Source organism: Facklamia sp. P13055 (assembly GCF_050409445.1).
Taxonomy (GTDB): Bacteria; Bacillota; Bacilli; order Lactobacillales; family Aerococcaceae; genus Facklamia.
In genome coordinates, this window is sequence record NZ_JBNUPL010000004.1 from 57,672 (window position 1) to 115,342 (window position 57,671).

Annotated in this window: 56 protein-coding genes and 6 pseudogenes (1 of these 62 only partly in view); 22 read left to right on the forward strand and 40 right to left on the reverse strand. The window is 35.4% G+C overall.

The window, feature by feature from the left end; translation table 11 throughout:
* Window positions 1–66: 66 nt before the first annotated feature.
* Window positions 67–720, forward strand: coding sequence for a metal-dependent transcriptional regulator (locus ACQV2O_RS02655; protein WP_428872723.1), 654 nt, complete (start codon window positions 67–69; stop codon window positions 718–720).
* A gap of 102 nt (window positions 721–822) precedes the next feature.
* Here ACQV2O_RS02655 and ACQV2O_RS02660 read toward each other — a convergent pair whose 3' ends face one another.
* The 7 genes and pseudogenes from ACQV2O_RS02660 to ACQV2O_RS02690 all read right to left on the reverse strand — a co-directional run.
* Window positions 823–1,761, reverse strand: a complete 939-nt coding sequence (locus tag ACQV2O_RS02660; RefSeq protein ID WP_428872722.1) for a linear amide C-N hydrolase — start codon at window positions 1,759–1,761, stop codon at window positions 823–825.
* A gap of 1,863 nt (window positions 1,762–3,624) precedes the next feature.
* Window positions 3,625–3,855 (reverse strand): annotated as a pseudogene (locus ACQV2O_RS02665) (hypothetical protein); the annotation flags it as partial.
* A 60-nt stretch (window positions 3,856–3,915) separates the two neighbouring features.
* Window positions 3,916–4,062, reverse strand: coding sequence for a hypothetical protein (locus ACQV2O_RS02670; protein ID WP_428874909.1), 147 nt, complete (start codon window positions 4,060–4,062; stop codon window positions 3,916–3,918).
* A gap of 95 nt (window positions 4,063–4,157) precedes the next feature.
* A complete protein-coding gene (locus tag ACQV2O_RS02675) occupies window positions 4,158–5,024 on the reverse strand; it encodes a D-alanyl-D-alanine carboxypeptidase family protein (protein WP_428874910.1) in 867 nt (288 codons plus the stop codon).
* A 466-nt stretch (window positions 5,025–5,490) separates the two neighbouring features.
* Window positions 5,491–5,583 (reverse strand): annotated as a pseudogene (locus tag ACQV2O_RS02680) (hypothetical protein); the annotation flags it as partial.
* A 61-nt stretch (window positions 5,584–5,644) separates the two neighbouring features.
* Complete coding sequence (locus tag ACQV2O_RS02685; RefSeq protein WP_428872716.1) at window positions 5,645–5,833, reverse strand: FeoB small GTPase domain-containing protein; 189 nt, start codon at window positions 5,831–5,833, stop codon at window positions 5,645–5,647.
* A 28-nt stretch (window positions 5,834–5,861) separates the two neighbouring features.
* A pseudogene (locus ACQV2O_RS02690) lies at window positions 5,862–6,002 on the reverse strand (FeoA family protein); the annotation flags it as partial.
* Window positions 6,003–6,337: 335 nt separating this feature from the next.
* Between ACQV2O_RS02690 and ACQV2O_RS02695 the strand changes: the two are divergent.
* From ACQV2O_RS02695 to ACQV2O_RS02710, 4 genes are read left to right on the forward strand one after another with little or no spacing between them, the layout of a single operon-like run.
* Window positions 6,338–7,297 carry a VOC family protein gene (locus tag ACQV2O_RS02695; RefSeq protein WP_428872715.1) on the forward strand — a complete coding sequence of 320 codons (960 nt, stop codon included), beginning with the start codon at window positions 6,338–6,340 and terminating at the stop codon, window positions 7,295–7,297.
* A 3-nt stretch (window positions 7,298–7,300) separates the two neighbouring features.
* On the forward strand, window positions 7,301–8,200 hold the full coding sequence (locus tag ACQV2O_RS02700) for a VOC family protein (protein ID WP_428872714.1): 900 nt from the start codon (window positions 7,301–7,303) through the stop codon (window positions 8,198–8,200).
* 13 nt (window positions 8,201–8,213) lie between these two features.
* The gene (locus ACQV2O_RS02705) at window positions 8,214–8,825 is read left to right on the forward strand and encodes a flavin reductase family protein (RefSeq protein WP_428872713.1); all 612 of its coding nucleotides are present in this window, start codon (window positions 8,214–8,216) and stop codon (window positions 8,823–8,825) included.
* A gap of 9 nt (window positions 8,826–8,834) precedes the next feature.
* Entirely contained in the window at window positions 8,835–9,443 is a 609-nt protein-coding gene (locus ACQV2O_RS02710) for an alpha/beta hydrolase (protein ID WP_428874911.1), read from the forward strand.
* Between the two features lie 26 nt (window positions 9,444–9,469).
* On the opposite strand, the gene ACQV2O_RS02715 is transcribed toward ACQV2O_RS02710, so the two are convergent.
* Together ACQV2O_RS02715 and ACQV2O_RS02720 are read right to left on the reverse strand one after the other, a co-directional pair.
* Window positions 9,470–10,822 carry an MATE family efflux transporter gene (locus tag ACQV2O_RS02715; protein ID WP_428872711.1) on the reverse strand — a complete coding sequence of 451 codons (1,353 nt, stop codon included), beginning with the start codon at window positions 10,820–10,822 and terminating at the stop codon, window positions 9,470–9,472.
* A gap of 110 nt (window positions 10,823–10,932) precedes the next feature.
* Window positions 10,933–11,859, reverse strand: a pseudogene (locus ACQV2O_RS02720) (class I SAM-dependent methyltransferase).
* A 203-nt stretch (window positions 11,860–12,062) separates the two neighbouring features.
* Here ACQV2O_RS02720 and ACQV2O_RS02725 point away from each other — a divergent pair.
* The 3 genes from ACQV2O_RS02725 to ACQV2O_RS02735 all read left to right on the forward strand — a co-directional run bounded on the left by ACQV2O_RS02725 (window position 12,063) and on the right by ACQV2O_RS02735 (window position 14,005).
* Window positions 12,063–12,470 (forward strand): helix-turn-helix domain-containing protein, encoded by a 408-nt coding sequence (locus ACQV2O_RS02725; protein ID WP_428872707.1) that lies wholly within the window; start codon window positions 12,063–12,065, stop codon window positions 12,468–12,470.
* 11 nt (window positions 12,471–12,481) lie between these two features.
* Window positions 12,482–12,823, forward strand: a complete 342-nt coding sequence (locus tag ACQV2O_RS02730; protein WP_090289173.1) for a hypothetical protein — start codon at window positions 12,482–12,484, stop codon at window positions 12,821–12,823.
* A gap of 105 nt (window positions 12,824–12,928) precedes the next feature.
* A complete protein-coding gene (locus ACQV2O_RS02735) occupies window positions 12,929–14,005 on the forward strand; it encodes a YeiH family protein (protein ID WP_428874912.1) in 1,077 nt (358 codons plus the stop codon).
* Between the two features lie 61 nt (window positions 14,006–14,066).
* Here the strand turns inward: ACQV2O_RS02735 and ACQV2O_RS02740 are convergent, their stop codons facing one another.
* From ACQV2O_RS02740 to ACQV2O_RS02780, 9 genes are all read right to left on the reverse strand, one after another.
* Entirely contained in the window at window positions 14,067–14,510 is a 444-nt protein-coding gene (locus ACQV2O_RS02740; protein WP_428874913.1) for a hypothetical protein, read from the reverse strand.
* 168 nt (window positions 14,511–14,678) lie between these two features.
* The gene (locus ACQV2O_RS02745; RefSeq protein ID WP_428874914.1) at window positions 14,679–15,215 is read right to left on the reverse strand and encodes a GNAT family N-acetyltransferase; all 537 of its coding nucleotides are present in this window, start codon (window positions 15,213–15,215) and stop codon (window positions 14,679–14,681) included.
* Window positions 15,216–15,242: 27 nt separating this feature from the next.
* Window positions 15,243–16,043: a TatD family hydrolase gene (locus tag ACQV2O_RS02750; RefSeq protein ID WP_428874916.1), complete on the reverse strand. Its 801-nt coding sequence runs from the start codon at window positions 16,041–16,043 to the stop codon at window positions 15,243–15,245.
* Window positions 16,044–16,070: 27 nt separating this feature from the next.
* Entirely contained in the window at window positions 16,071–16,811 is a 741-nt protein-coding gene (locus tag ACQV2O_RS02755) for a tRNA threonylcarbamoyladenosine dehydratase (RefSeq protein WP_428872701.1), read from the reverse strand.
* Window positions 16,812–16,930: 119 nt separating this feature from the next.
* The gene (locus ACQV2O_RS02760) at window positions 16,931–17,683 is read right to left on the reverse strand and encodes an amino acid ABC transporter ATP-binding protein (RefSeq protein WP_428874917.1); all 753 of its coding nucleotides are present in this window, start codon (window positions 17,681–17,683) and stop codon (window positions 16,931–16,933) included.
* A complete protein-coding gene (locus ACQV2O_RS02765; protein ID WP_428874918.1) occupies window positions 17,676–19,331 on the reverse strand; it encodes an ABC transporter substrate-binding protein/permease in 1,656 nt (551 codons plus the stop codon). The genes ACQV2O_RS02760 and ACQV2O_RS02765 overlap by 8 nt, the downstream gene beginning before the upstream one ends.
* A 323-nt stretch (window positions 19,332–19,654) precedes the next feature.
* Window positions 19,655–20,992 (reverse strand): aminopeptidase C, encoded by a 1,338-nt coding sequence (locus ACQV2O_RS02770; RefSeq protein WP_428874919.1) that lies wholly within the window; start codon window positions 20,990–20,992, stop codon window positions 19,655–19,657.
* 567 nt (window positions 20,993–21,559) lie between these two features.
* Window positions 21,560–21,838, reverse strand: a complete 279-nt coding sequence (locus ACQV2O_RS02775; protein ID WP_428874920.1) for a hypothetical protein — start codon at window positions 21,836–21,838, stop codon at window positions 21,560–21,562.
* A 484-nt stretch (window positions 21,839–22,322) separates the two neighbouring features.
* The gene (locus ACQV2O_RS02780; protein WP_428874921.1) at window positions 22,323–22,973 is read right to left on the reverse strand and encodes an alpha/beta hydrolase; all 651 of its coding nucleotides are present in this window, start codon (window positions 22,971–22,973) and stop codon (window positions 22,323–22,325) included.
* A 457-nt stretch (window positions 22,974–23,430) separates the two neighbouring features.
* Here ACQV2O_RS02780 and ACQV2O_RS02785 point away from each other — a divergent pair, with 457 nt between their 5' ends.
* The 4 genes from ACQV2O_RS02785 to ACQV2O_RS02800 all read left to right on the forward strand — a co-directional run bounded on the left by ACQV2O_RS02785 (window position 23,431) and on the right by ACQV2O_RS02800 (window position 27,596).
* A complete protein-coding gene (locus ACQV2O_RS02785; protein ID WP_428874922.1) occupies window positions 23,431–25,293 on the forward strand; it encodes an alkaline phosphatase in 1,863 nt (620 codons plus the stop codon).
* A 67-nt stretch (window positions 25,294–25,360) separates the two neighbouring features.
* The gene (locus ACQV2O_RS02790) at window positions 25,361–26,065 is read left to right on the forward strand and encodes a hypothetical protein (protein WP_428874923.1); all 705 of its coding nucleotides are present in this window, start codon (window positions 25,361–25,363) and stop codon (window positions 26,063–26,065) included.
* Window positions 26,066–26,085: 20 nt separating this feature from the next.
* Complete coding sequence (locus tag ACQV2O_RS02795; RefSeq protein ID WP_428874924.1) at window positions 26,086–27,141, forward strand: hypothetical protein; 1,056 nt, start codon at window positions 26,086–26,088, stop codon at window positions 27,139–27,141.
* A 155-nt stretch (window positions 27,142–27,296) separates the two neighbouring features.
* Entirely contained in the window at window positions 27,297–27,596 is a 300-nt protein-coding gene (locus ACQV2O_RS02800) for an antibiotic biosynthesis monooxygenase family protein (protein WP_428874925.1), read from the forward strand.
* Between the two features lie 87 nt (window positions 27,597–27,683).
* On the opposite strand, the gene ACQV2O_RS02805 is transcribed toward ACQV2O_RS02800, so the two are convergent.
* From ACQV2O_RS02805 to ACQV2O_RS02830, 6 genes are all read right to left on the reverse strand, one after another.
* Window positions 27,684–28,145: a peroxiredoxin family protein gene (locus ACQV2O_RS02805; protein WP_428874926.1), complete on the reverse strand. Its 462-nt coding sequence runs from the start codon at window positions 28,143–28,145 to the stop codon at window positions 27,684–27,686.
* 288 nt (window positions 28,146–28,433) lie between these two features.
* On the reverse strand, window positions 28,434–29,048 hold the full coding sequence (locus tag ACQV2O_RS02810; RefSeq protein ID WP_428874066.1) for a glutathione S-transferase family protein: 615 nt from the start codon (window positions 29,046–29,048) through the stop codon (window positions 28,434–28,436).
* A gap of 120 nt (window positions 29,049–29,168) precedes the next feature.
* Complete coding sequence (locus tag ACQV2O_RS02815) at window positions 29,169–29,906, reverse strand: SDR family NAD(P)-dependent oxidoreductase (RefSeq protein ID WP_428874065.1); 738 nt, start codon at window positions 29,904–29,906, stop codon at window positions 29,169–29,171.
* A gap of 11 nt (window positions 29,907–29,917) precedes the next feature.
* Window positions 29,918–30,673 (reverse strand): SDR family NAD(P)-dependent oxidoreductase, encoded by a 756-nt coding sequence (locus tag ACQV2O_RS02820; RefSeq protein ID WP_428874064.1) that lies wholly within the window; start codon window positions 30,671–30,673, stop codon window positions 29,918–29,920.
* 145 nt (window positions 30,674–30,818) lie between these two features.
* Window positions 30,819–31,049: a hypothetical protein gene (locus tag ACQV2O_RS02825; RefSeq protein WP_428874063.1), complete on the reverse strand. Its 231-nt coding sequence runs from the start codon at window positions 31,047–31,049 to the stop codon at window positions 30,819–30,821.
* 110 nt (window positions 31,050–31,159) lie between these two features.
* Window positions 31,160–32,707: a BCCT family transporter gene (locus ACQV2O_RS02830; protein ID WP_428874927.1), complete on the reverse strand. Its 1,548-nt coding sequence runs from the start codon at window positions 32,705–32,707 to the stop codon at window positions 31,160–31,162.
* A gap of 156 nt (window positions 32,708–32,863) precedes the next feature.
* Here ACQV2O_RS02830 and ACQV2O_RS02835 point away from each other — a divergent pair, with 156 nt between their 5' ends.
* Complete coding sequence (locus tag ACQV2O_RS02835; RefSeq protein WP_428874061.1) at window positions 32,864–33,493, forward strand: phosphatase PAP2 family protein; 630 nt, start codon at window positions 32,864–32,866, stop codon at window positions 33,491–33,493.
* Between the two features lie 87 nt (window positions 33,494–33,580).
* Here the strand turns inward: ACQV2O_RS02835 and ACQV2O_RS02840 are convergent, their stop codons facing one another.
* The 6 genes and pseudogenes from ACQV2O_RS02840 to ACQV2O_RS02865 all read right to left on the reverse strand — a co-directional run bounded on the left by ACQV2O_RS02840 (window position 33,581) and on the right by ACQV2O_RS02865 (window position 38,822).
* Window positions 33,581–34,360, reverse strand: a complete 780-nt coding sequence (locus tag ACQV2O_RS02840; protein ID WP_428874928.1) for a dimethylarginine dimethylaminohydrolase family protein — start codon at window positions 34,358–34,360, stop codon at window positions 33,581–33,583.
* Window positions 34,361–34,426: 66 nt separating this feature from the next.
* Window positions 34,427–34,822 (reverse strand): hypothetical protein, encoded by a 396-nt coding sequence (locus ACQV2O_RS02845; RefSeq protein WP_428874929.1) that lies wholly within the window; start codon window positions 34,820–34,822, stop codon window positions 34,427–34,429.
* A gap of 736 nt (window positions 34,823–35,558) precedes the next feature.
* A complete protein-coding gene (locus ACQV2O_RS02850; RefSeq protein WP_428874058.1) occupies window positions 35,559–35,702 on the reverse strand; it encodes a hypothetical protein in 144 nt (47 codons plus the stop codon).
* Window positions 35,703–36,216: 514 nt separating this feature from the next.
* Window positions 36,217–36,399 (reverse strand): annotated as a pseudogene (locus tag ACQV2O_RS02855) (YdbC family protein).
* A gap of 481 nt (window positions 36,400–36,880) precedes the next feature.
* Entirely contained in the window at window positions 36,881–38,230 is a 1,350-nt protein-coding gene (locus ACQV2O_RS02860; protein WP_428874930.1) for an MATE family efflux transporter, read from the reverse strand.
* Window positions 38,193–38,822, reverse strand: coding sequence for a TetR/AcrR family transcriptional regulator (locus ACQV2O_RS02865; RefSeq protein ID WP_428874056.1), 630 nt, complete (start codon window positions 38,820–38,822; stop codon window positions 38,193–38,195). The genes ACQV2O_RS02860 and ACQV2O_RS02865 overlap by 38 nt, the downstream gene beginning before the upstream one ends.
* 468 nt (window positions 38,823–39,290) lie before the next feature.
* On the opposite strand from ACQV2O_RS02865, the gene ACQV2O_RS02870 reads away from it, so the two are divergent.
* Genes ACQV2O_RS02870 through rbsB form a run of 6 tightly spaced genes read left to right on the forward strand, consistent with a single transcriptional unit; the run spans window position 39,291 to window position 44,946 of the window.
* The gene (locus ACQV2O_RS02870) at window positions 39,291–40,271 is read left to right on the forward strand and encodes a LacI family DNA-binding transcriptional regulator (protein ID WP_428874931.1); all 981 of its coding nucleotides are present in this window, start codon (window positions 39,291–39,293) and stop codon (window positions 40,269–40,271) included.
* A complete protein-coding gene (rbsK, locus tag ACQV2O_RS02875; protein WP_428874932.1) occupies window positions 40,271–41,179 on the forward strand; it encodes a ribokinase in 909 nt (302 codons plus the stop codon). The genes ACQV2O_RS02870 and rbsK overlap by 1 nt, the downstream gene beginning before the upstream one ends.
* Window positions 41,154–41,552, forward strand: coding sequence for a D-ribose pyranase (gene rbsD / locus ACQV2O_RS02880; RefSeq protein WP_428874053.1), 399 nt, complete (start codon window positions 41,154–41,156; stop codon window positions 41,550–41,552). Before rbsK ends, rbsD begins: the two co-directional genes overlap by 26 nt.
* 11 nt (window positions 41,553–41,563) lie before the next feature.
* Window positions 41,564–43,045 carry a sugar ABC transporter ATP-binding protein gene (locus ACQV2O_RS02885; RefSeq protein ID WP_428874933.1) on the forward strand — a complete coding sequence of 494 codons (1,482 nt, stop codon included), beginning with the start codon at window positions 41,564–41,566 and terminating at the stop codon, window positions 43,043–43,045.
* Window positions 43,045–43,998, forward strand: a complete 954-nt coding sequence (locus ACQV2O_RS02890; RefSeq protein ID WP_428874934.1) for an ABC transporter permease — start codon at window positions 43,045–43,047, stop codon at window positions 43,996–43,998. The genes ACQV2O_RS02885 and ACQV2O_RS02890 overlap by 1 nt, the downstream gene beginning before the upstream one ends.
* A 21-nt stretch (window positions 43,999–44,019) precedes the next feature.
* On the forward strand, window positions 44,020–44,946 hold the full coding sequence (rbsB, locus tag ACQV2O_RS02895; protein ID WP_428874935.1) for a ribose ABC transporter substrate-binding protein RbsB: 927 nt from the start codon (window positions 44,020–44,022) through the stop codon (window positions 44,944–44,946).
* A gap of 69 nt (window positions 44,947–45,015) precedes the next feature.
* On the opposite strand, the gene ACQV2O_RS02900 is transcribed toward rbsB, so the two are convergent.
* The 3 genes from ACQV2O_RS02900 to ACQV2O_RS02910 all read right to left on the reverse strand — a co-directional run bounded on the left by ACQV2O_RS02900 (window position 45,016) and on the right by ACQV2O_RS02910 (window position 48,044).
* The gene (locus ACQV2O_RS02900) at window positions 45,016–45,561 is read right to left on the reverse strand and encodes a GNAT family N-acetyltransferase (protein ID WP_428874936.1); all 546 of its coding nucleotides are present in this window, start codon (window positions 45,559–45,561) and stop codon (window positions 45,016–45,018) included.
* Window positions 45,562–45,694: 133 nt separating this feature from the next.
* Window positions 45,695–47,758 (reverse strand): heavy metal translocating P-type ATPase, encoded by a 2,064-nt coding sequence (locus ACQV2O_RS02905; protein ID WP_428874937.1) that lies wholly within the window; start codon window positions 47,756–47,758, stop codon window positions 45,695–45,697.
* Complete coding sequence (locus ACQV2O_RS02910) at window positions 47,748–48,044, reverse strand: DUF6110 family protein (RefSeq protein ID WP_428874047.1); 297 nt, start codon at window positions 48,042–48,044, stop codon at window positions 47,748–47,750. Before ACQV2O_RS02910 ends, ACQV2O_RS02905 begins: the two co-directional genes overlap by 11 nt.
* 703 nt (window positions 48,045–48,747) lie before the next feature.
* Here ACQV2O_RS02910 and ACQV2O_RS02915 point away from each other — a divergent pair.
* Window positions 48,748–50,142: an alanine/glycine:cation symporter family protein gene (locus ACQV2O_RS02915; protein WP_428874938.1), complete on the forward strand. Its 1,395-nt coding sequence runs from the start codon at window positions 48,748–48,750 to the stop codon at window positions 50,140–50,142.
* A gap of 325 nt (window positions 50,143–50,467) precedes the next feature.
* On the opposite strand, the gene dhaM is transcribed toward ACQV2O_RS02915, so the two are convergent.
* The 4 genes from dhaM to ACQV2O_RS02935 are packed head-to-tail and all read right to left on the reverse strand — an operon-like array spanning window position 50,468 to window position 53,612.
* Entirely contained in the window at window positions 50,468–50,842 is a 375-nt protein-coding gene (dhaM, locus tag ACQV2O_RS02920; RefSeq protein WP_428874939.1) for a dihydroxyacetone kinase phosphoryl donor subunit DhaM, read from the reverse strand.
* Window positions 50,842–51,420, reverse strand: coding sequence for a dihydroxyacetone kinase subunit DhaL (gene dhaL, locus ACQV2O_RS02925; RefSeq protein WP_428874044.1), 579 nt, complete (start codon window positions 51,418–51,420; stop codon window positions 50,842–50,844). The genes dhaM and dhaL overlap by 1 nt, the downstream gene beginning before the upstream one ends.
* Window positions 51,421–51,455: 35 nt before the next feature.
* A complete protein-coding gene (dhaK, locus tag ACQV2O_RS02930; RefSeq protein ID WP_428874942.1) occupies window positions 51,456–52,445 on the reverse strand; it encodes a dihydroxyacetone kinase subunit DhaK in 990 nt (329 codons plus the stop codon).
* Between the two features lie 27 nt (window positions 52,446–52,472).
* Window positions 52,473–53,612, reverse strand: coding sequence for a glycerol dehydrogenase (locus tag ACQV2O_RS02935; RefSeq protein WP_428874043.1), 1,140 nt, complete (start codon window positions 53,610–53,612; stop codon window positions 52,473–52,475).
* Between the two features lie 177 nt (window positions 53,613–53,789).
* On the opposite strand from ACQV2O_RS02935, the gene dhaS reads away from it, so the two are divergent.
* Together dhaS and glpK are read left to right on the forward strand one after the other, a co-directional pair.
* Window positions 53,790–54,380, forward strand: a complete 591-nt coding sequence (gene dhaS / locus ACQV2O_RS02940) for a dihydroxyacetone kinase transcriptional activator DhaS (RefSeq protein ID WP_428874041.1) — start codon at window positions 53,790–53,792, stop codon at window positions 54,378–54,380.
* Window positions 54,380–55,891 (forward strand): glycerol kinase GlpK, encoded by a 1,512-nt coding sequence (gene glpK, locus ACQV2O_RS02945; RefSeq protein ID WP_428874040.1) that lies wholly within the window; start codon window positions 54,380–54,382, stop codon window positions 55,889–55,891. The genes dhaS and glpK overlap by 1 nt, the downstream gene beginning before the upstream one ends.
* 326 nt (window positions 55,892–56,217) lie before the next feature.
* On the opposite strand, the gene ACQV2O_RS02950 is transcribed toward glpK, so the two are convergent.
* The 3 genes and pseudogenes from ACQV2O_RS02950 to ACQV2O_RS02960 all read right to left on the reverse strand — a co-directional run.
* A complete protein-coding gene (locus tag ACQV2O_RS02950) occupies window positions 56,218–56,412 on the reverse strand; it encodes a helix-turn-helix transcriptional regulator (protein WP_428874039.1) in 195 nt (64 codons plus the stop codon).
* Between the two features lie 131 nt (window positions 56,413–56,543).
* Window positions 56,544–56,726, reverse strand: a pseudogene (locus ACQV2O_RS02955) (AbaSI family restriction endonuclease); the annotation flags it as partial.
* 137 nt (window positions 56,727–56,863) lie between these two features.
* On the reverse strand, window positions 56,864–57,671 hold the 3' portion of the coding sequence (locus tag ACQV2O_RS02960; RefSeq protein WP_428874940.1) for a hypothetical protein. The gene runs 620 nt beyond the window's last position; the window shows 808 of its 1,428 coding nt (coding positions 621–1,428); its start codon lies off the right edge, out of view — the gene reads right to left on this strand; the stop codon is at window positions 56,864–56,866.

Below are 57,671 nucleotides of genomic sequence, written 5' to 3' on the forward strand. Positions count from 1 at the left end.
AAATTTACTAAGAAAATTCACTAAGAAAGACTAAGGTATTAAAAGCTTATGAAAGAGGGAGAGATAATGAAACGATCCAATGTCAAAGAAAACTATCTTAAAGCGATTTTCAGTTTGAACGGTAGTGAAGAATATGTTTCAAATAAATTAATTGCGGACAGCTTAAATATTTCAGCTCCGTCTGTAACCGATATGATTAGCCGATTAGTTGAAGACAATCTTGTTGAATCTATCGCCTATAAAGGAGTGCGTTTAACCAGACAAGGATTAGAAAGTGCGATTAAGGTTGTGCGTAAACATCGCATTGCCGAACTTTTTTTAATGAAAATCTTAAAATATGACATCACGCAAGTTCACAACGATGCTGAAACTATTGAACATTTAGAAAGTGACTATTTTTTTGAGAAATTAGAAAAACTGCTAGATTATCCAAAATTTTGTCCTCATGGAAGTATTATTCCCACAATTGATAATTATCAAGAAGTTTATCGGACACCTCTATCATCATTTAGTGAAGGTGACCACCTAGTGTTTCGTCGCTGTATCGATAAACATGAACTACTAGAATACTTACAACAAATTAATCTTGAATTAAATCAAAGAATTCACCTAGATAAGATTGATGACACAAATCGTATTTTTATTTTTTCATATAACGATGATCAAACAGCCTATTTTAGTTTCGATATGGCAGAATTGATTTTCTGCGAAAAAATTTAATTTCTAAGACTATTAAAGATGAGTCTATTGGCAAATAAAATATACCCACTTTCGCATCCTATCACCATAAAAAAACGCTGGATAACTTCCAGCGTTTTTAATTTATTTAAGTGTTTGATAAGTAAATCCAGCCGGCAAGAATATAGCCTGTCTTCGATTTAAATCTTCGATGTCATCAAAAACTATTGAATAAACCATTTGATTTTGAGCGGATTGAATGGTCAACCTTCTTGATGGACTATCATAAGCAGATAAATAAACAGTATGTGTGTAAGAATGATATTTTTTGTTAGGGATAAAGCCTTTAGGTAAAGCAACAGAAGATAAGACGCGGTAAAGATTGCCAAAGGCAGACTGACTGTCATGATTATCAAGTGTTTGTTGTGCTAGATAATAAGCTTTTAAAAAACGTGATTTTGGATCATATCCACCAGGTAGGTCTTTAGCAGCATTAAATTGGTTCAAATTTTCTTGATTAAAAGTAGTTTGCAAGAGTTTTTGATGAGAAGGAAATTTTGGTGCATTGGTCATGACACCATAAGGATTTTGGTAGACTTTTAGTTTTTTCTTTTCAGGCTCAACCACAATGCAGTTTTGCTGACTGTCTGAAAACATAAAGTGGAAAATTGGTGTGATGACTTTATTTCCATTCATATCATGACTTGAGATGTGAACGGTCGGTAAAATCGCTAAGACTTCATCAACATTGCGACAATTACCTAAGATATAATTCATAAAATAAAAAGCAGAAACATTGTTCTTCTTTTTATCTACTTGATTATCATATAAGCCAAATCCTCCAAAATCATTGGTGATTCCAATCAGACCATGCTCATTGACCCCATCCTTTAAAGGGTCCATATTGCGAAAACCAACTCCAAGCATCTTATATTGAGAATGGTGAAAGCCGCCTAGCAAATTTTCAGCTACCGGATACCCCTTAGGCAAGTAAAGTATATTGTAGTCAACGGGTGCTTCCAGATCCATTGTTCGTCCTGCAACATGTCCGCCGGGGTAATTAATTTTAATTCCTGTACACATAGATATTTCCTTTCTATCTTTAGTATCAACCGACTAAATGATCAGCTCGAATTCTCAGTATAGCATTATTAGATCCGATAAGCGTTAAAAGTGCTTTTAAAAGATTGTTACTTTAAAAATTAAATAACAGAAGGCTTAGCTATGACGATTAGAAACTTCATATTTTATAGTCCATCACATTTCTCATTTAATTAGGACACATTATTGTCCAGTCAATTCCCAATAATAGCAGAGTATTAATCATTTTTGGCTGAGAAACTGTCTAAAAGTTGCTAGCTTCGATAAAATAGTAATCATTCTGAGGCAAAGTCACTGGAGTGAAGTCTATGAGATTGTGTGCAATCTCATATTATGAAAAACTTCTGAAAACAGTAGATAAAATAAAATCTGAAAGCTTGAACTTTATTTTAACCACAGGAGGGGGGCAGTCATTGGTGGGAGTAATTTATGACTGCTGCTTTTAATGGTAATCCTATCGATACCTTCTCAATCATCATTAGTAAAGTTTTAACGGTTAAAAAAGATCAGACGAGAAGAAAAAACAGCTATTGAAACCACACGCAATTTCTTCCAGCCAATTGGATTGCCTGCTAGCTTACAGAAATTGATCTTAAAGCATAATATATCAACTATCTAGTCAATTAACTTAAGGCCAATAAATTTACTAAAATTGGTGAACACAAAAATCATACGTTGAAAGTATCCAGAGCAATCTATAAAAAAGCTTTAAACTAGATAAAAACAGCCACATCAAAGTGGCTATAAGGTGATTCCAAAAAGTTAGAGTTAAAAACTAACTTTTAATGAATTCTTTTTTTCTAATTTTAAAATATTTTAGTGTTAGCTTCTATATTATTAGGTATTTTTGTCTTTCTTTGGTATAAGGAAAGTGATGAATGAAAAAAGAAGTTTTATAAAATAGCTGGTATTCTTACGGCTGTTATAAGTTTACTCACTTATTTACCTTTATTTGGTGGCTGTCCTCAGAGTATTCAAGCTAGTTAGCTGTCTTAAGTTGTAAAGTTAATATTTGTTTAAAGTAGTTTTCAGCTTTTGAGAACTACTTTTATTTTTTGATATTAAGCAAATAATTATCTATCACATAGTTCTTGTTTTTTTGCTTCTTCCTCCTTGGCTTTAGTTATCTTATATTCTAGTGTTTCTTTGTACTTGCTATCTATCAAAGTTTCCTCGTATCTTTCTTTTACTATTTTTTGTACGTCTTCTATCGATTTAGCAGACTTTCTCTTTACATCGTAAAAATCTTTATTATTTGCTGGTTTAAAAGCTGGTATATCTTCTTTTTTAGGTTTAACCTTCTTCTTAACTTTTTTGTTGTTTGTGTAGGTTCTTCTTTGAACAGATCGCTATAATCTTTGTTTCCGTCGTTTTCTACCACTTGTACGTTTATTAGAGACGTTTGTGTGATTGGTGAGCGTTTTATTGCTGACGATTTCTTTTGTGCAGTTTTCTTTCCTGCGGGCTTTGGTTGACCTTGCGTATTTCATTCAATAGCTAAGTGAAGTTTTTCTTTAGCATAAAGAGTTCCCAATTTATCAGCTCTTATTTTTTGCTCTATAAAATCTTCATCTATAAATTAATAGGATAAATTACCATGCTTTCGTTCCCTCGCATCTACTTTATAATTTAATAATATATCCTCTTTAAACTTCTTCATGGTCACAACTTCAGAATTGGCTAGGGATTCTAGGATTCTCTCTTAAATCGTCTTTCCAAACACATTTACCCTTGTCAGCAGTTTTAATTTCGCTAATCGTTCTACAATTAATCGCTTTATCTTTTGATAAGTAATTACATTCGCACCAAATTCTCCTAGTATTTCGTCGTGCTTAGGCTGTATATTTACCCAACGATTATTAGATCCTGATAGTTTGATACACCAATTGGATTCGGGTTGTTTATAACAATGTGATTATATAGGAATGCGTTTTCGTTGTCTGCTTGTGTAACTACTAAAACTTGTCGACCAGGGAACAGCCTTTGCCCCGTTTCTAAGTCTAGCTCATGAACTTTCTTTATGTCTTCGGGATTATCTACTATAAATTCACCTCTTGAAAACGATGGAATAGCGTTATAAGTTTGAACATTTTACCCTCATTAACATTGAAGCTATCCCACACTTTAGAAAAGATTCTAAAGCAGTTTCTGATAAACAATTAATTCCTGAAGCTTGCAAAACTCAATCCATATCTTCGCGATGGCTCTTTTCTTCCATCGCTCGTCACCCTTTTCCTTTTCTATTACTACCTTTAGTCGCCAGTCAAAATTATCTTTAGACATACATATGACCTCCTAATTCCGTGTTCGGATTTAGGAGGTCAGTACATTTTGAGAGTCCTTTTTAATATTATTTATAAGTTTTCTTCCGTTTTTTACTATAGTTCTGAAAGAATTTTAAGTGTATCCAGCACTTGTCCTTCTACTCGGTTATTAAGATCATTTAATTCTGAACCCATGACAACCACTATATATTCTTTACCATCTTTTTCAGCTAAAGTGGCCCAGCATAAGCCGGCTCCATAGGTAGTACCAGATTTGCCACCAGTAATCTCAAAACCGTCTTGATAAAATTCCCGCAATTTTTTGAAAACAGTACTTTCCATATAAACACCTGAGGGATGGGCATTAGTTGCCGTCGATAAATAGTCTTTACGTTTAAAGATTGCTTCAAAATGACCATTTTTTAAAGCTTCTTTCAATAACATAGCGATTTCCTTAGCAGTAGTTACTTGACCTGCTTGATCCATGCCATCCACGCTTTTAAACTTAGTTTTTTTTAATTTTAATTCTTCAGCTTTTTCATTCATCCACTTAATAAAAGTCTTTTTGGATCCGGCTACATTAAGTGCTAATGAATTTGCACTTTCAGCTCCTGAAGGAAGCATGGTGCCATAGAGCAAATCACGAAAAGTGGTTGACTCATAAGGATAATAACCCGCCATAGCTGCGCCTTCTTCTATGGCCTGATAGTAACTGGCTTCATCCACTGGAGCATAGGCTGATAGATTATCGATATGTTCTAGTGCAACAAGTGTTGTCATAATTTTTACTAAGGAAGCAGGTTTACGAGAGACGTTGGCTTTTAAAGACAACTCGGTTTTGTCTTCTGTCAAATTATAAACATAAATACTTTTAGAATAGTAAGCCTCCAAAGCCAGGACTTGATATGGATACAAAAGATTTACAAGACTGATCAGTGTAAGTATTATTATCGATTTTTTAAAAAAAGATAAATCTCGCATCCAAAACGCCCTCTCTATTTTATTATTTCTTTTTTAGAGTCTCATACTTTTCAAAGTCGGTCAAGTCAAGAACGGAAATTTCTATTTTAATTCAAAAACAGCCTAAACCAATATAAAGAGTAGAGCTGTTAGTTATTAATTTTTTTGAAATTTAACTTTGGCCTGAGCAATTTCTCTTTGAATAACTAGTCGCTCTTCATCAGATACTTTATCACAGGAACATCCTACTATATTGGTGGGTGTTTTAACATTCAATCCGGCCAAAGGACAATCCGTTGCAGTGCAAGATGTCCACTTGTTCTTTCCGGCTTTAAAAGATTACCATTCTTTTTTAGGAGATAAATTAACCTCCTACAATTATGAAAAGAATCATAAGGGTTTTAAAATTCATTAACAGAAATGAAAAGAACAACTCAATAAAAGAATTCTGATAAAACTATTGAATCTAATTCAATGCTTTTTTAACTTATGCTGCCCTATTCACTACAATAACTAGTGGGATTCCTAACTCTAATAATTGGATAGTTAAATAAAAACTTCTTTCAAATCTATTCCCATCTACTACATTTAAATCATATCAGCCTGCTCATCTAATAGATAATCGTGTGACAAAGTTTCTTTTATATAGGAAGGTAAAAAAATGCCTGGTAAATCAACGATGACCGTGGTAGGATTCGTTTAAAATTAGCCCTCTTTTTATCAATCGTCACGCCCGGCCAATTTCCGACCTTTTGATTAGATCCGGTGAGCAGATTAAAAAGTGTGGTCTTCCCACAGTTAAGATTAGCTAATAAGGTAATTTTACGCATGCTTCGCTCCTCCCGATAAAAGGGTTGTTTAAATTAATTTAGCTTCACTCTTACGAATCGAAAGTTGATAACCTCTCACTCGAATTTCGAGTGGATCTCCTAAAGGTGCCAATTTAACAAGCTCAATGATTGCATTTTTTGCAATTTCCATATCCCTAATGCACTTTCTAAATTAAGTTTCACTTTCTACTTTTATAAGCTTCGCTCTCGATTTGACTTTCAGCTGACTAAAAGCTACAAAATCTTCATTATCATAAGATAACATTTCGATCGTCACACTTTTAGCAAATTACAGACTGACTGCAAGACACATTCCTTATCAACATCACACTCTTAATTTATACTAAAACCATTCAATAAATAATAAAACAATGCGAAATGTAAAATTCGAGACAAAATGCTTGCATTTTCTGTTCATTCATGTTAAATTTAATTCGAATTCGAGATAACAAAATCGAATCTTATTAAATGCTTTGACTCTCTAAACTTAAAGGAGGAAATTTTATGAACAACTTATTAGGAATCCACCACGTGACAGCTATGACAAATAGCGCAGAAAGAAACTATGACTTTATGACAAAAACTTTAGGCTTACGTTTGGTTAAGAAAACAGTTAACCAAGATGATATCCATACTTATCACACTTTTTTTGCTGATGACCGTGGAAATGCTGGTACGGATGTAACTTTCTTTGATTTTCCTAACTTACCAGAAGGCGTTAAAGGAACAAACTCAATTTCCCGTATTGGTTTGCGTGTAAAATCTGATGAGGCTTTAGAATATTACTTAAAACGTTTTGAAGAAAAAAATGTTAAACATGAAGGTATTAAAGAATTATTCGGTAGCAAAGTATTAGCTTTTGAAGAAGAAGATGGCCAAGCCTATCAAATCTTCTCAGATGAAAATAATGAGGGTATCCCTGGAGGAATTCCTTGGAAAAACGGTCCTATTCCTGAAGAATTTGCTATTTACGGCCTTGGGCCTATTGAAATTACTGTCGGTTACTTTGAAGAATTCAAAGCTGCCTTAACAACTATCTATGAAATGCGTATTGTCGAAGAACATGACGATGTTGCACTCTTAGAAGTTGGTGAAGGCGGACACGGTGGTCAAGTTATTCTACGCAAAGACGTTGAAACTCCACAAGTGCAGCAAGGTTATGGACTTGTTCACCACGTATCCTTCCGAGTAGCCGATGACGAAGCGATTCAAGCTTGGGCAGATCGTTACCAAAAATTAGAAATTGGAAATTCTGGTTTGGTTGATCGCTATTACTTTAAGGCTTTATACGCTCGCATCGGTCACATTTTAATTGAAATCTCTACTGATGGACCTGGCTTTATGGGAGACGAATCTTATGAGAATCTGGGTGAAATCTTATCTTTACCACCATTCTTAGAAGGTCAAAGAGAATCAATCGAAAGTCAAGTTCGCCCATTTGATACTGTTTGGAAAGGGGAATAAATCATGGTTGATAAAATTCAAAGTATTCATCATATTAGTGCCATAGTGGGTAATGTGCAAGAAAACTACGATTTTTATACAAAAGTCCTCGGTTTAAAACTTGTTAAGCAAACTGTCAATTTTGATGACCCTTCTGTTTATCATACCTATTTTGCGAATTCGAAGGTTGATAATGGAACAATTATGACCTTCTTCCCATGGGATAATGACCATAAAGGGACAAAAGGCGGGGGGCAAGTCGGAAGAATTGCTTTTTCTATCCCTAAGGGCAGCCTCACAGCTTGGCAAAATCAATTAGAAAAACATGAGATTACTTATCATAAGAGTAATATGTTCTCTGCAGCCACTTTAGAATTTTCAGATCCTCATGATCTAGATATTGCTTTAGTCGAAGCTGAGACAAGCTCAGACAATAATGAAATTATCGGTTTCTATGGCTTGGTACTCCTATCTACCAACCCTCAAGGGACTCTTGACTTGTTAACACGTGAAATGGGGGCCAAATTGGTTGAAGAAGCTGACGAATACCTACACATCGAATTAAGTGGACCTGAAAAACACCGTGTGTTACTTTTAAAAAAGGCACAACCACTAGGACGTTTTGGCATAAGCACTGTTCATCATGTAGCCTGGTCAGTTGATCGATTGACTGACCTTCAAGCTTGGCATGACCATTTAAAAGAAGCGAATTATCATCTGACTCCTGTCAAAGATCGTAAATACTTTAAATCGATTTATTTAAGAGAAAAAGGTGGCATCATTTTCGAATTTGCTACTAAAGAACCTGGCTTCCAAGTAGATGAAGATTTCGATCATTTAGGTAGTCAATTAAAACTACCTGAACAGTTTGAGTCTAAGCGTTCAGAAATCGAGTCATCTTTGCCTAAATTTATAGTGGATTAGGCGAGTAGATAATATGTTATCTTATAAAGTTACAGACTTATCACCTAAAGATCAGTATAAGGTTTTAATTGGTTCAGTCATCCCTAGACCTGTTACAATGATAGCCACACAAAATGACGATCAAAGCTTAAATTTAGCACCCTTTTCCTACTTTAATATGGTAGCTTACAATCCACCCATCCTCATGGTGTCCATTCAAAGAAAAGGTAAGATGAAGGATACCGCTCGAAACATCCTAGCTAATAAAGAAGCCGTTTTCCACATCGTAGACCAAGAAAATTTACAAGAAGTCAATTTGACAGCTAGCAATTTGCCAAAAAATAAGAGTGAATTGGATTTAACCCAATTCACTCTTGCTAGCAGTCAAACAATTCAAACGCCTGGTATAGCTGAGATGAAAGTAAGGTATGAAACAGTATTACACCAACACATCGAGATCCCATCATCAAATGGTAAAGAAGTTTCAGCTGACTTATTCTTGATGCGAGTAGTACATTTCCATCTTTCTGAGGAAGTTTACCAGAATTCTTATGTGCTTGCTGATCAGTTAAAACCGATCAGTCGTTTAGCGGGTAATGATTATGCAACTTTAGGACAGACCATTCAACTTGAAAGACCAAAGTAGGAGGTAATTATGGAATATATCTATCACGCAGCTGATAATGCTGAATACACTTTTGTCCTGTTACACGGTACAGGAGGAGACGAAACTAACCTTATTCCTTTAGCCAAAGAAATCTCATCTTCAGCTAATATTCTCTCTATAAGAGGAACTGTTAACGAAAATGGAGCCCTCCGTTATTTTAAACGGAAGGCCGAAGGTCTCTATGATTTAGAAGATCTAGCGGAAAGAAGTGATGAGCTTGTTGAATTCATCAAAAAGATGAGTAGTGAAAAAGGATTTGATTTAAGTAAAGTAATATTTATTGGCTTCTCAAACGGATCTAATATTGCTTTAAATATCTTAATTCACTATCCAGAAAGCTTTAATAAAGGAATTTTATTTGCCCCACTCTACCCTATGGCCATTGATCAGCAGAAAGATTTGTCAAATCATCAACTCTTCTTATCCATGGGTGAGGCAGATCCAATCTGTAGTATGCAAGCAAACAATGACTTAATTAAAAAATTAACAAGCGTTCAAGCAGACCTATCCATTGAATGGGTACATACCCATCAAATTACGCCTCAAATTGTGCAAGATGCTAAAGATTGGGTGTCAAATTTAAAAGAGAATAATTAATTAATTTAAGCTCTACTTTCTTATGTCTAATTAGCATGAGACAGGTAGAGCTTTTTCCAATTCTTACGAGCTAATAAGTAAATAATTATTCCTTTTAAAGCAGTGGAAAGAGACATAGCAATCCAAACTCCAACCACACCATAATTAGGCATAAACAGCCAAGCAAATGGGATTCTCAACAAATTACAAACAGTATTCACAGTGGCAGGGGCTTGAGTATTTCCTAAACCGTTAAGGAAGCCACTTCCACCAATTTCAAAACTCATAAATAATTGGCTTAAACCAAAGACAAGTAAATAAACAGCTCCTAAAGCGATAGCTTGCTGGTCATCTGGTATAAATAGCTTGAAGAACTGCATTCTAAATACGATAAGAACTAAGGTCGCAAATGAACCAATGGCTAATAAGGAGCGAATGGTCGTTTGATAAATCCCTTCTACTCGTTCATAAAGTTTAGCTCCATAATTCTGCCCTACCATAGCCGTAATCGCTACTGCAAAACCTTCAGTGGTCATCCATGAAATGGATTCAATGTTTGACCCCACACTGGTAACAGCTAAAGGCATAGCACCATAGGAAGCAACATAACGATTTAGTAACACACTGACTAAAGCGTGTGCATTCGACTGAATAGAAGGTGGTAGTCCTACTTTAATGATTTGCCCTAGATTCTTACTGTTAAATGACCACAAGTGGATGCGACTGCGGTAAAGTAAATCTCCTTGGCGATAAATAGCATAAAGATACAAAATAAATACCATAAACTGAGCAAAAATAGTTGCCATAGCAGCCCCTTTAATCCCTAGGGCTGGAAGAGGCCCTAAGCCAAAAATTAAGATGGGATCTAAGATAATATTAATAACCAGTCCGAGAGTATTGACGGCAAAAGGTGTTTTACTATTACCTAAACTATTATAGGCTCCAGATATAACAGGGTTAATAAAAAATAAAAAAACACCCGAAGCAATCACAATCAAATATTCTTCAGTCAGTTGATTGACGTCATCTTCTAATTGGAAGAAATTAATAAAGGGATCTTTAAATAAAATTAAGAGGCCTCCAAAAGCAAGTCCCATTATAAGGGCTAACCAAAAACCATTGTTAATATAAGAGCGTGCTGTCTTTTCATCTCGTGCCCCATAGGCTTGTGCCGTCAGGACACTCATTCCAATTCGAGGGATCAACATCAAACTCGAAGCAATCCACAAAGCAAAGCCAACTTGTCCTGCTGCAGCTACAGCCTCAGTAGAGAGTCTTCCAATCCAGGCAATATCGGTTAAAGTGTAAGTCATTTGAATAAAAGCAGTTAACATTAAAGGCGTCGATAATTTCAACATTGTTTTAAATATCTTACCGTTTAATAAATCTAAATTTCTCATTGCTACTCCTCCATATCTCAATAAATAGTAACAAGTTGAAGCACTAATTACAATCACCAAAAACTTAGTGAAAGAAAAAAGATCTTTCAATAAGTTTTAATGGCTTCATTTTATTCCTCTAAGGACGTTGGTAGTAGAAATCTTCGTATCCCACTGTTTTGGCCCTTTTGATAAAGCACCCATCTTTTATCATACTTTTGATTGGTCTTTGCAATCATTTGTTCAATGTCTTTTTGTAATTCTTTTAAAAGGGGATTCTTGAATAATCTGTTCAATATTTCAAGATCACCGAGACGGTCGCTCTCAATCATCGCATGAGCCAAGCGATCACTTACTTGTGGATTATCCGGGGTCAAATGAGTCGTAACATAGGACATTGAGACGTCTTGGAAACCAAACTTTTCCATTGTTTGAGGCAATTCTTGCTCGTTTAATTTATACTTACCTAGTTGAAAAGTTTGGATACTATCATCTTGGCCGTTTGTTAAGACTTCAATCTGCTGCCAAAAGGTATTTTCATCTTCATTAAAAGAAAGCAAAGCCGGTGCTTGGTGAATGACCCCTTGAGCTTGACTGAGACAAAGACAGACTCCTCCGGATTTTAATAAATGATACTGTGTTTTAAAGAAAGTGTTTGTTTCAATGTGCTCAACCACTGTATTCGAAAGAATAACATCAAAACTATTTTCCTCAAAAGGAAGCTTATAAATATCACCCTCTAAAAATTAAACTTCAGGAATGTTTTCTTTAGCAAATTCTATGAAGTTGTGATCGCGGTCTAATCCAATTACATTGGCATTCGGGTACCAATCTTTTAATACCTGACATAAAGCACCCGGCCCACAACCTATTTCTAAAATTCTAAGAGGAAGTTTTTGATCGATATTAAAAATGGTTTGATAAGCATTGGCATTTTCCTTACTAAAACGTAGTTTACGACTAGAATAGAGCGTTTGAATTCCCTGTACTTGGTTAGACCAAAAATTTAACCTGTTCATTGTATCCCCCTCTTTTCGTTCCAACCTAACTTCAAACATGATATTTTGTGTTTTCAGATTTTTTAACAGAGCCTATTATATCATTTATTAGTAATTTTTGATTAAATTTGCCCATCAAGGTCTTAAAATGGATGATAGGGTCATGTAAAACATCTTTTCCACTATTATTTTACGAATGTAAAAGACTTTCGCTAGACATATCAAGTGAAAATGCTAAATTTAAAACAGAAGGAGGCGACATTATGAGTCTTGGCCAACAACTCAAAACAGCACGCTTGCATGCAAATTTAACTCAAGAAGAAGTTGCAGAAAAAATTGGGGTTACTCGGCAATCCGTTTCAAATTGGGAAAACGAGAAAAATTACCCTGATATTCGGAGTGTCATAGACCTTAGCAATCTTTATCAAATTAGTCTGGATCAATTGATGAAAGGAGACGAAAAATTGATTAATCATTATCAAGAAAGTTCAAATGTAGTTCGTAGTAACAAACATTTATTTAAGATTATTTTAATTAGTTTAACTATCATCTTAGCACTATTCATACTCCATCACCTGATGCCTAACCATGTCGAATGGCTACTTGCTATTTTTATTATAATGGCCATAACGGCAGGAATCATTATTCATGAAATCATTCAAAGAATATAGGAGGCGTAAAAATGAATGAAACTATCAAAATATTTATAATTGTAATTGTCGCTACCATTGCGCTAGCTTCTGGCAGCTTATTAGCTTACTTCATCTATAAAATGACTATTATTGATGCTAAGGCGCGAGGGTTAAAACATCCCAAATTTTGGGGTATTTTTAATATCGCTGGAAACAACTCTTCAAATATCATACTCTATCTTATCGGCAGAAGGAAATTTCCTAAAGATAAACTCACTTCCTATGATCAACTCTTAATGAAGCAATATAAAAGAGAAGCTAGTATATCTCTTATTTGCCACCTTTGTGGGACGATTATCCTACTTATCTGCATTGTTTATTTCTATGCCTAACTAGTTCGCCTATCTTTATTAGAAAAAGTAGGGTTTTTGTTATTTTATTAATTAATAAAGTTTGGTAGGATAGATGTGATATAAAATTAAAGGAGATCTCTTTACATGAACTCAGTAAAAAATAAACTTCCAGGACTTCTTTTATGTTTCTTGATTGCTATTTTTGCTAGCCTTTTAGCTAGTGTATCGATTGGAAACTTTTCACTGGCGATTATTGGAGCACCCGTCTTTGCTATCTTAATAGGCATGATCATCAGTCTCATTCAGCCCCAATTAGCTAATCATGCCATTTTTCATCTCGGTATTCGCTTTTCAGCGAAAAATATCCTACAATGGGCAGTTGTTTTATTAGGTTTCTCCTTGAACCTCTCAATGATTATTAAAGTTGGTAGCAAAAGCTTACCTGTAATAGTTGCTACTATCTCGATTGCGCTACTGGTTGCTTGGTTCTTTCATAAGCAATTTAAGATGGAAACGAAATTAGCGACTTTAATTGGGGTCGGATCAGCTATTTGTGGAGGTTCTGCAATTGCAGCCACTGCTCCAGTTATTGAAGCAGATGATAAGCAAGTTGCTCAGGCTATTTCAATTATTTTTATTTTTAATGTACTGGCTGCTTTGATTTTCCCTACTTTAGGTTATAACTTAGGATTAGGAACAGAAGGTTTTGCTATCTTCGCAGGTTCTGCAGTTAATGACACTTCTTCAGTGACTGCCGCAGCAGCGACAGCAGAAAGCTTCTATCAAGTGGAAGGCATCCTATCTGCTGCAGTAACGGTCAAATTAACACGAACACTAGCCATTATTCCCATTACGATAGGTCTATCTTTGATGCAAGCTCGTAAGGAAAATGAACACGCAAAAGCCACTATTTTTCACTTACTTCCTACATTTATTCTCTATTTTATTTTAGCTGCCTTAGTCACTTCCATAGTGGACCTTCTTCCAACAAATGCATTTACCTATAGTTACGTCGAAAAGTTTGTTCCCCTGATAAAAACTCTCGCTAAATTTTTTATCAGTATGGCTATGGCGGCTATCGGGTTAAACTCTCAATTAAGTGAACTAATTAGAGAAGGAAAGAAACCCATTTTACTTGGCCTCTCTTGTTGGATAGCTATCAGTCTCGTTTCACTAACCGTTCAAGCTCTAACCGCTACTTTTTATAGTAATCTTCCTTAATCAAAAACGGTTAACTAGTAGAATTATCTAGTTAACCGTTCTTTTCTATTTAATTAACTGCTTAATTTGAAAAGAACCATTTTTGATAGCCCTTATCAATCAATAGGCTCACGAGCATTTGAATAATCATAGAGATAAAAACTGTTAAGGGAAGCCCCTTTAAAACATCCAAAAAAGCTTGGCCGTTTATGCCCACTTCCATCCATACTCCAAGAAAGCCCATGACAAAAGAAAAGATCAAGGCGGGTGGGAATTGTCCCACTACGAATTTTAACCATTCTGGATGCTGGATACCTAGTAATTCATTGAATTGCTCAGACATTTTTGGTATATCAAGAAGATACGCCCCAAGAATTACTGAAACGGGTAAAAGAACAGATAGTTTAACTAACATTTCAGGGAATACGACTTGCCCCTGCATGGCAGTCATAATTAAGGGCATGATAATTCCAAGATGAACGGGAAAAGCAAAGCGTTTAAATGTTTCAAAGTTTATCGAATGCAAAATAATGTCACCTTTCTAATTGTGTTTTTAACTTTTTTACTCTAACAAATACCTTAAGCCCTTTGCAAGTTGTTTTTAACGATTCACCACATACTTTGTCTTTAACTCATCATTTTCTAGTTAAGTATGCTCAAAAAATAGAACAATTTTTGAAAAGATAATACTTCATTATTCATCCCTTAGCTCTATCCAATACCTTTGATCGACAGTGCCATCAGGATAAACTACTTCATTTTCTAAAACGCCACCATTTTTTTGAATGGATTTCGCGGACCCAATATTTTCTTTATTACAAATCATTAAAACCCTTTTTATACCGATTCGTTTACACTCTTTTAGTGCTAAACCTATCATTGCTGTGGCATAACCTTTGCGTCGCTCACTCGGTCGAATACCGTCTCCTATATGTCCACCCTTTAGTAAAAGGCCATCATTTAAATAATGGCGAATATTCACTGCCCCTACCAAAACATTCCGATTGCGGTCGAGACAAAAAAAGGTCGAATCCGGTACACGGTCTGAGTGTACAGCTTCTTTATCTTCTATACTCTTAATATATCCTCCAAAATCATGTGGATCATGACGAAAGATGGCCGATGGCGAACCATCTGTTTGATTTTTTTCTATATCTTCTTTCCATTCTTCGATCATCTCAATTAATAGTAGCTGATGTTTTTTCTCTAACTTAACAAGTTCGATATTCATATTAGGCTTATCCCTTTCAAAGTGATTTTATACTTTATAAATTTTGGCTTGCGTCCTAGCGATAACTGGTCCCATCTCTTCTTGTCGGATGGCTGATAAATCTATGACGGTTTGCCTAAGAAGTTCTTTTAAAGATTTAGCCATATGCTGAACTTCTTTTCTATCACAAATAATCTTATCCTCCCTTGGCCAATCACTCTCAAGTAAAATGTGATCTCCAGCTATTTGTTGAACATAGGCGCGTCCTTTTTTTGTATTTAACATCGTCGGATGAACAGATAGATAACCTCCTTGATCTCGATGTCTGGTTAATTGATCACTGGTTCCATTAAAGCGGTGTAAAATTGCCGTAATATTCTTAGCAGAATGACTTTCTATTAAGTCCAATACTTTTGAAGCTGATTGTACTGCGTGGATTGATAATACATAATGATTATTTAAACGCTCAGCTAATAGTGATAGAATGTTTGAGAAAACATAAATCTGTAAGTCCTCATCCGCTTTTTCCAATCCATTGGTCGAAAAATCTAAACCGACTTCTCCTATTAAAAGAGATTGGTCTAATTCTCCTTGAAAGATAGCTAACTCCTTATTCGCTTGTTCCTTAGACTTAATCCACCAAGGATGAAAACCTAAAGATAAATAAGGCAGAAACTTTTGATCACAATCCATTTTTTTGAGGCTATCCTTTAACTCAATAAAACCTGAGGGTGTGACAGTTTGAGCCACAATTTTAAGCTTTTCTTTAGCAATTGTTTCTAAAAATAACTGACGAGCCTGTTGATCTTTTATAAAATCAAAGTGATAGTGACTATCTAATAAATTCATAGTCTCTCCTCTCCTTCTTACTTCGATTTACCAAACTTTATATTCTTCCTTCCCTGCCAAACGTCGGATCACTTTTCCTGCTAGCATCATTCCCATAATTGGTGGCATATAGCTCATCGAACCTAAGGTTTGTGATTTTGTATTGCCAGTAGGATTTTCAACTTTGAAGGGTTGTTCATTAGAATAAAGAACCTCTAAATTTTTAATGCCTCTTCTACGGCACTCTAGACGTATAATCTTTGAAAGGGGACAATAAGAGGTCTTTTCTATTTTACTAAAGTTTAAGTAAGTCGGATCTAATTTATTCGCTGCCCCCATAGATGAAATTAAGGGCAATTTTTCTTTTTGACAAAAGGCTGCAATTTCTAATTTTTGAGAGATAGTATCAATACAATCAATTATATAATCCACTCCTACTAGATCAGTTAAAATTTCCTCAATATTTTCTTTGGTTAGAAATATTTGACGGGCATCCACTTGGCAGTCCGGATTGATTTCAGCGATCATCGCTTTCATAACATCTGCTTTAACCTTACCCACGGTTGATGAAAAGGCTAAAGCTTGACGATTAATATTGCTTTCTTCAATAATATCTCCATCAATTATCGTTAAATAGCCTACTCCTCCTCGAGCTAACGCCTCAGCACAAGCAGAACCTACTCCGCCTAGCCCCAATACTACCACTCTTGATTGAGCTAACCGACTTAGGCCCTCTTCTTTTAAGAGCAGGCTCACCCTTGAGAGTCTTGTTGGTATTTTTGCTTCCATAACATCATCCTTAATCTTTTAAGTTTATTAGCTGCTTTTTTATTATAACACCATCGCTCTAATTAGATCTTATTAAAAGAGGTGGTCATAAAGATCACCTCTTTTAGGTCTATTAATTTTTACATTTGCTCTTTATGAAAACGACTTAGGAACAATTTAGTTCGCTCATGCTGAGGCTCATTAATCACTTGCTGGGCTAAGCCATCTTCCACAATTACACCTTTGTCCATAAAAACAACCCGACTAGAAACATCACGGGCAAAAGCCATTTCATGAGTCACTACTATCATTGTCAGACCCTCTCTTGCTAATTGGGTCATGGTATCTAATACCTCTCCTACCATTTCTGGGTCAAGCGCTGAAGTCGGCTCATCAAACAGTAATAATTCTGGATCCATTGATAAAGCCCGAGCAATAGCAACTCTTTGCTGTTGTCCACCTGACAATTGTTTAGGACGCGCATTGACATAAGGAGCCATGCCCACCTTAGTCAAGTTGGCCATAGCAATTTGCTCTGCTTCTTCTTTTGTCCGTCCCAAGATTTTAACTTGTCCAATGGCACAATTTTTCAAAACATTCATATTATTAAAAAGGTTAAACTGTTGGAAAACCATTCCCACTTCTGCTCGATAGTGATTCAAAGGGTAATGATTGGTCATCACTGACTTGCCTTTATAAAGAATATCCCCTCCGCTCGGTTGCTCTAGAAGATTGAGACATCTCAGAAGGGTTGATTTTCCTGAACCTGAAGAGCCAATAATAGAGATGACCTCTCCTTGTTTCACGCTAAAATCAATGTCTTTTAAGACTAAGTTGTCCCCAAATTTTTTAGATAAGTGAGCAATCTCTAAGATTTTATTTTCATTAGTCATGTGTTTTCACCCCCTTGACCGCTTCTGTGGATGAAGACTGAACAACTGTATAAGAATGAGAACCTGACACCTTTCTCTCAATTAAATTTAAAATACGAGTGGTCGTAAACGTTAAAACAAAATAAATCACTGAGGTAATCAAGAAGGTCTGGAAAGTCTGATAGGTCGATCCTGCGACAGACTTGGAAACAAAGAACAATTCTGTCACTGCTATAACATTTAAAACGGAAGTATCTTTGATATTAATCACAAACTCATTTCCTAAAGTTGGTAGAATCGATAAGACAGCTTGCGGTAATACCACATGTCGCATGGTTTGACCGTGGGTCATACCAATTGCTTTTGCCCCTTCATATTGTCCCTTATCCACCCCTTGAATACCTCCACGCATGACTTCAGATAGATAGGCACCTGTATTAATTGAAACAATAAATAAAGCTGCTGTCATTGAAGAAAGATCAATATCAAAGAATAGTTTTAGACCATAAAAAATTAACATGGCTTGAACCATCATCGGTGTTCCTCTAAAAATTTCGATGTAGGTAACTAAAAGAAAATCAACTACTTTAAACAAATAATAAGAAGGGCGACCTTTTTGGAACAAGTCCTTCATTGAACGGATCACTGCAATCAAGAGTCCAATCACGGACCCCACAATGGTTGCAAACAGCGCAATGAATAGAGTGTTCAAGGCACCACGAATAAATTGATTACCGTAACTAGCCCACAAAGCCTGAACATCTTGCCAAAAGCTAAGGTTTTCTTGACCTTGATTGAGTTCTACCATTTCTTTCATCAATGCTATCCGTTCCTCTTCATCAATCTGACTTAAAGCTTGATTAATTGGTTCCACCAAAGGACTTCCTTTACGTAAACCAATCGCGATTCCTGTATCTACCTGACTCAGATCAAAGCCATTCTCTTTAGTAAATTTTACATAAGTTAAGTCGGTGTTAGCAGCTACAGCAGCCATGGCTCCTGGTTCTTCCGATAAATAAGCATCAATTTTACCTGATAGGACGGAAGAAATCATGGTTGGAAAAGAATCCAAAGCTGTCCCTTTCTGGACATTAGGTATTTGATCGATTAAGCCATAATGGAAGGTATTTAGCTGAGCGGTTACTTTAGCATTTGAAAAATCTTCGATGGATTGAGCATCGACAAAATCAGAATCTTTGCGAACTACCAGGACCATCTGACTTTCATAATAATTATCAGAAAAGTCAATTTCCTTCTTACGCTCTGGTGTGACCGACATGCCAGCAATGATAGCATCTACCTTACCAGAATTTAAAGCTGGAGGTAAACCATCCCACTCTAATTTTACAATTTCTAATTCCAAACCTAACTGTTGCGCTAACTCTTGTGCGATATGGACATCATAGCCATTGCCAAACTCTCCTTTAGAGTTAGAAATAGGGAGCGCTCCATTTACTAGAGAAGGTTGCGACCAGTTAAAAGGTGAATAATTAGCTTCCATTCCTACTTTTAAAACACCAGGATCTTCAAGTCCTTCTTGGATCTGTTCACTATTAATAGTTGATAACTTCTTGTCTTCAGCACCTACAATCATTTTAACAGGCAAAAGCAATATAAACATTAAGATTAAGACACTGAGCTTTTTAAACAGTCCTTGATTCTGTTCCATTCTGATCCTCCTCGTAATTTTTACTATAAAAAATAAATATACCTTTTATAGTAAATTTGGTCAAGTTTTGAATGTATAGACTATTATTTAAAAATGTTGAATGTATAGACTATTATTAAAGCTTCTTAATAAGATAGATCGAAATGTTAATATTTTTTGTAATAGTATTTCTATTTTTTCTAAAAAAACAGATCAAAAAACTCCTTTGATTCATAATTACACATGTATAATGCTCTCTGCAAATTATACTGTCTTCATGATCTAAGGAGTTATTTGTTTATATTTAATTATTAAATTTAGGGGTTATTTTAAACTGGATCATCTTAGTTCCAATCAGCTAAAGATCCCATTGGATCCCATGGTTCTAATTCAATGACTGGTTGATTAAGAGCATCTAACCATTTTTGATCAAGGTATTTCTTATCAACAGTCACTTGATAGTTATACTCGTCAAACCATTGATCACTCATTGAGAAGATACCTTTATCGCCAGATTTTTCACCCCAACTGTTCTCAACCTTCCAATTGACTGGTTTACCATCAGCATCTAGGTCCACACCTACTAAAAGCATGGCGTGAGTTAATAAACTCTCCCCATAATCTAAGCGCTCAGCCTTATTTAATTGAGGCGCTTCAGCTAAGATAGCCTCATATTCGTATAAGTCTTTATCCATAATACCCAATTCACGATCACTCATCTTACCAACATCACAACCAAACCAAACTGGCTTGCCATCTTTGATTGAAGCAATTGCAGCTTCTTTAAGCACTTCAATTGGTGCATTAATATAAGTAATCGGATGGCCTTCGGCTACAGAGGCTAAATATTTAACAGTGAACGCCCGTCCGAAAGGCTTATCTTCAGTCGGTGCGTTGATTACACTGACTTTACCTTCTAAATCCCAACCCACATACTTATTAAAGAAATCTTGTGGTGTGATGTCTTCAATACGGTGATATTTTCCATCCTTGTCGCGATAACTGTAAGAGAACTTCTCTGGAACCTGTCCCAAGGCTTTAACTAAGATGTTGTATATAACATACAGCATATCCTCTTTCATTGCTTTCAAATCTTCTTTTGAAGCCTTATTTTGAAAAGCCGTTCTTAATTCTTTAGCAAAGGCTCTTAAACGTTTAGTAATGATTGCTACCATTTCATAAGTATTAGAAGAATGGTAAGTTTCTGGCATTACCGATTTAGGAACTGAACCATACTTTTGTAGTAAGGCTGTGAACATATCCCATTGTCCACCATCTTCGACCGGCGCTTGCAATAAATGTTGTACCACACGTGAATTTAAAGGTTCCTCTACCGTTTCAATGATAGAATCCAAGAAGAAGTTTGATTTTTCTAGCTTATCCCAGAAGAGGGTATAATTTTGCGAAAATTCAAAAGTTTCTAAATTTAACTCTTCCATTGTATTTACACGCGCACCGTTTAAGGCAGCAAACATCCAGCAACGACCGCTTTTCTTCTGATCGGTAATCTTGCCTCTTTTTGTTTCATCGGAGAAAACGAAGGTATGGTCTCTCACGGCCTCATTATTAAATGAAGCTTGATTGAACCCAACTTTAGCTACCGCATTTTCTACTGCATGATTGATCGTTTCTGCTTGATATTTTGTTTTGAATGATTGTATTAATTCTTGATTGATTGTCATAGTCATTTCCTTTCTTTAAATAAGATTTTTTAGAGTCCATTCTAATAATAGAGAACTTCTTCATTTATTCTGGCTAGTCTTTAAATATTTTTCTAAAGAATAGCTTAAAAAATAATCACTACTATTCACACCACTTCCTTTAATAACTAATCATTTTAACTAATTAATAAGATATAGGACTGGCCTTCAAAGCTTAAATCCCTTAAGAATTTATATAGAATTAGCGATTAACTAGACTTCTAAACTTACTATATAAAAACTCAATGTCACCATTAAACTTAATTAATTATATAAAGCTACAGCCATTCCCTAATAATATTTTATAACAAAATTAGATTACTTGCAATAAATTTTTAGGTTAACCTAAAATACCCTTCAGTCTATACCTTGCTAAGTCACAACATACTTTATGATCAGTCATCGAATATAGCTACAATTTAAAAATTCCAGCCACAAACCCCCCACTTGATTAAAATGAACCTTAGATCAGATATATTGTACAAAAAGTGCTCCTGGATATCCACAATCGGGTCTTACTTGACATCTTAACCTATCACCAAAGAAAATTTAATTCTCAGTGGTCATTTTGCTGATATCATTATCAAAATCTTTATTGATAGTCGTTAAGTGAAGATTGCACGATTCTAACCATCCATTAGTCTTTTGATGAAAATAATTCAAATTTCCTGCTAAGACTTGCTCAAAATACATTGCAATTCCTTCGGTAAAGAGTAACCATAAAAAATAGTTTTCACCTTGCTCAAATTGGTCAAAATTACCATATTGTTGATGATAGACATGCCCTAATTCTTGAAAAATAAGTCCATACATACGGTCTTTACTCATCCAATCTCATTCGATCATTTTTTCAATTCCCACTAGAATATAAGTTCTTCTGTCCAGTTCTACCACCCAACCTGCCCCATTACATAAACCTAAATAAAGCATAATTGTAAAATCTAGCTCTTTGCCAAATGCTTGAATAACTTTTTTATTTAACCCCCCAGTTACTTGCCTAAATGAGTCTACTACTTTGAACCGCTTTTTGCTTTCTGAAAAAGTCCTTTTTTAATGGGGAAATAATCGTTTAAAAGCTAAACTTCCCACCAACAAACACTCTTTTGGCGTCATCAGACAGTAAATCCTGATAGTTGGCTAACCATCTATCCATATATTCTTTCATAAACTGATTTGAAACTGCCCATTTACAAATAATGGATCAACTTCAGCAGTCACATTAATGATTTCCATACCAAGTCTCCTCTTATTACCTATGTCAGCATATCCTATAGATCGGATCATTGCCAAACAAAGACCAGGATAATTTAAGCTATTTACAATTAGTCATATTCAGCCAACTAGCAATTTCTTCAGCTATTTTTTCAGGTTGGTCTTGATAGATAGCATGACTCGCGTTTTCGATAATTTTCATGCTTATATTATCATTTAAATTTTTAGATCTTTTTAGCTTGGTTGGTAAAACCTCTTGAAGATCACTAATCAGAAGCAATGTAGGTGTTTTATATGCTTTACTAGTAATCGATAACTGAATCGAATGATTAAGACTCAAAAGATTCAAAACGCTCTCCTCGTTCATATATTTATAATTACCGCTAGATAGGATCTGTTTTGCATTGATCAGTTCATCTTCCAGTGATAATCCAAAATCTTCACTTGAGATAATCCCTCCATCAAGTAAAATGACTTTAGTAATATTACTTAAATGTGCAGCTAGAAAAGCAGCTATTTCACCCCCGATAGAATGCCCTATTATAACAGATGGTTTCTCCCCGATAGTATCCTTATAAAAGTTAATCAGGTCTTCTTTAGCTACTACATTGTCATTAAAGGCCTCTTCATGTCCGGGTAAATAGAGATAATTTACTCCTAAGCCTTTTTTAGACAATAATTTCAAAAAAATTTCACTCTCTTCCTTCATGCCACCAAAACCATTAATAAAATAGATACATTCTTCTAACATATTGCTCTCCTTAATCTTATCAAAAACAGATTGTTAAAGTGGTTAAATACATAAATTAATTATACAGCGATACTAAGACAACTTTCAAAGTGTTTTGAATGTTCCACAAACTTGCTCAATGGATAAAAATCATAAATTTATGGGGACTTTAACTCAACTTATAAGCAAATAATAATAATTACATTTTAACATAGTAATAGTTGCTGTGTTTAGCTTGTTTATACCGTAGCTATTATCATTTATGTTGGTCTAGTAGCCTATTGATATACCAGTTATTCATCTTTGTACTCTTGTCGCAACAATCTTATTCTCTTTTGTACAATTTGGAGTCATTTCTTAATAAATTGTTGAAAATTTACCTTACTTTTACTTAGAATTTACTAAAAATTTACAATGCTCTGCTAACTTATATCTAGATGAATAAATCATCAATAAATTATAAAGAAGGATTGAGCCAATGAAAAAAACAGTAATTCTATCATTATGTGCTTCTGTATTAATGTCAGTATGTGCCCCTACAATGACTTTTGCTAAACAAGAAGAAGGTCAATGGTCGGAACTTCCAGTAGCAACCTTGGAAGAAGGCCGTGCGTTAACTGAAGATTTATCTCTTATTTCTAAAAACCGAGCAAAATATGTCTTCTTATTTATCGGAGATGGCATGGGAAATATCCCTGTTTCTGCGGCTGAATATTACTTAGGTCCAGATAATGGTGACGAAGGTAACGGTCAAGCAGTCGCTCAACCGTTAAATTTTGCTAAATTTCCTGTTGTTGGTCTGCAAAACCCAACCGATGCTGACCATTATGTTCCGGACTCTGCTGGTACTGCTACCGCATTTGGAAATGGCGTAAAGATTGATTCAAACGTCATTGGTCTAACACCTGGCTATACCGAACAAACAGAATCAATTGCTGAAAAAGCTCAAGCTCAGGGAAAAGCCGTTGGTATCCTATCGACAGTAACTTTAAATCATGCGACTCCTGCTGCCTTCTATTCAAACGTTGAACACCGTAGAAATTATTACGAAATTGGTGAACAAATGGCTGCTTCAAACTTTGAATATTTTGCAGGGGGTTCTCTTGGTAAGCGAACAGGTGCTGAAGATGATCAAAAAGACTTATACGAGGTATTAGAAGAAAAAGGATATATGGTAGCAGATACTCAAGAAGAATTCGATACTATTACTGCTGACACTGAGAAAGTTTATGCACCTGCATCTGTTCTTTCTGAATCAGATGGTTCTTCTATGAAATATGCGATTGATCGACAAGAAGGTGAACCTACATTAGCAGATATGGTCGCTAAAGGAATTGAAGTCCTAAGCGCTAACGAAGAAGGATTCTTCATGATGACAGAATCTGGTAAGATTGACTGGGCAGAGCACGCTAATGATGCCGCAACAACTATTAAAGAAGTGATTGACTTTCAAGACTCGATCCAAGAAGCAATTGATTTCTACTATGAACATCCTGAAGAAACTTTAATCGTTGTAACTGCTGATCATCCTACCGGCGGTTTCACCATCGGAAACTCGGAAACAGGTTATAACTCTTACTTCCATTTACTAGACAATCAAAAAGTTTCTCAAGAACAATTTGATGTAATCTTTGCTAAGGCCAAAGAAGAAAATCCAGAAATGACTTTTGAAGATGCTGTTCCATTACTAGAAGAAAACTTCGGATTTATCTTTGACCTGGAAGCAGAAGAAGTTGTAAAGACTGCTGGCGAAGTCGAGAAAGCGGCTGAAGAAGGTGAAGAAGAAGCCAAAGACTTAATGTTAGTAACACCTTATGAATTAGCAGAATTACGTTATGCTTTCGAACAAACAATGAAACCATATGAAGAACGTAATCTGGGTCAAGCAGATATTATCAAAGGCTACCATGCATATGAACCATTATCAATCGCTGCTACACGTCTATTAGCACGTAAAGCTGGTTTAGCATTCACAACTGTTGACCACTCACCTGAGAAAGTTCCAGTTTTTGCAATCGGTGCTGGCGCTGCAATGTTTGAAGGTAATTTTGAAAATACAGATATTGCCTATAAGATTTTAGCAGCCATGGGATTATATGAAGGTGGCGATACTAAAATGGCTCCTTTAGAAGTAACAAAGAAGTTTTCTGGATCTATTGAGGAAAACGATAAAGAAGAAGCTTCTGAAGAAACAGTTGAAGTAGAAGAAGTTTCTGAAGAAAGTGTTGAAGAAAGTTCAGATTCTGAAACAAGTGAGGAAAGTTCTGAAGATTCATCGGTTGAAGAAAGCAGTAACTCTGAAGAAGAACCTGAAGAAGTAACTGAAAGCTCTGCTGAATAATTAATACATTAGTCACAAAAAGCACAGCTAAGATAAGGCTGTGCTTTTATTCTTTAAGGAGAATCTTATGCAACTTAAATCTATTTTAGCAAGTTTCCTTTTGTTTATTTCCCTACTCTCACCTTGTTCTCTTGTTAAAGCTGAAAGCTCAAGCATGAAAGAATTACCTTTCAGCGGATACTATCTAGCCCCTGAAGCAAGTAGTATTGAAGGATTGCTTTTTCAAGAAAACCAATTAATCATCTATATTAAAAATGAATCAAGGTATGCTCACCCTGTTTATGGACACGACCATGAAGAAAACTATGATAATGAACAGCAAGATGTGGAAAAAGATATTAAATCAAACAAAGACCATCACGATGACACCATTGATCAAGAATTTATAGAATGGTTATTCGAATTTAATGCTTACCCTTATCCAGACCTTAAGAATTATTCTATATCTGTTCAAGAGAGATATAAGAAAGAAAATAATCTTCCAATTAACTTAAAAGAAGTTTATCTAGCCATTGTAGATCAGATAACACCTGAAATGACACAAAGAAATATCTTAGACTTGATTAATCAAACGATTCCTGACATTTCATATACACAAAAAAATGATTATAATTATTTCACTATTTCCTGCCCAACTATCACTGTAAATAACGATCATTGGACCGTCCAATTATTCGGTGAAGAAATTTTTTCTTTTGTGCAACAGTCTGGACAATTAATAGATAATCATGGAAATACTTATGAATACATTGACGGAATTAAACCCAACTAATTGCTGAAAGGTGTGAACTAATGAAAAGAATATTTATTACTTTATTAATTTTAACTGCCTTAACCCTTAATCTACTTTTTCCACACGCCACTTTCGCACAAGCAGAAGCTGATGTTAAAGAAACAAACCATATGAAAGTAGACGGTCATCACCAAGGACATCACATTAAGGCTAATTTTATCCCTGATAAAATTCTTAATCCTGACGATAGTCTATATGAAGCACCAGAAAAAATTGAAAAGTACGTTGGTATATATCAAGCACAAGCAACAGTTCCTAAATTGAATCTTAACTTAGATATCATTGTCTCAATCGAAGAAAGTGGCTTATTTAATATGGCCTACTATTTTACACAACGAGAAAAAGGAGAAAGTATACGTTTCTACGTAGATGAGAATGAAACAATTGAATCTATACCCGCTCCATATCAAGACCTCGTTATCTTGACAGGAGGTCTCAAAGAGTTTGAAGGTGGCTTAGGCTCAGGCTTAATTCGTAAAACGGTGTCACCGGTAGTACTATTAAATAATCAAGGCAAACCCGAAAGCTTATATCCTTATCAATCAATGGCATATGATCTGCGAGAAAATTATCAAAATGCTAGGGTTTATCAAGACCTTGGTCTTTATATAGTAAATGATGAAATTGTGATCGATGTAAACCATTTGATTGGTCTAGATGATGAACAAGAAAATAGAATCGCATTAAAAGCTACAAGTTTTAAAAATGAAGATGCTTTCCTAGTTGAAAAGAAAACATATGAAATTCTTCAAAAAGCTTTTGATTACTATCTTGATGATTATAATGATTTTAAGCTTCAATTTAAAAATAGTAATGACTTTGTTCAAGTCATTCAAGCAATGCATTTGAAGACCAACGCCAGTTTTCCTGCCGATACTAAATTTGAACTGATCGATCCTAGTCAAGTCAATAAAGATTCTGAAAGTGCCCATACATTTGCTTTGCTCATTAATGACCAAATCTTATATTTTTATGATGGACACAAATTATTTGTTGCAAATGAAATTGAAAATAATAATAGATGCTATTCTGCAAATGAATGGCAAACGAATTAATAGTTGAAGTCACCGAAAATTAAATTCTAAAATTTTCCATCCAGCCAAACCCTATTAAATAATCAACAACTACAAATAATCCCTTGTTAGATTGAGCAAATCGATTGAAGATAAATGCCATCTTTGCTAATGTTTAAATAAAGGAGATGGTATGAATGTTTTTAGTTATGCAACATATAAAACCTAAAGTAGGCAAAACAGAAAGCATCATCAATAAATTATCGAATCGTGAAATCATAAATGATCAACCAGGTTTCATTAATTTATCAATCAGTAGAGGCATTGAAGAGGATTTAATTGTGGTTTTAGGCTCATGGAAATCACAAGAAGATTGGAAAAATTGGGAAAATTCAGAAGATCGAAAAAAATTAGACGATCCAGATGACAGTGAAATTGAATCGATGGAGTCACATAAATTAGAAATTCTAAAGGACGAAAAAATGCCTAAAAAATAATCCAATTTATCTTAAATAATTCGATAGGATTAGGAAACAAAAGAGCAAGCAGCATGTGTGCTGTTTGCTCTTTATTTAGTTAATTGATTATAAACTATCTATCAAATCTAACATCTCACTATTTTCAGGGATATCTTTCATGGAATGACCGTAGTGAATATATCTCAATTCACCCTTTTTATCTACCAACATTTGAGCTGGCATCCGTCCCATCTTAAAAAGATTTACTTCTTGACCATACAATTTTAATACCGAATGGTTTGGATCAGGTAGACCATAAAATTCTAAGTCATTTTCATGCCAGTAGTCTGCGAATTTTTTATCGTTTTCAGGACCAATGACGACAATAGCGGTGTCTCTTTTTTCAAACTGATTATAATCTTTATGCAACTGCATCATGTGCTTGCGGCAGAAAGGTCATATAAAGCCTCTGTTTAATACAAGCATTACATTTTTACTTCCTCTGAAAGCTGAAAGCTTAACTGTCTTTCCTTCGAAATCTTCTAATTCAAAGTCTGGTGCCTTTTTATTGACTTCAATACTTGCCATAAAATTCATCTCTTTCCTTTCACTGATTAAACAATATACTATTTAAAAATCACTATCTTTCAGCTTTATTAAATCAATAAAGTGGTTTAATGATTAATCTTAAAGGATTAACTTTTTATATCCACTTTAATAAAACACTTTAAATAGTTGATACATACAACTTACCACTCATTGCTTAGTCATTTTAAATATTTACAAAGCTTATTGTTATAATGTTTTTGTTTAAAAATAAGAGACATGAATTTAATTTCATGTCTCTTGTTTTTAATTTATATCAACACTTTTGACCTACTCATTAGCTTCAGTAAGAACTTTTTGAACAGCTGGATCTTCCTTAAGATGTTCTACCATACGCTTAACGTTTGGATAGTCTTTATACGTTTTTTCTAAATTCTTAGTCCAAGTTGCAAAAATGAATGCTAATGGATCAAGCACAGTACGTTTATTTTGGTAGAGGTGATTAGAATCACCAATAATATCATCAAGATGTTTGAAGTTCGCATCAATACGAGCAGGTGCTGCCGCACGAGCCATTTCAATTACATCTATGTCTTCAGATGTTGTATAACGCTGTGGGTTAAAGAACGGCCAGAATGATGGATGAATATCTGCAGAAAGGAATAGAGATGTTTCATCAAACTCAAAAACATTTTCTAACCCTTCATTAGGTCCTAAATCTTTTTCTGGAACGGAATTAGCAATGTATTGTAAAATTGCTCCTGCTTGAGTCATCGGACGATCGGCTCCAATTTCAAGAGCAGGAACCATTCCTAAAGGATTAATTTTACGATACTCAGGATCATTGTAATCCACACGAATGGTTTCATACTCAAGACCAGACCATTCTAAAGCGATCCAGCAAGCCAAGGAACAAGTACCAGGTGCATAGTATAATTTCAACATTTTATCAAACCTTTCTTTTTTTATTGATTATATTATAGCATTAAAAAGTGTCATAGGAAATAATTGAGTGAATTCGATAGCATGCTTTTAAAATAAGAGTAAGCTAGTAACTAGCTAATTTTAAACAGCAGCTGTAACTCCTCCATCAATGACAAACTCAGATCCAGTTGAATATCTTGCTTCATCGGAAGCTAAGAATACAACTAAATTAGAAACTTCTTTAGGCTGAGCCACTCGGCGCATAGGAATAGTTTCTTTAAATTTATCAACCGCTTCCTTAACACCCGGTTGTTCTAACATTGGTGTGTGTACTACACCAGGATGGACAGAATTAACGGTTATATTATATGGAGATAACTCTCTCGCTGCTGATTTCGTCATTCCTCTAACCGCAAACTTAGTGTCTGTATATCCGATCGCCCCACCTACTAAACCATTCATAGAAGAAATGTTAATTATAGAACCATACTTTTGTTGCTTCATAATAGGTGTTACGGCTTTAATACCTAAAAAGACGGAAACTTGGTTGATATTCACAATTTTCATGTAATCGTCTAATGAAACATCTTCAATTTTCATATTATAAGTGATACCTGCATTATTAACGAGCGAGTCTATCCTGCCCCATTTATCCATTGTCGCATCAATTACCTTTTTCCAGTCACTTTCCTTGGTCACATCTTGTTTAACAAATAGAACATTTTGACCAAGTTCTTTAGCAACTTCATTACCTTTTTCTTCATTAATATCAGTAATGACAACCTTAGCTCCTTCAGCTAAAGCGACCTCTGCATGCACTTTCCCCATCCCTTGAGCGCCGCCAGTAATAATTAAAACTTTACCTTCTAATCTTTCCATTTTGTTTCCTCCTAATATAATTTAATACTTCCTCCATCAACCATAAATGTTTGACCTGTGATGTAACGTGATTCATCACTTGCTAGAAAAACTGCGACTGGTGCGATATCTTTGTCAATATCACCAAATTTTTGGAGTGGAATACCTTGAACGACTTTTTCATAATATTCAGGGTTTTCAGCACGCCAAGCATCGACACCTTCAGAATAGGCTATAGGTGAAATGACATTCACATTGATACCATCTTTACCAAACTCATTCGCCATCACACGCGAAATCCCACGAATCGCTTCTTTGGCTGCTACATAAGCCCCTTGATGGTTATCACCCTTAATGGCTGCTCCTGAACCAAAATTAATGATATTTCCTTTAGTCTTTTTAAGATATGGAATAGCTAGTTGGCTCAAGAAAAAGGTAGCATAGAAACCAGACTCCATTGATAGAGCTAAATCTTCTTCTGTAATATCTAAGAAGCTCTTCATCCTTGAAGCATGAGCATTATTGACCAACACATCGATTTGATGATAGCGGTCAACAACCCCTTGAATGCACGTTTCTAAGGCTGATTTTTTAGTCAAATCAGTCTTGATAAAGAAGGTATTATATCCCTCCTCATTTAGAGAACGGCTTAAAGCCTCGCCTTTTTCTTGATTAAGATCGACGATTGCTACTTTTGCCCCTTCTCTAGCATAGGCGCGGACAATGGCTGAACCAATTCCACCAGCCCCGCCTGTTACTATTGCCACTTTATCTTTTAAGCGCTCCATTCTATTTCCCCCTTATAATTTATTTTTGAATCTGTAACATCTGCATATTTTAATCATACGCCACTTTAAGAAAATTGGCTAATAAAGCGACTCGTAAAAACGTCCTTAGGGTTGCTATAAATACATTTGTTAAAATTTTAAACAGTTAGGATAAAAATAATTTTAATCCTTTATATTTAAATTCCGTATAGGGCGGGTCATTCAGTTGAAGCATATCTTCTTGAAGCATTTCCTGTAATAAAGTGTTGATATATAAGTCACCGATCTCTGTAAGTTCTATAAAAGCTTGCAATTCTTTTTTAAAAGCATCTTGATAGCTATTCGGATCTTTTAAATAACTAATTACAAAATCTTTTTCTTCACGACTATATTCCATTTAACCCCCTCCTTCTCTATTAAAAGCATCCTCTTATCCATATTCGGTGGCAAACCAGACGGCTTAAAAAAACCTCCTGCTGATACAGGAAGTTTAAATAAGTCGCCCACTTAATCTTCATAAGATTTAAAGGGATCGTTTGAATTAGGTAATCGGTCTGGTGTAATGGTTAAGCCCATTTCTCTTTGTTCATGATTCAATTCTTTGATGAGGGATAAAATAACTAAAATAAGAATGAAAACAAAGGGTAAGGAAACGATTATTAAGACATTTTGAATAGCTAGTAAACCGCCAGACAATAGTAAGACAACCGCAATAATTGAAAGTGTAAATCCCCAAGTAATCTTAGTTCTATTATTAGGCTTGATATTACCTTCTTCCGACAACATGGCCAAAACAAAAGTCGCTGAGTCCGCTGACGTAATAAAAAATGAGACAACAAGAATAATCGCCACTAAAGAAAGAAGGCCGCTTAAAGGATAATAGTTAAAGGTTGCAAATAGCAACTGTTCGGGTTCAAAAGCTGTTAAGTCGGCTATATTCATTTGAACATTGGCTGCTAAAGTTCCAAAAGTAGAGAACCAAATAAAACTTAATAGCGTAGGAAGTAGAAGTACCACCGTTAAAAACTCACGTATGGTGCGTCCGCGCGAAATACGGGCTATAAAAATCCCCACGAAGGGCGACCATGAAGTCCACCATGCCCAATAAAACAAAGTCCAAGTATTAATCCACTCCCTCTTATCCCTATCAAAAGCGGCTGATCGAAAACTCATTTCAATAAAATTTTGTAAATAATTACCCAATGATTCTGTAAATGTGTTTAAAACACCGACAGTCGGGCCTACAATAGCGACAATGGCTAATAGACAGCCCGCTAAAAGCAGGTTTAAATTGGAAAGAATTTTAACCCCTTTTCCTAAACCTGAAATAGCAGAAAGTATAAATAAGATCGTTGTGATAATTATAATAATAATTTGGACACTATTAGAAATAGAGATATTAAACAAATAATTTAACCCTCCATTAATTTGGGCTGCGCCAAAACCAATAGTAGTTGCGACCCCAATAACAGTGGCAACAATCGTTATTGTATCCACTACTGTTCCGATCCAGCCCGTTGCTTTATTTCCTAGTAAAGGTTTTAAAGTATGAGATAATAGGTAGTTTTCTTGCTTACGAAAACCAAAGTAAGCTAGGGCAAGTGCTACCACACCATAGATCGCCCAACCATGTATCCCCCAATGGAAAAAAGTAAAGCGAAAGGCATCCGCTAACGCTTCTTGACTTCCTGCTGGAGCAATCGGAGTCGAAATAGCAAAGTGTGACAAAGGTTCTGCCGCTCCGTAAAAAACAAGCCCAATTCCCATACCAGCGGAAAACATCATAGCTACCCAAGAAGTGGTCGAATATTCAGGTTTTGAGTCGGGTTCTCCTAAACGAATCTGGCCTAAGGGACTAAGTATGAAATAAATACAAACTAATAATATTAGTGGAATGAGTAGAAGATAAAGCCAACCAAAATTGTTTGCCACCTGATCTTTTAAAATTTGTGTTCCAACACTTAATTCATTAGGAATAAAAATACCTAAAATAACTAATAAAAATGACGTTATAAGCGATGCATGATATACTGAAATTTCTTTTAACTTTTTCAAATCATTCCTCCTAAATTTATTTTAAAACAGGGCTTTTATACTATCAAAATTGACTTTGTTTGTAAAATTTACCCATTTTTCATCTTAAGACTTGTTGTTTTTGACAAGATTTTATATAGTTAATATTTATAAGTATTCAATAGAAAGGATGCCCTTATGACCAAAAAAATTATTGGTAAAATTACTAGTGCTTATTTTATCTTCACCATACTGACCACACTTTTTGTCCATTTAGGTTTAGAAATTAAAAAAAATGAATTGGTAACTTTCGATACTCCCATTCAAAGCTGGGTACGCGACCTTCAAAATCCCTTGATGGACAAAATCATGCTCTTTATTACCCACTCTTCAAGTGCCATACCAGTCTTAATTTTTTTCGCCATCATCCTTTTAATGCTTTTTAAAAAAAGAGCCTTTAATAAAATGCACTTCCTATTGATAGCTATTCCGGGAACTTTGGTTATTAATACAATTCTAAAGTTGATTTTCCAAAGAGACCGACCAGATTTGCTCAATCTTTTAGTTGAAGAAAACTTTTATTCTTTCCCATCTGGTCATGCTATGATTAGTTCTACCGCTGTCTTTGCCATAATGGTCTTATGTTGGCGTAGCAAGCACTTTTATAAAATTTTAACTTTAGGTTTAATTTATACTTTTCTAGTTGGTTATTCCCGCGTTTATCTAGGAGTACATTTCCCTTCGGATATTATAGGCGGCTGGATGATTAGTTTCGCTTGGGTGGTCTTAGCTCAAAAATTAATTTTAAACAAGAATGTGATTGAATAAAAAAGCCAGCTCAATTGTACTGACCCCTTAAACCCGAACAAGGTTTTAGGGGGTCGGTACATTGAGCAGGACTCTTTTTTAATTAGCTTAAAATCTTAAAGATAAACACGTTAAGCTACCGTCAATTTTCTTAAATTCATCAGTATTTACTACTTTTACAGGATAACCTAAACTTTCAATATGTGCTTGTGTTTTAGGGTGACCTTCAGGAACCAGCACCGTCCCATTGATATAAAGACTGTTGATGGCATAGAGTTCTTCCGCTTCAACCACATATCGCTTATATTTTTGGAAATCCTCGACCTTATTCATCACCGAACTAACTAACATATTGTTATTTTCTAAATAAATAACAAAGTCTTTTAAGTGCAGTCCTTCTGTGACCGGCACCGTTGAAGAAGTATAGCCAAACTGGCGCACAATTTGGTCAAATTGTTTAGCCCCTTCTTGATTAGTTCGATCGGATAAGCCCACATAAAAATGCTTATCTACTAGCATCACATCTCCACCCTCCATAGTTCCGGGTGCCTCAATGTAAATGATTTGATCTTCTTTATAGAAATCCTTAAGTACTTTTTTCATTTCATATTTTTCTCCATTACGCGATTCTTTGGGTGAATTAGTCACAATCGCAAACTCTGCCATAACCACAGCTGGATCTTCAACAAAACAAGAATCAGGGTATTCTTCTAAAGGCTCTAAAGCAGTGACTTTTACTCCTAATTCTTCCAATGCTTTGACATAGTTAGCGTGTTGCACCAAGGCATCTTCATAAACTGGTTGCTCTTTAGAGAACATTCCAGTCGTAATACCTTCTAACATTGATTGACTAGGTGTTCTAACGATGGCATGCGAAAATTTTAACATGTAATTCCTCCTGTTTTTTTAGTTATTGATGTGTTGGCACTATTGTATTTATTCAAGGACTTGTATTTATTTTATTTGTTCAATTAATTTGTTATCAATACTTAACAAATCAATTAGGACAATGTCTTCATGTTTGATTTCGTATAACTGATTTTCAGTCAAATCATCGATTGTTGAAGAAGAAAGAACAAATGATTCCTTGGTTTTTTCTATAATCCTACCTTGAAGTATAAAATCATTCTCGGTAGTTATAATTGATACTTGTTTATTCACTAAGATAGGCTCATTGATTGGGTCTTTTCCTTGAAATTGTTGTTCATAATCTTTGGTCAGTGAATATGGGTCGTAAAGATTAATTGATTTATTATAATCAATTATTTTTTTAAAATTTTTAAGATAGCAAGTTGAAGAAACGATATTGGATATAAATGCATTTTTCCTATATTGAAAACTCTCAATCATTCCATATTCATTAATTGAAATTAGAGTTGAGAAGTCGTCTTCAATTGCAATTAAGTATCCAAGTGAAAAATATTCTTCATTTTTGTTACTAAATTCAGAATAAATTTCTACTAATTGATTTGTTTTTAAAGTTAATTCTCATTCATTCATATAAATCAGCTCCTTAATTAGATTGCTAAATTCTCATGAAATTCACTCCCTTTTTTTAGTGGTTATAGGTGGGGTTAGTGAATGGCCGTTTGTAATCTTTCTATTATTTAGGCTTTTTAGTAAAACTTTGTAACCTATTGTCCTCCTATAAAATGAAAAAGTTCCAGCATAGGCTTTGGTTCTAGTAGGATACACTATTCCTCCAAAAACAAAGTGATGGTTTTCTAACAATGCATTATAATTCATAGCTTATCTCTTCAAATAAATCAGCTTGTTCCACTCCTGCTTTTGTCTTTTCATGCTCCTTTCTTTCAATAGATAATCTTTCAACTTTTTTCTCTAGACTCTTCCATTAATAAGTTGAACTGTCTTACACTTTCCTCTCGGAATATAGGAAGGGCAGATTGTTTATCGATATATTTTACATTTCCACTGAAACTTTGCTTTAATCGAAAGGCTTCTCCTAAACGTTCACTATAGTCGAAAATGCTAATAGGTGTGTATCTAATCGCATGCTTGATAGATAGTCTCCCAATTTTTATTTGTTCAATTTAAAGCTTTATTAAGCATCGGTATATTTAATTGGTTAAAAAGCTAGTGTCTTAAAACTATCCACCTGCAAGATGTTTGTATTTTCTTTTAATCGTTTAAGTATTGATTTATTGCCGATACCATTTAGCTCTTTGAACGATAAAATCAGCTTTGCAATCGCTCGATTCATTTTTTCCAATATTTTCACTCCAATTGATTTGTCTCATTAATTTTATCAAAAAAACGCTTTAAAGTCTTAGCTATTCATAGTTAATATTTAGAGAATCTAACTTCGGAATGACCGATATAAAAGACGCTCCTGCTGCTTAAACTCTATTTTTTGACTTACAAGCTATGAGGAGTAAAACGAAGCCATAGATAGATAGCCGTCTATATAGGAGAATGTAAATGAATTGAGAAGAACTTAGTTTATTACTAAAAGCAATCGCCGATCCTAATCGTCTCAAGATCTTAGAACTTATTTCATGTCAGGGAAAGAGAGCTAGTGAACAAGCCACGACCTATTGCTGGCATTGAGAATTTAAAAGTAGCTAATTTCAGTCCTGAAATTTCCCCTTCAAAGGTAAATTGATTAGGATTAGAAACGAAGCCTCCTAACTGTTGGCTCCATTAAACATTACGCCTAAAAAAGAGTGCCCTTCACTGATTAAAAATACCCTTTAACCGGTTAAGATTCCATTGTTTTTAATAACTCATAATTGCTTGACTTCCTCATCCGTTAAAGTAACTCCTTTGCCCATCTTATCATGATCAGGTAAACAATCTCCAAGGCCCTATTTAGCAGGACACTTATTCCATGAAAGAAGATTGAATTCTTTAGACCATCCTTTATTAGCGGAAAGACTCCCAATGGTTTCAATATTTTTGTAAGTAATAGCTGCCCTTTTAAAGTAGTCTTATTTTTAAACGAATAGCCACCCTCTGTTTCTATCCATCTTATAGTCTTCATTACCGTCATTATTATCACTAATCCTTCCAGTTTAATTTACCATAAGCCTCGATGACTAAAAACTATTATAATCAAAAGCACTTATCTCTAAGAGACAAGTGCTTGATCGTATTACGGATATTCTTTTGCTTTTAAATTTCTTTCTAAATGGGTTTCTTTCACAAGAATTATTCATCTATAGTGAGTAGTGAAACCTGAGCTAAAATTTCTTTCTAAGTACTGCTTGCCATAATCCGTCATATATAACAAAAAAATTATGCAAAGATTGGCTTTTAATGATTATTTCCATTTTAGCAGTAACATTTAGCTTTTTTGTAGAGACGTAACCATTCTTGTAATATAGATAAACTCTTAAAGAAATGAGTTGCCTTCTCCTTCCTCCGCTATTGGTTGATAGGCACTAAAAATTAAATGAATTCCGCTTGCTTAAAAGCTTTTATTTCTTGGACCATCATGGCTAAAGCAATAAGAATTACAATCAAATCAACTAGTGCTTCTGCCCACCAAACAGCCCCACTTCCAAATATTCCAGGTAAGATAAGCAAAGCTGGTACGAATAAAATAAGTTGTCTTAACAGAACAATAATCCCAGCTTTTTTACCATTGCCAATCGATTGGAAAAATGTGATTGCCATATTCATAGCTGCATAAAGTATATATACTGAGAAAAACAGTCTAAAATGCCCCACTCCACGTTGGATAATTTCTTCGCTCACGTTAAATAAACCAAATATTCTTGCAGGGAAAAATTGTGCCGGTAGGTAGAACACTAAAGATAATATAGTACCTGATAGGATAAAAATCTTCATCGTTTCTTTAACTCTTGCATACTGCTTCGCTCCAAAATTAGCCCCTATAATAGGTTGAAGGGCTTGACTCATACCCCAAAGTGGAATAAATGAGAAGCCATAAAACCTCAAGGTCGCAGCCATTAGTGTTGCCCACTCATCACTTCCATATTGAAAGGCTTGTCGATATAACAAGCTTTGTTGAACCATAAATAAAATCTGCATGAGCATAGCTGAAATACCTACCCCCACCATTTCTTTAGAAAGTTCATTAGCCTTTTTGATTTTTCCTATCTTTACAACATCACTCTTATAACGGAAATAATACAAGGTAAACCCTGCTTGAACAGATTGAGCCAAGATTGTAGCTAAGGCTGCTCCTTCTATTCCATATTCTCCCATCGCAATCATGAAAATAGGGTCAAGAATTATATTGAGAATTGCTCCAAGCCCCATTATCAGCATAGCCTTTTTTACTTGGCCTTCGCCTCGCATGACCATATTAGATGATTGAACATAATTGATAAAAAATGACCCTGCGAAAATAATTCTCACGTATCGAAGACCTAGCTCTTTGATTGCTCCACTTGCTCCTAATAAATCTAAAAAATAAGGAGATAAAAAGATTCCAAATACTGTAATCAAAAGTGATAATACAATTACCCAATAAACTAAGTTCCCCATTATCTTATCGATTTTCTCCTGATCACCTTCTCCTAAGGCTCTTGATAAAATAGAAGCACTCCCTATTCCAATCAATGTCGATACGCCATTATTTACAAAAGTAATCGGCGCAGAAACAGAGCAAGCCGTCATGGCAGCTTCTCCTAAAATATTTCCAGCAAAAATTCCATCCATCAAAGGAAACAGTCCGATAACGAGCATACCGAGTACAGCTGGAACAGCCTGATGAAACATAAGTCGAACAAGATTATCCGTTAAAAGTCTTTCTTTCATTGTTTTTTCCATTTTGTTTTCTCCCTTCTTTGAAAAGTGCTACAAACATTTTTTCTATAATTTCTTTATTTTTTTTAAAATTATCTCTAGCTTCTAAAATATCTGCCCCTAAAATCATTGAATTAATAAAATCTGTCACAAAATCATAGAGTGCATCATTCAATAAAAATTCTGGAACATTCCTTTGAAGCTGACTAAATTCTTCCCTACTTTGTGCTTTTAACTGGTTAAAGATACTATTGAGCTTTTTGCTTCTCTTTTTTTCAATTAAAAATTGGACATAAATTTCCATATATAAATTATCATCCAGTATTTTTTCGACAAGTTGTTTTGCTATAAACTCTATTTCATACCCTTGCTTGAACTCACTTAAGTTGGATTTGATTACTTCATTTCTATAATGTATCCCATCAACCATTAGGTCATGAAGAATATCAATGGTGCTTTTATAATAATGATAGAAGCCTCCTTTAGACATGGTCGTTTCGTTAATAATATCTTCCATCGTAGTATTAGCGAACCCTTTACTAACAAATACTTTTCTGGCTGCTTCTTTAATTTCATTTTTTCTTTCTTCTGGCTTTAATCGCCTAGCCGAGCACATGCAACCCCCCCTTTTTTTATATACCGACGGTATCGTCGATAATAGTTTATTATTCTTACTTTAGAGAGTCAAGAGTTTTTATAAAAAAGAATGCTCTAAATTTTACCCCCCCGTGCAAATCTCGTTCCATACAAAGAAGTAAGAAAATATTAAATAGTTTACGTCTAAATTTTTTAACGGCTTCTGAGACACTTATTAGTCGTGTCCCTTAGAGTGCGTCCTTTAATTCATTCATTGAAACAATATGGGTTGTTAAAATAGGTTGAAATACAGCTTCCTTCGTTTTTAATCGGTAGGATTATAACGCTTGAGTAAGTTTGAGACGTTTCACTTTTTTAAGCTCCTAATTGAATTGCGAATTAGGGGCTTTAGATAATACAAAAACTCATTAAACCTTTCTTCTTGACAAACTAAAAAAAATTAATATAATAATGTGTGTAAACGGTTACACATGGAGGTGTGAAGTTTTTGGTAACAATTCGTGATGTGGCAAATGAAGCAGGCGTTTCAGTCGCAACTGTTTCGCGCCTGATGAATAACAGTGGTTATGTGAGCGAACAATCCAAACACAAGATTCTTTCGGCGATTAAAAAATTAGATTATATCCCTAATGAAATTGCTAGATCTTTAAATAAACAGTCGATGAAAATTCTTGGTTTATTGGTTCCGGATATTACTAACCCTTATTTTCCTTCTTTAATCAAGGGAGTCGAACAATGTGCCTTGCAACACGGCTATATGCTTTTATTAGGCAATACCGAAGGCCAAGAAACGATTGGTGAGAACTATCTTAATTTTTTTAAACAATATAAAGTCGCTGGATTAATCAAAATTGATGGGACTCATCTAGACACACCTGAGGACGTTCCAACCGTCTCATTAGACCGGATGAATGATCAAGACCAGTTTGCAGTAATCTCTGATGATTTTTATGGCGGAGAACTCATTGGACAAACTATTCTTGAAACTAATCATGGCTCTATTCTGATTATGACGGGTCCAATGGATATTCAAGTGTCTAAAATGCGTTTGCAAGGAATACAGTCTGTATTTGATCAATATAAAATCGACTATCAGATATATTCTACTCCGTCCTTCCAGACAGAATTTGCAGATCAAGTTGCCAAGGAGATTATTCGTGACTATCCCAATATTGATACGGTGATTGCTCCTAATGATATCTATGCTTTAGCCCTTATCCAAGCTTGGAATCAATTAGGTTCTATTATCCCAGAAGATGTCCAAATCATTGGGTATGATGGAATTGTCTTTGGAGCCTATGCCCATCCGAGTTTAACTACCATTGAACAACCGGCTTATAAAATAGGTTATCAGGGAACAGAATTGTTACTAGCTATTATTAACCAACAAATAGATCCTGAAATGTCTAAAATCATCCAAGTCAAACCGCGATTATTAAAAAGAAATTCTTTAAGGGAGGTAAAATAATGGTAAAAATTGCAGTCATTGGAAGTATATCTACTGATTTTGTGGTGACTTCTAAACGAAGACCCCAAGCTGGAGAGACTATTTTTGGGGAATACTTTGAAACTTATTTTGGTGGCAAAGGAGCTAATCAAGCCGTTGCAACCAGCCGACTGGGTGCAGAAACTTATATGTTAGGAGCAGTGGGAGCTGATAGATTCGGTGAAAGTTTAATAGCCAATTTGCAAAATAATCGGATTGAAGTTTCACACATTAAAACAAAGAAGCAGCTTCCTTCAGGTTCTGCCATTATTAATGTTGTTGAAGGCGAAAATACGATCATTTATGTAGCGGGAGCTAATGATGCTTATTCAAGCGAACAAGTTCTAAAAGAGCAAGCATTTCTCACTACCTGTGATTTAATTCTAATCCAAAATGAAAGTCCCATCGAAACGGTTGAAACCCTTATACAACAAATGGCTGATGCCTCTTGTCAAATAATATATAACCCTGCGCCCGCTCGCTCATTTAATCCACAATTGATGGCAGCTATCGATTACATCACACCTAATGAACATGAATTTCGCTTAATGTTCCCAGATCAAGAAATGGCAGAAGTTCTGGCTCAATATCCGAACAAAATGATTGTAACCTTAGGAGCTCAAGGGGCCGTCTTTCATAATGGACATGAACTTATTGAAGTCCCTTCCTATAAAGTTGATCAAATTGTAGATACTACTGGGGCTGGTGATACATTCAATGGTGCGCTCGCCTTTGCTATTGGCAACCAGTTCGAACTCGAAGAAGCAATTCGTTTTGCCAACTTAGCCGCCGCCCTATCAATCGGAAAAGAAGGGGCTCAAAAAGGAATGCCTACTATCAAACAAATGAAGGAGAGTGTATATTTTGAAAAAACATGGGATATTAAATAGTCATATCTCCAAAGTTTTATCCGATATGGGCCATACTGATCAACTAACAATTGCAGATTGTGGTCTTCCTATCACAACGCATGTAGAAAAAATTGATTTAGCTATTCGCTTAGGTGAGCCTGATTTTATCAGTGTTTTAAAAACAGTAATGAGTGATATGAAAATTGAACGGATTATTCTCGCCGAAGAAATCAAACAATATAATCCGAATTTGCTAGCTGAAATCCAGCAATTAGTAAATCCACTTATTGAGATTCAATTTATAGATCATGACTCATTCAAGAAGCAGACCCATAAAAGCAAAGCGATCATAAGAACAGGTGAGGCGACTCCTTATGCAAATATTATTTTGCAATCAGGCGTCATTTTCTAGGGGGGAGTATTATGGAAATTCAAATGACTAATATCCATAAACAGTTTGCAGCCAACCAAGTCTTAAGAGGAGTAAACTTCGACTTAAGAAGTGGAGAAGTCCATTCACTAATGGGTGAAAATGGAGCTGGAAAATCAACTTTAATGAACATTTTAACCGGTCTATTATCAGCTGACCAAGGAAAGATTACCATTAATGGAAAAGAATCATTGTTTGATAATCCCAAAGATGCTGAAAATAATGGCGTTAGCTTTATTCATCAAGAATTGATAACTTGGCCAAAGATGACCGTCTTAGAAAACATGTTTATGGGGAAAGAGCTTACCAAATATGGCCTTTTCTGTGACCAAGCTACCATGAAATTAAAAGCTAAAACTATTTTGCAAGAATTAGGTATTCAGATTGATCTTGATGCCTTGATGGGAACACTCAGTATCGGTCAACAACAACTAATTGAAATTGCCAAAACACTGATGAACGATGCTTCTGTTATTATCATGGATGAACCGACAGCTGCTTTGTCAGACCATGAAATTGATACACTCTTTTCTATAATCCAAAAACTTAAGCAACAAGGAGTCGCAATTGTATACATCTCGCACCGCTTGAAGGAAATATTTCAAATAAGCGACCGTATCACTGTCATGCGCGATGGCATTTCGATTATGACTAAAGATGTTACCAACACGGATGAGAAAGAAATTGTTCGTGCAATGGTGGGTCGAGACATTGGGGATTACTATCCGAGTAAACGTTCAGAAGTTGGCCGTACACTTTTAGAAGTTAACAAGCTAACGGTGAGTGAAAAATTTGAGGATATCTCTTTCACTTTGAAACAAGGGGAAATACTCGGTGTGTCTGGACTGATGGGAGCAGGACGTACAGAAATTATGTCGGCTATCTTCGGCTTGCTTCCGATTGAGCGCGGAACTATTAAAATTAATAATCAGCCTGTGCTTCTCTCTTCACCACTTCATGCTATTAAACAAGGAATTGGTTACTTAACTGAAAACCGTAAAGAGGAAGGCCTTATTTTAGACTTTTCGATTAAAGAAAATATTGGAATCACTGCTTTTAAAGAATTTTCTAAAAACGGTTTAATTCACACCAAGGAAGAAGAAGATTTTGTGCAGTTACTCATCGAACGTTTGGCTATAAAGACAATGGATATGCATCTACCAGTGACTTCCCTATCTGGTGGGAATCAGCAAAAAGTGGTCTTAGCCAAATGGATTGCTGCTGGAACTCAAATTTTAATTTTGGATGAACCTACCCGTGGAGTGGATATCGGTGCTAAACGAGAAATATACTTGTTGATGCGTGAATTAACCGATCGAGGTGTTGGTATCATAATGGTATCAAGTGATTTACCTGAAATAATTGGAGTCAGTGACCGTGTACTTGTTATTCATGAAGGAAAACTGAATGGCTGTCTGTCCCATGAAGAATTATCGGAAGAACGCATCATGACTTTAGCTACAGGAGGAAAATAATGGATACAGTTGAAAAGAAATCATCGAAAAAGCAATTTGATTTAAGAAGATTAGGTCCAGTATTGGCCTTAATTGTTTTGTTTGTTCTCGTTACCCTCTTAAATCCAAATTTTATTAAAATAAATAATTTACTTAATTTGCTTAGACAAGTCTCAATTAATGCCTTTATAGCATTCGGTATGACCTTTGTCATTATCACTGGGGGGATTGACTTGTCGGTCGGCTCTGTCTTAGCTTTGTCAAGCGCGATAGTCGCATACTTAATGATGTATGGTATGAGCCCTATACTTGCTGTTTTAATTGGGGTCTTACTTGGGGGACTTTTAGGAGCAATTAATGGATTAATTATAACTAAGGGGAGGGTTGTTCCATTTATTGCTACCCTTTCAACTATGACTATCTATCGCGGATTAACTTTGGTACTAACGGGAGGAAATCCTCTCACTAAATTTGAAGGGGGGCAATTTTTTGAATCCATTGGAAGGGGGTATTTATGGAAAATTCCAGTGCCGGTTCTTCTAATGTTGGTTGTTTTTGGCATTCTCTACATGCTTTTGCATCGCACAACATTTGGACGGAAAACTTTTTCCGTTGGAGGAAATGAAAAAGCGGCTTATATTGCTGGAATTAATAGTCATCGAGTTAAACTTATTGTCTACACTATCTCCGGGGCTTTGGCTGCCACTGCAGGTTTAATCTTAACTTCACGATTAAACTCAGCGCAACCAACTGCTGGAGTCGCTTATGAAATGGATGCCATCGCTGCTGTTGTCATTGGTGGTACAAGTATGGCTGGAGGTCATGGCCGCATCATTGGAACCTTAGTCGGCGCTTTAATCATTGGTACGTTGAATAATGGTTTAAACTTACTTGGAGTATCTAGTTTTTATCAACAAATTGTTCAAGGTATCGTTATATTAATCGCTGTTCTATTAGATCGAAAAGAAAAATAACTATATAAAAGGAGCATTCAAATGAAATCTATAAAAAAAATTACTATCGCCTTGTTCGCTATTTTACCACTTGTTCTATCAAGTTTAACTGCTAACCTACAGGTTAAGGCAGAAGAAGAATATACAATAGGTCTAGCAATTTCCACTACCAATAATCCCTTCTTCGTCGATTTACAAGAAGGTGTTGAAGAGGCTGCAAAAGAAATGGGAGCCACTGTTAAAATTGTTGACGCACAAGATGATGCAACAACACAGCTTAATGGACTGGATGACTTAATCACTCAAGGAGTAGATATTTTACTCATTAATCCCGTTGATTCCGATGCTATAGTCCCAGCTATTAAAAATGCTAATGAAGCAAAAATTCCTGTTATTACCATTGACAGAAACGCTGCAGAAGGTGAAGTTGTTTCATTAGTAGCCTCTAATAACTTAGATGGCGGTAAGATGGCTGCTGAATTCATTATTGAAAAGATTGGAAAAGGTGCGAAAGTTATTCAATTAGAAGGTGTTCCAGGCGCTTCTGCAACAAACGAAAGAGGGGAAGGTTTTGAAGAAGGAGCCAAAGATCAATTAGAGCTTATCGCTAGTCAATCTGCTAACTTTAACCGTTCAGAAGGATTAACTGTTATGGAAAATCTTCTTCAAGCACACCCTGATGTTCAAGCTGTCTTTGCTCAAAATGATGAAATGGCTTTAGGGGCTATTGAAGCTATTAAAGCTGCTGGTTTAGAAGAAGAAATTCTCGTGATAGGATTTGATGGCAATGACGATGGCTTGGAAGCGGTCAAAGAAGGTGAGTTGGCTGCAACGATCGCTCAACAACCTAAAGAAATGGGACATTTAGCGGTTGAAGCTGCCATCAATCATTTAAAAGGAGAAAAAGTTGAAGAATCCATTGCTTCTCCGTTAGAATTAGTAATTAAAGACACACTAGAAGAAAAATAATTCACTTTTCATTTAATAGTTTTAAGACCTCACGACACTTATTTAGTGCCCTGAGGTCTTCATTATTTTTTACCCACTTATATTAGTATCTGTAGCATAATCCCTAAAATCATTTTCCACTAACTCATAGTCAACACTGGATTGGCTACAACCAAGTTGGTCGACCCATGAGTCATCGTTAATCCGCAACTTTTTAAACCCTAGTAGCTCATATACATGTTGGGCCCTAGTATTTTGAAGATTAACATCTAAAATAATTTTTTGATAGCCTTGATTAAATAATTCTTTAATCAATAAACTCAGAATAATTCGACCCAGGCCTTTATTGCGATAAATTGCTTCACAAATCTTTATATGTATTTCTGTGACTTGATTCCCCAAGTTATCATAAAACATTTCACCAATTAATTGACCTTGATACTCAATGAGTAGGAGCCGACCTTTTTCATCGGTATAATTTTCAATCTTATCTTCGATTTCTTCGACTGATTTGCCTAATCCATTGGGAAAACCCAAATATTTCATTAGTTCCCCATCATTCCACCATTGACAGAGTTTGGCAGCATCTGCTATTTCTGCATCACGTATCCATAAATTTTTATACCTTACTTTCATAGAAATCCCCCATTTTAATACAGGGCTGCTTTATATTAAACAGGCATTACAATTGATATTCAGGTTTAACTAGGATAAGGCAAAGTAAATCTACCAGCTTTTTTAAGAGAAAGCGAATACTGGATTATTCCTTTTATCTTTTAAAACCTGACATACTTCTTAAAATTATGCCAGTCGTTGTCAAATTATGTAGGATTGATAGGGAACTTGGTGATAATAAATCAAAAACACCTAATAAAATGAGCCCACTATTAATCGCAATGGTTTGTTTAACATTTTTCTTTATTCTTTTATCTAATAAATGGCTAATTTCAGCCAATTCCATTAGACTTTCTAATTGATTATTTGATAAAACAAGATCACTTGTTTGTTTGCAAATATCAGCAGCATCATTCATAACTGCCCCTATGTCTGCAAGCGATAGTGCAGCAGAATCATTGAGCCCATCTCCAAGCATCATGACTTTTTTACCTGAACGTTTTTGTTCTTCAATGAACTGATATTTATCATTTGGTGACACTTCTGTTTGTAAATATTGAACGGATATATTATTCATAAGATTTTGAGTTCGCTCTTTGGTATCACCAGTAAGAAGCGCAACTTCTTTGCCCTTACTTTGTAACCATTGAATGACTTTGGCCGCTTGCGGACGAAGCGGGGTATCAATTAGAAAAAGACCAATTAATCTTCCGTTGTAACCAAGATAGAGTAGGTTGTATTGCTGTTCATAGTTATTAATAACGGCTTTTTGTTCTTCAGAAATAGCAATTTTTTTATCCGTCATTAAAAGATAACTACCAATGACTACTTCTTTTCCATCAATGGTTGATAAGATCCCGCGCGACGCAATATGATGGAGCTTTCCATGCATTTCATCATGGACAATAGCTTTTTCTTGGGCTTCGTTCACTACGGCTTTAGCCAATGGATGATGAATGTGTTCTTCTAAGCAAGCGCCCATTCGTAAAACATCTTCGGTTTCATAATCATCAAAAGAGACGGTTTTATAAACCTTAGGATCGGATACAGTTAAAGTCCCGGTTTTATCAAAGACAAACAGATCGATGTCATTATACTTTTCCACGACATCCATACTTTTAATTAATATTTCCTTCTCAACTGCTTCTTTAATTGCCGTTAAGTAAGAAATAGGAACCGAAAGCTTCAAAGCACAAGAGAAATCAACTAATAGAAACGATAGGGCTCTTCGCAAAGATCCAGTGAATAAATAGGTAAGAATGACACCTAAAAAATTGTACTTAACCAGATTGTCAGCTAGAGCAATATATTTAGTTTGTTGAGTGCCTTTTTGATTTTCTGATTGACGCATTAGAGACATCAATTCGTGGATACGGTAATTTAACGTGGTATTTGTAACGCGAATAGATAATTCTCCCGATTCGATCACTGTATTTGAAAAGACTTGATCTTCTTCTTGCTTAAGGATAGGGAAAAATTCTCCGGTAAGCGAACTTTCATTGACCATGGCTGAGCCAGCATCCACTACCCCGTCAAATAAAATTTCCTTTCCTTCAGACACGATTATAATGTCATTCAACTGAACTTCTTTAGCATTACGCTCAAGCTTATTCCCTTGACTGTCTAACAACCATACCGTTTTAGTAGGATCTTTCATACTGCTTTCCAAATCTGCAATTGACTTTTTATTGGTCCAGTCATTTAATTGATCACCCAATCCCATGATAAACATAATGGAACTAGCTGTTTTAGGCTGTCCAATCAATATGGCAGTTAAAATAGCAGCGCCATCTAAAACTTCCATATTTATATCCTGCGATACTAACGATTGAAGCGCTTTTTCTATATATTTAGTGGATAAATAAAGGGTATAGAGATACTGAATAGGTTGAGGTAGAAATAGACGTCTCAGCACAAACAGGCTCAGTTCCTTCGAAACAATCGCATAAGGCGTCTTTTCTTTGCGATAGGGTTCTTGTAAACATCTAATGATTTGATCTTCATTCAAACCATTTAAAAATTTGAGAGCGTGTGCCATCGAGTAATCTTTATGAACAAAGACAGCCATTGTCCTTTCATCATGATAAAAAACTATTTTTTGAATAGCTGGTTGGAGTTGAGCCTCCTCCTGAATCATTTCTCTAACGGATAACGTTAGTAAAAAAGAACACTTAACTCTTACTCGACTTTTGTTTTGATGACAAATTTTAAACTTCATTAGCGCCTGCTATATCCTCAATGCTATCGGCTTGCTCTTGCTGTTTTTGGGCAAGATAAATTTCTTGAGCATCTGACAAAACGTCATCAGTATGTTGTTTAATTGTTGATACATTCGCATCAAGCTCATCTTTTAATTGGTAAGATTTTGCGATTACATGAGCATAAGTTTCTTTAGCTTTTTTACTCGTTAAAACTTTTAACCCTAGTGTTCCAAATAGAGCTCCTCCGAGGAATAAACCAGATGATTTGCTGATTTTTGTGGCCTTTTTTAAATTCTTTAACATTTTAAATCCTTCTTTCTATTTATATTTAAATAATTATAGCACTGATAAAAGTAAGTTTCAATTAATGGGTCCAAGGCTCAATTCTTATTCGTGTCCACAAGTGATAATGTTTGCTTTTCGTTTTGACAAAACTCGTTCCCATACGCTCTAAAGTTAGACATAAATAATTGTTAAATCAAACAGATGCGCAATCATTTTATAGTAAATCAGCTTAGATTCAAATTGAGAAGTTAAAAATAGAATGACTTATCGATAGAACCAGCCATTAATAGGAGCGTTATGATGACCTTGGGCTTTTGATTCGATCTTTTAAATTATGGCCACTGCAATGGATTAGTGTGTTTTTTCTTAGATTAGGTAGTGACTTGTCCCTTAGTGGATTATTATTTTGTGGAGTAGTTTTAGCAAAACAGACCCATTCTTTGTTTAAATTCAAATAGATATACAGTTTAATTGTTAAGTACTGTTTCTTTCCTATTTTATTCACTTTTTATTTCGTTACGCTACCCTAAAATTGCAATTAGGCTTGCTGAAGTAAGCTTTGTCAATTGATCAATCTTTCACAAAAACACTTTTATTTCATTTGAATTTTTGCTAATTTTTTTTAATTCGAAAAAAATGGTTTCGTTTTCATAAAAATCATTGACTTGCTATACCCTTTTATCATACAATTTAGTTAAATAAAAATTTAGGAGGGGAAGAGATGAATTCTTTAGTCAGTTATTTTGTGAAAAATATCACTCATTTGAGTGATTTAATGTGGTCCAGTGTTCTTTTGTATATTCTTATAGCGGTCGGTATTTTTTATACTTTTTATCTTGGCTTTCCGCAATTTCGTTATTTTGGAACAGCGTTTAAAGAGACTTTTGGCGGCGTTTTTGGTAAAAAGGAAAAAGAAGAAGCCGGTACCATGTCTTCATTCCAAGCCCTAGCAACAGCCATTGCTGCTCAAGTCGGAACAGGTAATGTTGCTGGGATTGCTACAGCTATTATGGCAGGAGGACCTGGTGCTATTTTCTGGATGTGGATGTCTGCTTTTGCTGGCATGGCTACAATTTTTGGCGAGGCCGTTTTAGCTCAGAAATATCGTGAAGTGCGTGATGATAACTTTGTGGGAGGGCCTGCCTTTTATATCAGTAAAGGGATAAAACAAAAAACCTTAGGCAAATTCTTAGCCGGCTTCTTCTCAGTAGCAATTATTATTGGCTTAGGATTTATTGGGAACTTAGTGCAATCAAACTCGATATCTGCCGCTGTCAATGAGGCTACCGGTATTAACCCAATTATCGTTGGTGTTTTGATAGCAATTGCAGCTGCTTTAGTTTTTATGGGTGGTATGAAACGAATTGCTAACTTTGCCGAATTAGTTGTGCCATTCATGGCTGCTTTATATATTATCGGCGTCATCGTCGTAATGGTTCTCTATAAAGATCAAGTCGGTCCTGCTTTTAAATCGATTTTTGTGGAAGCTTTTAAACCTACATCTATGATGGGTGGAGCGATTGGTGTCACCGTTAAACAAGCCATTCGATACGGGGTCGCAAGGGGTCTCTTCTCAAACGAAGCAGGTATGGGTTCTACACCACATGCCCACGCAGTGGCCAACGTAAAACATCCTGCTGAACAAGGTTTAGTAGCGATTGTTGGTGTTGTCATTGATACGCTCGTTGTTGGAACCGCTACTGCAATGGTAATTCTCGTTACCGGCGCTCATGAAAAAGGGTTAGAGGGGGCTTTAGTCACGCAAGAAGCTTTTTCTTCCGCTTTTGGTACGTTAGGTACATCCTTTCTAGCTCTTTGTTTAACCTTTTTTGCCTTTACCACTATTGTAGGTTGGTACTATTTTGGAGAAACCAATATTCGTTACTTATTTGGTAAAAAAGGGCTTTTACCTTATCGTATTATCGTCATTTTCTTTATCGTTTTAGGATCATCACTCACTAAGAAAATCGACTTTGTTTGGACCATGTCAGACTTCTTTAACGGGCTGATGGTCTTTCCAAACATGATTGCTCTCCTTTTATTAGCGCCTCAAGCTAAACGGATTCTAGATAGCTATAAAGCGCATCAGCTCTATAACCGGGAGGATTTAAGTTAGTTTTATTAAAGCATAAAAAGGCCTCTGAAGTTGAATTCAAATCAACTTTAGGGGTCTTTAAATATAATCCAAATATCAATTCTTGTAATATTCGCAAACTATGTGTAATAAAAATCTCACTAATTTAAAAAATAGATAGGACCAGTTCTTTAAAAAAATAATTGAAAAACTCTAGCTCTCCTACTCTTTAGGATGCGGCTAGAGTTTTTAGCACGGTGCTGCCATTAAAGTTAAACCCTCACTGTTTTCTCCAAGTATTTAGCAATCTAGGGAAAACATTTTAAGCTACTGATGATTTTCTTTACAAATAAATAGAATATATCCGTTATTTTACCATATGCATTTCTTCTAGTTGTGCCTCGATATTTTCTTGATCGACACCGGCTTGTAATAAAGTTGCAGCGGTATATGCTCCTTCTACGACTGGAACATCATATATTTTGATTGTTTTATCACTCATTTCCATAGCCATTTCTAGATTCATTTTTGCACTACCTAGATCATAAAAAGCCAATAAATTTTCAGCTGTGTTTTTATTGATGGCTGCTAAAGCGGTATCAAAGTTCGTCCCTATTTCGTTTTGATCAATACCGCCTACTACTTGCACATCAACATCTGCTGCTGCTTGTTGAATCAAACGATGAATTCCTTCCGCAATCTCATGAACATGTGAAACAATCACAATTCCGGTTTTTTTCATTATTCTGCCTCCGCTTCTAGCATTGCGTGAAATAATAAGCCTGAGGAGTAAGCTCCTGGATCAATATGGCCAATAGATCGATCTCCCACATAAGAGGCTCGTCCTTTTTTAGCTTTTAATGGTTGCGTTGCTTCCACTGCTTCATCAATTAATTCGTGGGTTAATTGATGAGTCTCAACTGCTTCTACAACAGCTATCCATAAATCTACCATTGTTTTGTCGCCTTGTTCTGCTTTTCCACGCTTTTGAATCGTTTCTAACCCAGCTTTTAAAACACTTGCCCAGTCTTCAGCTGCCGATTCAGCTTTCATCATGCCCATAAAGGCTGACCCATATAGTGGCCCAGAGGCTCCACCAACTTTACTTAGCATATTTTTCATCATTAATTGAAGCAATTCATTCAACGTTTTTGGGTTTTCGTCTTCAATCGCTTTAATTACATGGGTCATGCCACGAGACATATTATTTCCATGGTCACTATCGCCAATAGGTGTGTCTAGTTGTGTTAAATAGTCTTTTTCGTTTTGAATTTTTTCATTGAATAATTCCATCCAACGAATTCCAGTCTCTAGATTCATTTAAAAGATTCACCCTTTCATTTTATAAAATAATCTTACCAATTAATGGTATCAACTGGTGCTTCAATAGCTTTCAAATAGAATGCTTCATCTAAGCGAAGCAAAGTTAAGGATAAACCTTGCATATCTAACGAAGTCATTAAATTACCTACTTTCGAAAACGCAATCGTCAGATTCTTTTCTTTCATTATCCTTTGCACATCATTTGCAAATACATATTGTTCCATTAATGGCGTTCCACCTAAACCATTCACGATTATTGCGAAGCGATCATTGGCTTTGGCATCAAACTCTTTTAGTAATTTTGTAAGTAATTCTTGGGATAAATCCTGTGAACTCTGCAATTTTTCTCGTCGATATCCCGGTTCGCCATGAATACCTACGCCATACTCGATTTCATCATCCGCTAAGGTAAAACTTGCTTCATCGCTCCCGGGGGTAGTGACCCCTGTTAATGCGACTCCAATCGTTTTTATATTTGGGATAAGATTTTCCGCTAATTTTTTAATCTCTTCAATGGTTTGCCCTTGTTCAGCAGCATACCCTAATATTTTGTGAACAAAGACCGTTCCTGCAACGCCACGTTTTCCCTGGGTGTAGAGACTATCTTCGACAGCAATGTCATCATCAACTACGACACTCTCTACTTTTATTCCTTCCATCTCAGCTAATTCCTGAGCCATCTCAAAGTTCATAATATCCCCTGAATAGTTCTTTATAACGAGAAAGACACCTGCCCCCTCATCCGCTTCTTTAATTGCTTGTAAAATTTGATCGGGCGTTGGAGAAGTAAAGACTGCCCCACAAACAGCTGCTGATAACATTCCTCTTCCAACAAATCCAGCATGTGCAGGTTCATGTCCGCTTCCTCCACCAGAAATAATAGCCACTTTCCCGGTTTTTTCTAAAGTTCGTTGAATAATTCCTGTTTCAGGAATTCTTTTAAGCAATTTTGAATGACTTTGTACCATTCCATTAATCATCTCATCCACAATATTTTCTGGTTTATTTATTATTTTTTTAATCACGCTAGATTCCTACCTTTTTTAAATTTATTTTGCTTGTTTTCTTGCTTTATAATCGCGACCCATCGCATCCGCTGCAATAATTGCATTTGCAACGGCTTCTTCTGTGATTTCAAAAGGCATTGAATGAATAGATTCTTCTGGGATACATGCTTTTTTAGCTACTTTTAGAATTTCTTGGTAATTAACTTCTTCGACATCTAAGTCCGCTAGAGATACTGGTAACCCAACAGAAATATTAAAGTCTAATAATTCTTCGACTTCTGATTTTGGTGCGTCTTCGAGCACTAATTGAACAAAGGTTGTAAAAGCAACTTGTTCCCCATGGTAATAATTTCCTGGCCCTTCTAAAACAGTTAAGCCGTTGTATATTGCATGAGCAGCTGCTAATCCTCCCGATTCAAAGCCTAAGCCAGATAATAAGGTGTTTGCTTCTACGATATCTTCTAAAGCTTGTGTAACAACGTTCTGATCAGCCGCAATTTTTGCATCGTATCCTTTTTCTAGAACCACTTTTAAACTTTTTTCAGCTAGTGTCATGGCTGCAATTGTTCCTTTAGCAGGTCCTGTAGCCCCAGTACGATAACCATTTGGCAAACCAGCATTCACATTTGAATTGGATTGACGAGTCGCTCGAGCTTCATAATAAGTTGCCAAAGTATCGCCCATACCAGCTACTAGGAATCGACTCGGTGCCTGTGCAATAACGGTAGTATCCATCAAAACAACATCTGGGTTTTTGCTAAAGTAAGCATAATCATCAAATTGATGATCGGCCGTATATAAGACAGCAGAGTGACTCGTGGGCGCATCTTGCGCTGCAATCGTCGGGCAAATAATAATATTCTGTCCTTCCGCTACAACTTTGGACGTATCGATCGCTTTTCCTCCCCCCAATCCTACAATAACATCAGTGCCTTTTTCTTTTGCTAATTTTTTCAATCGTTCGACTTCTTCGCGTGTGGCTTCGCCACCAAAATCTCCTCGATGTAATTGAACCTTATAGGTTTCAGCTGTTTGATCCAGTTTGTCTTGTACACGATCAATATCTGCTTTATTTCCTATAACGAGGGCAGATTCACCTAAAGACTGAATATAAAATCCTAAATTCAATAATTCATCTTCACCTTGTACATACTTACTTGGACTAATAAATGCTTTTCTCATTCTTATTCCTCCTGTATCTTTTAAGCTTCTTCTTCTCCACTAAATTAATGGTAACAAGTAAGCGCTATCAATTCAACAGACAAAAACCTTCGTCTGTCCGTTTGGTTTCAGATTTGCTCTGTCGTATACTGATACTATCAAATACTGTTTTATTTTTAATAAAAGGAGTTTGCCTGGATGAAAGAAAAAACAGATACACAAGAAATCATCGCTCAATCATTTCGAGAATTAACACTAAAAAAAGAAAGGGATAAAATTTCAATCACCGATATAATGAAACAAGCAGATTTTCGTCGTCAAACTTTCTATGATTATTTTGATGACAAATATGATTTAGTTACCTGGATTTTTTCGCATGAACTCTACCAATCCATTCAATCAATAATGGATTGGCAAAATTGGGAAGAAATCTTATGGCAACTATTAACTTATCTTGAATCAAACAATAAATATTATCGAAAAATCTTCCTCGATATAAAATTAGATTCTTTTAAAGAATATTTTATTTACTCCATTAAAAAAATAATCAAACAATTAGTAGATGATTATTTCAAAGAGCAGTTTCTTTCGTTAGAAAAAAAGCAAATGATTCAAACAGCTACAGATTTTTATAGCTATGGTCTCTCTGAAAGCCTCTATCATTGGGTCTTAGAAAATTGTGAACCAAATAGTAAACACTACCATGCGATGCTCGTAAAGCTTGTAAACTGTCGAAGCAAATCGAATGAACACACTACTATTTTATCAGGGAAAGGAAAGGATAAGTAATGGCAGAATATATATTATCAATTGATCAAGGAACAACGACGACACGTGCTTTTATTATTGATCGCAAAGGAAATTATATTGGAACTGCGAGTCGAAAATTCCAACAAATTATCCCACAAACTGGATGGGTAGAACACGATCCGAATGTTATTTGGGAAACTGTATGTCATGTTATTGAAGAAGTTATCCAAAAATCTGGGGTTAATTACTCTCAAATCAAAGCACTTGGACTAACGAATCAACGTGAAACAACTGTTGTTTGGAACAAGATAACAGGTGAGCCGATATATAATGCCATTGTTTGGAGTTCTAACCAATCATTAGCTACAATTAATCAATTGAGATCCAGTAAAAATGAAGAATATATTCATAAAACCACCGGACTGGTTATGAGTCCCTATTTCTCAGCCAGTAAGATTCGTTGGATTTTAGATTATCATACTGGAGCGCAGGTTGATGCTGAAAAAGGAGCATTGCTTTTTGGGACCATCGATAGTTGGATTGTTTGGAAATTAACTAAAGGAAAGTTACATATCACTGACCATACGAATGCTTCAAGAACCATGCTCTTTAATATTCATCGTTTAGAATGGGATAATGAATTGCTTAAGCTTTTTAATATTCCAAAAGCAATGTTACCCAATGTTTATCCTAGCTCTCATTACTATGGCGAAACAAGTTCTGATCTTTTCCATGGAGTAAAAATACCCATTACAGGGGTAGCTGGAAATCAGCAGGCTTCTTTAGTTGGTCAACTTGCTTTTCAATCTGGACAAGTTAAAAGTACTTATGGTCAAGGGACATTTATTGTTATGAATACCGGGACTGAAGCCAAATTATCAAACAATCATTTACTTACAACCATTGCCTATTCGATCGATGGTCAAATTAATTATGCTTTAGAAGGGGCTGCTTTAATTTCTGGAAGTGCCATTGAATGGTTAAAAGACGGTTTAGAATTATTTGAAACGATTGAAGATTCAGAAAAGCTGGCTCTCATGGCAAATCCAAAGTCTTCCGTCTATTTTCTTCCAACTTTTAAAGGAATTGAAGCTCCTTATTGGGAAACGAATGTCAGAGGGGCTATTTTAGGCATGGATGACTATACGACTAAAAGGGAACTTATCCTTGCTACTTTTGAATCATTAGCTTACCAAGTCTATGACATTATTGATTTAATGGAATCAGATACTGGAATTGCGCTGGATGTTTTACATGTTGATGGTGGCCTTGCTCAAAATAACTTACTCATCCAATTTCAAGCCGATATTCTTAATAAAACAGTTGAACGCGTTGAACGTTTAGAAACAACCGGTTTAGGTGCTGCATATCTGGCTGGATTAGCTGTGGGTTACTGGAAGGATTTAGATGAATTGAGAGCTTTAGTATCCGAGAACGAAGTTTTCCAACCAAATATGAGTCAAACCGATCGCTTTAAAAAACTGAATGGATGGCACAATGCGCTTAAAGCTGTTCGATATTATTCTCAGTTAAGTCAAGATTTCTTTTAATAAAGAACACGAATGAATTTAAGTGGATTTCAAAAATAGCTAAGAAAAAGTTCTTAGCTATTTTTAGAAAGTTCTTAATCTTATCTAAAATACTTTATTATTATTTCTATCCTCTCCGACTGATTGAACACCTCTAAAATTTATGGTGTCGATGGAGCCATTCGATTCATTGACACCATTTTTATTTTTTAATAAAAAGTCAATGAATCGCTACCATTAAGTTTCCACAAATAAAGCTAGGAGCATTCACAAAACTCATTCTTATATACGAATGATTATGGAATTAATGTAACAGTTATCTATATGCTGCATCAATTTCCAGAAATCTACTGATCACTAATAAAAAGTTCATCAACCATTGTATCTAAATGCTTTGCCATATTAAAAGCAAGTTGTAGACTCGGATCGTATTTGTTATTTTCAATTGCATTAATTGTTTGTCTGGTAACATTGCACTTATCCGCAAGTTGGGCTTGAGACCAACCCTTCTTAATTCTTAGTTCTTTGATTTTATTATTCATAGATTCACTGAACTTTCTAATTGAAGGGATTGATAGAAACTAGTCTACTATCATAATCCACATAGATATGATCGCTCACTTTGCGATAGTTTCTTTCTATATAATCCTCTGTCCGACTGATCAATTGAAAATTACCCATATACCGATCCAATATTGAGTTGAGGAAAATAAAGATCCATTAAATAATATTCATTCTTACCATTTTTCACATATTGCTGAGTGACTGGTCGAAGTTGCGGATAGTTCATTTGTTGCCATACCGCATTCAAAATATAGTTCTCATAGTCTTTTCTCTTAGTCCGAGAGAAAGTCCGTACTAAATATTCTTTTTATCCATAGATACTGCTACTCCTTTACTATTGCTAAAGAGATAAAAAGAGCAGATAACTATATAGTCAACTGCTCCTTCTATTCATTAATTTATTTACATATATTTATATTTTTGAAATCTCTATTTTTTATAATATGTCCCATCGGCATATACAACAAATACATCGATAATAGCCTCTTTTTCCGATGTATTTGGATCAACTATCTTATCTTTTGATGCAATGGTCAAAGTATAAGAACCATCATCATTGAACTCGAAGTCAAACATATAAGCATCGGCTGGGAAGTCCTCTTTACCCAATAAATAATTATAAGCAATATCGGGATCAAAAGGTTTAATGACTGCATTCTCCGGATAACGATCAAACCAATCCGGCATATAATCCGGGACAGTTGGTGAGGCTTCTTTTACTCTTGCTAAACGCGTTTCCTCATTACGATTGAAAACAGTGCCACTGGTACTGATTTCACCATCTGCCGCCACAAAGTAATCGGTTCCATCGACAGGAAATGTATATCCCCCAGCAATTGCATAGCCAGTATTATAATCAACAGGTAATCCAGTCACTTTTACTAAAATAGTATAAGCTTCCTCTTGGCTAAACTGACCATCACGAACTTCATATTCGGACTCTTTGAGCAAATGCGGATCATCCTGGGTCTTATCAGCTACTTTATTATTAGCTGCTTTATTATCAGCAGTGGTTACTTCTTCTTTTTCTGGCCATTCATAATCTTCTAAATAAACTTCTGATGACTCAGCTTTTCGTTCCTCATAAGCTTTAATGGCTTCATCAATCCTCTTTTTGAGTTGATCTTTAACCATCGTTTCATCTTTTTCTTCATCTTCTTTTAATTGACGGTAGTTTTCTAAAATAGTTCGCGGAAGGGCTTTATTCAATTCTGCAAACGTATAAGTCGTATCCTCT

What these genes read in the sequence shown, in the direction of transcription:
- ACQV2O_RS02790 (WP_428874923.1), top strand. Translation starts at nt 25,361, where the DNA reads ATGCAACTTAAATCTATTTTAGCAAGTTTCCTTTTGTTTATTTCCCTA.
- ACQV2O_RS02655 (WP_428872723.1), top strand. Translation starts at nt 67, where the DNA reads ATGAAACGATCCAATGTCAAAGAAAACTATCTTAAAGCGATTTTCAGT.
- ACQV2O_RS02715 (WP_428872711.1), bottom strand. Translation starts at nt 10,822, where the DNA reads ATGAGAAATTTAGATTTATTAAACGGTAAGATATTTAAAACAATGTTG.
- ACQV2O_RS02950 (WP_428874039.1), bottom strand. Translation starts at nt 56,412, where the DNA reads ATGAATAATAAAATCAAAGAACTAAGAATTAAGAAGGGTTGGTCTCAA.
- ACQV2O_RS02865 (WP_428874056.1), bottom strand. Translation starts at nt 38,822, where the DNA reads ATGTGCTCGGCTAGGCGATTAAAGCCAGAAGAAAGAAAAAATGAAATT.
- rbsK (WP_428874932.1), top strand. Translation starts at nt 40,271, where the DNA reads ATGGTAAAAATTGCAGTCATTGGAAGTATATCTACTGATTTTGTGGTG.
- ACQV2O_RS02835 (WP_428874061.1), top strand. Translation starts at nt 32,864, where the DNA reads ATGACCAAAAAAATTATTGGTAAAATTACTAGTGCTTATTTTATCTTC.
- ACQV2O_RS02670 (WP_428874909.1), bottom strand. Translation starts at nt 4,062, where the DNA reads ATGTCTAAAGATAATTTTGACTGGCGACTAAAGGTAGTAATAGAAAAG.
- ACQV2O_RS02660 (WP_428872722.1), bottom strand. Translation starts at nt 1,761, where the DNA reads ATGTGTACAGGAATTAAAATTAATTACCCCGGCGGACATGTTGCAGGA.
- ACQV2O_RS02685 (WP_428872716.1), bottom strand. Translation starts at nt 5,833, where the DNA reads ATGCGTAAAATTACCTTATTAGCTAATCTTAACTGTGGGAAGACCACA.
- glpK (WP_428874040.1), top strand. Translation starts at nt 54,380, where the DNA reads ATGGCAGAATATATATTATCAATTGATCAAGGAACAACGACGACACGT.
- ACQV2O_RS02800 (WP_428874925.1), top strand. Translation starts at nt 27,297, where the DNA reads ATGTTTTTAGTTATGCAACATATAAAACCTAAAGTAGGCAAAACAGAA.
- ACQV2O_RS02900 (WP_428874936.1), bottom strand. Translation starts at nt 45,561, where the DNA reads ATGAAAGTAAGGTATAAAAATTTATGGATACGTGATGCAGAAATAGCA.
- ACQV2O_RS02710 (WP_428874911.1), top strand. Translation starts at nt 8,835, where the DNA reads ATGGAATATATCTATCACGCAGCTGATAATGCTGAATACACTTTTGTC.
- ACQV2O_RS02675 (WP_428874910.1), bottom strand. Translation starts at nt 5,024, where the DNA reads ATGCGAGATTTATCTTTTTTTAAAAAATCGATAATAATACTTACACTG.
- ACQV2O_RS02705 (WP_428872713.1), top strand. Translation starts at nt 8,214, where the DNA reads ATGTTATCTTATAAAGTTACAGACTTATCACCTAAAGATCAGTATAAG.
- ACQV2O_RS02840 (WP_428874928.1), bottom strand. Translation starts at nt 34,360, where the DNA reads ATGTTAAAATTTTCGCATGCCATCGTTAGAACACCTAGTCAATCAATG.
- ACQV2O_RS02760 (WP_428874917.1), bottom strand. Translation starts at nt 17,683, where the DNA reads ATGACTAATGAAAATAAAATCTTAGAGATTGCTCACTTATCTAAAAAA.
- ACQV2O_RS02910 (WP_428874047.1), bottom strand. Translation starts at nt 48,044, where the DNA reads ATGTTAAAGAATTTAAAAAAGGCCACAAAAATCAGCAAATCATCTGGT.
- dhaS (WP_428874041.1), top strand. Translation starts at nt 53,790, where the DNA reads ATGAAAGAAAAAACAGATACACAAGAAATCATCGCTCAATCATTTCGA.
- ACQV2O_RS02700 (WP_428872714.1), top strand. Translation starts at nt 7,301, where the DNA reads ATGGTTGATAAAATTCAAAGTATTCATCATATTAGTGCCATAGTGGGT.
- ACQV2O_RS02775 (WP_428874920.1), bottom strand. Translation starts at nt 21,838, where the DNA reads ATGAGTAAAGACCGTATGTATGGACTTATTTTTCAAGAATTAGGGCAT.
- ACQV2O_RS02820 (WP_428874064.1), bottom strand. Translation starts at nt 30,673, where the DNA reads ATGGAGCGCTTAAAAGATAAAGTGGCAATAGTAACAGGCGGGGCTGGT.
- ACQV2O_RS02745 (WP_428874914.1), bottom strand. Translation starts at nt 15,215, where the DNA reads ATGAATATCGAACTTGTTAAGTTAGAGAAAAAACATCAGCTACTATTA.
- ACQV2O_RS02935 (WP_428874043.1), bottom strand. Translation starts at nt 53,612, where the DNA reads ATGAGAAAAGCATTTATTAGTCCAAGTAAGTATGTACAAGGTGAAGAT.
- rbsB (WP_428874935.1), top strand. Translation starts at nt 44,020, where the DNA reads ATGAAATCTATAAAAAAAATTACTATCGCCTTGTTCGCTATTTTACCA.
- ACQV2O_RS02725 (WP_428872707.1), top strand. Translation starts at nt 12,063, where the DNA reads ATGAGTCTTGGCCAACAACTCAAAACAGCACGCTTGCATGCAAATTTA.
- ACQV2O_RS02815 (WP_428874065.1), bottom strand. Translation starts at nt 29,906, where the DNA reads ATGGAAAGATTAGAAGGTAAAGTTTTAATTATTACTGGCGGCGCTCAA.
- ACQV2O_RS02890 (WP_428874934.1), top strand. Translation starts at nt 43,045, where the DNA reads ATGGATACAGTTGAAAAGAAATCATCGAAAAAGCAATTTGATTTAAGA.
- ACQV2O_RS02735 (WP_428874912.1), top strand. Translation starts at nt 12,929, where the DNA reads ATGAACTCAGTAAAAAATAAACTTCCAGGACTTCTTTTATGTTTCTTG.
- ACQV2O_RS02750 (WP_428874916.1), bottom strand. Translation starts at nt 16,043, where the DNA reads ATGAATTTATTAGATAGTCACTATCACTTTGATTTTATAAAAGATCAA.
- ACQV2O_RS02695 (WP_428872715.1), top strand. Translation starts at nt 6,338, where the DNA reads ATGAACAACTTATTAGGAATCCACCACGTGACAGCTATGACAAATAGC.
- ACQV2O_RS02770 (WP_428874919.1), bottom strand. Translation starts at nt 20,992, where the DNA reads ATGACAATCAATCAAGAATTAATACAATCATTCAAAACAAAATATCAA.
- ACQV2O_RS02795 (WP_428874924.1), top strand. Translation starts at nt 26,086, where the DNA reads ATGAAAAGAATATTTATTACTTTATTAATTTTAACTGCCTTAACCCTT.
- ACQV2O_RS02845 (WP_428874929.1), bottom strand. Translation starts at nt 34,822, where the DNA reads ATGATTGAGAGTTTTCAATATAGGAAAAATGCATTTATATCCAATATC.
- ACQV2O_RS02780 (WP_428874921.1), bottom strand. Translation starts at nt 22,973, where the DNA reads ATGTTAGAAGAATGTATCTATTTTATTAATGGTTTTGGTGGCATGAAG.
- ACQV2O_RS02915 (WP_428874938.1), top strand. Translation starts at nt 48,748, where the DNA reads ATGAATTCTTTAGTCAGTTATTTTGTGAAAAATATCACTCATTTGAGT.
- ACQV2O_RS02825 (WP_428874063.1), bottom strand. Translation starts at nt 31,049, where the DNA reads ATGGAATATAGTCGTGAAGAAAAAGATTTTGTAATTAGTTATTTAAAA.
- ACQV2O_RS02810 (WP_428874066.1), bottom strand. Translation starts at nt 29,048, where the DNA reads ATGTTGAAATTATACTATGCACCTGGTACTTGTTCCTTGGCTTGCTGG.
- ACQV2O_RS02860 (WP_428874930.1), bottom strand. Translation starts at nt 38,230, where the DNA reads ATGGAAAAAACAATGAAAGAAAGACTTTTAACGGATAATCTTGTTCGA.
- ACQV2O_RS02765 (WP_428874918.1), bottom strand. Translation starts at nt 19,331, where the DNA reads ATGGAACAGAATCAAGGACTGTTTAAAAAGCTCAGTGTCTTAATCTTA.
- dhaM (WP_428874939.1), bottom strand. Translation starts at nt 50,842, where the DNA reads ATGAAAAAAACCGGAATTGTGATTGTTTCACATGTTCATGAGATTGCG.
- ACQV2O_RS02730 (WP_090289173.1), top strand. Translation starts at nt 12,482, where the DNA reads ATGAATGAAACTATCAAAATATTTATAATTGTAATTGTCGCTACCATT.
- ACQV2O_RS02885 (WP_428874933.1), top strand. Translation starts at nt 41,564, where the DNA reads ATGGAAATTCAAATGACTAATATCCATAAACAGTTTGCAGCCAACCAA.
- ACQV2O_RS02905 (WP_428874937.1), bottom strand. Translation starts at nt 47,758, where the DNA reads ATGAAGTTTAAAATTTGTCATCAAAACAAAAGTCGAGTAAGAGTTAAG.
- ACQV2O_RS02785 (WP_428874922.1), top strand. Translation starts at nt 23,431, where the DNA reads ATGAAAAAAACAGTAATTCTATCATTATGTGCTTCTGTATTAATGTCA.
- dhaL (WP_428874044.1), bottom strand. Translation starts at nt 51,420, where the DNA reads ATGAATCTAGAGACTGGAATTCGTTGGATGGAATTATTCAATGAAAAA.
- ACQV2O_RS02755 (WP_428872701.1), bottom strand. Translation starts at nt 16,811, where the DNA reads ATGGAAGCAAAAATACCAACAAGACTCTCAAGGGTGAGCCTGCTCTTA.